Source organism: Fictibacillus nanhaiensis, from assembly GCF_023715445.1.
Taxonomy (GTDB): domain Bacteria; phylum Bacillota; class Bacilli; order Bacillales; family Fictibacillaceae; genus Fictibacillus; species Fictibacillus nanhaiensis_D.
This window is the reverse complement of record NZ_JAMBOD010000001.1, coordinates 634,387-691,199: the sequence shown is the minus strand read 5'-3', so window position 1 is coordinate 691,199 and position 56,813 is coordinate 634,387. Positions and strand designations below refer to the sequence as shown.

Genomic DNA, 56,813 nt, shown 5'->3' with positions numbered 1-56,813 from the left:
TACCAACTGAAGAAACATGCGGAACATGTCATGGTTCTGGTGCTAAACCAGGCACAAAACCAGAAACGTGTTCACATTGTAAGGGAAGCGGTCAGCTGAATGTTGAGCAAAACACTCCATTCGGACGCATAGTTAACCGAAGAGTTTGTAACCATTGCAGCGGCAAAGGGAAGATTATCAAAGAAAAATGTAATACTTGTCATGGAGCAGGGAAAGTACGTAAAAATAAAAAGCTTTCCGTTAAAGTTCCTGCAGGTGTGGATAACGGCCAGCAGATCCGTATGGCAGGGCATGGTGAACCGGGTGCAAATGAAGGTCCTGCAGGTGACCTATATGTTGTTTTCCAAGTAGCAGATCATGAGTTTTTCGAGCGTGACGGAGATGACATCTTTTGTGAGATGCCGTTAACATTTGTTCAGGCTGCTTTAGGTGATGAAATTGAAGTCCCTACTCTTTACGGTAAAGTTAAACTGAAAATACCTGCCGGAACACAAACAGGAACTCATTTCAGGCTAAGAGGAAAAGGCGTGAAAAATGTTCATGGACGTGGTCAGGGAGATCAGCATATTCAAGTCAAAGTAGTTACCCCGAAAAACCTGACAGAAAAACAAAAACAGCTGCTGCGTGATTTTTCCGAAATTAGCGGAAGTCTGCCTGATGAACAGCAGGATGGATTTTTTGATAAAGTGAAACGTGCCTTTAAAGGTGAGTAATAACAAGTCTTCTTAATCTTAATAAACGGAGTTGATATGATGAAATGGTCAGAAATTAGCATCCACACTACTCAGGAAGCTGTTGAACCAGTATCGAATATTTTACATGAGGCAGGAGCAAGTGGAGTTGTGATAGAGGATGTAGATGACCTCTCTAAAGAACGCCAATCTGTGTTTGGTGAAATCTATCAGCTTAATCCCTCTGACTATCCATCTGAAGGTGTTATTCTAAAAGCATACCTTCCTGTAAACAGCTTTTTAGGGGAGACCGTTGATGAGATTAAGCAAGCCATTACAAACCTTGTAAAATACGATATAGATATTGGTGCAAACACGATATCTATATCCGAAGTGAACGAAGAAGAATGGGCAACTGCTTGGAAAAAGTATTATAAGCCAGTAAAAATCTCAAAGAGAATTACAATAACCCCAACATGGGAAGAATACGTTCCTGTCCATTCTGATGAATTAATTATTGAACTCGACCCGGGAATGGCATTTGGAACAGGTACCCATCCAACAACTGTTATGAGCTTACAAGCCATTGAAAAGTATATTAAAGAAGGCGACACTGTAATTGATGTTGGTACTGGATCTGGTGTTCTAAGCATTGCATCTGCTATGTTAGGAGCAGAAAAAGTGGATGCTTATGATCTGGACGAAGTAGCTGTAAACAGTGCAAGATTAAATGTAAAGCTTAATAAAGTGCATAATAAAGTTCATATTGATCAAAATGATTTATTAAAAGGAATCTCAGGACCAGTTGATCTTATTGTAGGAAATCTTCTTGCTGAAATTATTCTGCTGTTCGTAGAGGACGCCGGCAAAGTTTTAAAACCAGGCGGTTACTTTATTACTTCAGGTATTATTCAAGGAAAGAAGCGGGATGTAAAAGCAAAGCTAGAACAGCAGGGCTTTACAATCGTAGAAATATTAGAAATGGAAGATTGGGTGGCAATCGTCGCTCAAAATCAGAAATAAGAATAGGAAGTGCTCTGAATGCAAAGGTACTTTGTATCGCCGGAAAACTGGAAAGAGGATCGTGTCTTTATAAAAGGTGAAGATGCAAAACACATTGCTAAAGTAATGAGAATGCAGCTGGGAGACAACATTATTTGCTGTAACAATAACGATCGGTCTTCTATTTGTGAAATCCTTGACCTTGGCGGAAGTACTGTAGAAACACAAGTGATTAAAGACATTGAATCAGATCCTGAGCTTCCAGTTTCGGTAAGCATCGCACAGGGCCTTCCAAAAGCAGATAAGCTTGAATACATCGTTCAGAAAGGGACGGAGCTTGGGGCGTTTTCTTTCTTTCCTTTTTCTGCTGATCGTTCTGTTGCGAAATGGGATGATAAAAAAGCCGCTAAGAAGAAAGAGCGTTTAGAAAAAATCGCTAAAGAGGCTGCAGAACAATCACACAGAAGCAAGATTCCAGAGATCATGAACCCTAGGTCTTTTTCTGATTTGCTAAAATTAGCGGAACAGTTTAATATAAAAATCGTTGCATATGAAGAAACAGCGAAACAGCAAGAATACAGCGGTTTTTCTTCTGCAATAAAAAAAGCGGGAAAAGGAGACACTCTTCTTTGCGTTATTGGTCCTGAAGGCGGATTAAGCGAAAAAGAAGCAACGGCTCTGAAAGAACATGGATTTGAACTATGCGGGCTTGGTCCTAGAATCTTAAGAACCGAAACAGCCTCATTATATATTTTATCTGCTATTTCTTATCATTTTGAATTAAAGGGGTGATGAAAATGCCATCCGTTGCTTTTCATACTTTAGGCTGTAAAGTAAATCATTACGAAACAGAAGCGATCTGGCAGTTATTTCAGTCAGAAGGCTATGAAAGAACTGACTTTGACAGTACAGCTGATGTTTACGTTATAAATACATGTACCGTGACAAATACAGGTGACAAAAAGAGCAGACAGGTAATCAGACGTGCGATTCGTAAAAACCCTGATGCTGTAATCTGCGTAACAGGCTGTTATGCTCAAACCTCACCTGCCGAGATTATGGCTATCCCCGGGGTTGATGTTGTTGTCGGAACACAAGATCGTTCTAAAATGCTGACGTATATCCAGCAGTATAAAGAAGAAAGAATGCCTATTAATGGGGTATCTAATATTATGAAGGCGCGAGTTTATGAAGAGCTCGACGTACCAGCCTTCACGGACAGAACAAGAGCATCTTTAAAGATTCAGGAAGGGTGCAACAATTTCTGTACATTCTGTATTATTCCTTGGGCAAGGGGATTATTGCGTTCAAGAAAACCCGAGGATGTATTATCCCAGGCTCAGCAGCTCGTGGATTCAGGTTATAAAGAAATTGTTCTGACAGGGATTCATACAGCCGGCTATGGTGAAGATATGAAAGATTATTCTTTTGCCAGATTGCTTTCAGACCTGGATAAACAAGTTACAGGTTTAAAACGAATCCGAATCTCTTCTATAGAAGCAAGCCAGATTTCAGATGAAGTGATTGAAGTTATGGGGAATTCCGATAAAATTGTCCCTCATCTTCATATTCCATTGCAATCAGGTTCAAACACAGTTCTTCAACGAATGCGCAGAAAGTATTCGATGGAAATGTTCGGTGAACGACTGGATCGCTTAAAAGAAGCACTTCCTGGTCTTGCTATAACTTCTGATGTTATTGTTGGGTTTCCTGGAGAAACAGAAGAAGAATTTATGGAGACCTATCGTTTTATTGAGCACCATAAATTTATGGAACTTCATGTGTTCCCCTATTCAAAACGTACAGGAACGCCAGCAGCCAAGATGGAAAATCAGGTCCCTGAAGATGTAAAAAACGAACGGGTTCATAAATTGATTTCTCTCTCTGACCAATTAGCAAAAGAATACGCTTCTAACTATGAAGATACAGTTGTAGAAGTTATACCTGAAGAAGAATTTAAAGATGAGCCAGGTAAAAACTTATATGTGGGATATACTCCAAACTACTTGAAAGTTGTCTTTGAAGGAAATGAAGACATGATTGGCAAATTAGTGAAAGTGAAAATCACTGAAGCTGGGTATCCTTATAATAAAGGTATATTTGTTAAACAAGAAATGGAAGAAATCCTGAAGCAAGCTGTTTCTAGCTAACATCCTGGAATTCATTTCAGGATGTTTTTTAACGGTGTCCTGTATAACGCTGCTCGATTTCTGCCGAAAAATCTGGTATGATACTACGGTATTTAATTTTTCAGTTTAGAAAGGATTGTTTTTATGAGCAATTTAAATGTTGCAAGAATGATTGATCACACGGCTTTAAAAGCAGAAACTACAAAGGAAGAGATTTTAACTCTTTGTGAAGAAGCTAAAAAATATAATTTCTTTTCTGTATGCGTAAATCCAACATGGGTATATACTGCGTTCGAACAACTTAAAGATTCTGATGTAGCAGTTTGTACTGTTATCGGATTCCCTCTTGGTGCAAACACTCCAGAAGTAAAAGCATTCGAAACAAAAAATGCGATTGAAAATGGTGCAACTGAAGTTGACATGGTTATCAACATTGGTGCTTTAAAAGACGGAAACTATGAGCTAGTTGAACAAGATGTTCGTGCTGTCGTTGAAGCAGCAAAAGGTAAAGCATTAACTAAAGCGATTATTGAAACCGCTCTATTAACTGATGAAGAAAAAGTGAAAGCTTGTGAAATCGCAGTTAAAGCCGGAATCGATTTTGTTAAAACTTCAACTGGATTCTCAACTGGCGGGGCAACCGTAGAAGATATTAAACGAATGCGTGAAACAGTTGGACCAAATATAGGTGTAAAAGCTTCAGGTGCTGTTAGAGACCGTGAGACAGCATTAGCAATGATCGAAGCTGGTGCTACACGTATTGGAGCAAGTGCAGGAATTGCGATTGTTGAAGGCGGAAAGTCTGATTCAGATTATTAAGCTGATCAAGTAAATAAGTAAAATTTACTCTCCTAAACCAGCCTGTTTAAATTAAGTTGACCACATAACAAGGATATATTATAATGGCAAAAGATATGTGACGCATTCTTACGATTTTTGTAAGGGTGGTCTGGAGGGAGGGAAATACAAATGGCAGAAACACGTGTTCGCAAGAACGAATCCATTGATGATGCTCTTCGTCGTTTTAAAAGATCCGTTTCCAAAGATGGAACATTGGCTGAAGTTAAAAAGCGCAAGCATTATGAAAAGCCAAGCGTAAAGCGAAAGAAGAAGGCTGAGGCAGCAAGAAAGCGTAAGTTCTAAGAGAGGTGTAAGATATGAGTCTTCTTGATACATTGAATCAAGACATGAAGCAAGCGATGAAGAACAAAGATAAGCAAAAGCTTTCTGTAATTCGTATGTTGAAGGCATCTCTTCAAAATGAGGCCATCAAACATGGACACGAATTGAATGAGGAAGAAGAGCTCACTGTGCTTGCACGCGAGATGAAACAAAGAAAAGACTCCCTCCAAGAATTCGAAAAAGCTGGCCGCGAAGATTTAGTCGCTGGTCTTCAAGATGAAATTGCTGTTCTTACGCCATATTTGCCAAAACAGCTTACAGAAGAAGAACTGCATGAAATTGTTGCTCAAACAATTTCAGAAACAGGAGCTGCTTCCAAAGCTGATATGGGCAAAGTTATGGGGGCACTTATGCCGAAAGTTAAAGGGAAAGCTGATGGCGGACTCGTTAACCGTATTGTGCAGCAACATTTATCATAATTGAAATTGACAAACGCTCTGTATTTACACAGGGCGTTTTCTTATTTTTTGAAACTTTTCTTGGAAATTAACGTAAAATAGCTAGAGAAGGGGGGATGTTTGTGAAATGGACCCGTTTGCTGATCTACTCTTTATGTCTTGTTTGGGGTATTTACGGAATATTAGCGACCCACCAAGTGTTTTCAGCAGGCCAAGGAAAAACAGTAGCATTCATACCAGTTGAACATGAAGTTGAAAGGGGACTTGAAGCTTTTTTAGAGAGAAATATAAATGAAGCTGAAGAAAATGGTACTGACCACATTGTGCTTGAAATCTATACACCTGGTGGACGGGTAGACGCCGCATTACATATAGCAAAAGTGATGAGAGAAACAGACATACCAATTACGGCGTACGTCGTGAAGAATGCCTTTTCAGCGGGAGCTTATATCGCATTGAATGCTGATAACATTGTTATGAAGCCATCAACAACGATCGGCTCAGCAGCTGTAATCGACAGTCAGGGAAATACAGCCGGGCAAAAAGCAGAATCAGCATGGAAGGCTGAGATGCTGGCAGCAGCAGAATTAAACAAGCGTGATCCATTATATGCAGAAGCTATGGTCGATCCTGATGTTGAAATTCCCGATCTCGGTTTAAAGAAAGGGGATTTGCTGACTTTAACAGCAAGCGAGGCTTTAAAGGTAGGCTATGCCGAAAAAATTGCCGAAGACCGTCAGGAACTGCTGGCTTTTTTAAAACTGGATGATGCTAAAGTGTTAGAGTCAGAACCTACATTCGCAGATAAAATCGCCCGATTTGTAACAAATCCCGTAATCGTACCGATTTTACTTTCTTTAGGCAGTTTAGGTCTTGTTCTTGAATTATACACACCAGGATTTGGAATAGCTGGATCCATTGGATTACTGTCATTATTATTATTTTTTTATGGCCATATGATTGCAGGCTTGGCAGGATGGGAAGCCATTCTATTGTTCGTGATAGGACTGGTGCTAATGATTATGGAGATATTCCTGCCAGGAGGAATTATGGGCATTATAGGGGTGATCGCAATGTTAACGGGGCTGATTTTGGCTGGAGGATCATTATCAGGAATTCTGATTGCAATTGCAATAGCGATTGTTGTAACCGTCATTGGCTCATATTTCTTCATCCGTTCTTTTGGTTATAACGGACCACTGAAGCGATTGGTGCTATTTGATTCAACCAGCTCAGAAAAGGGATACCTGTCCCACCAGGAACGTGTAGAGTTAACGGGGAGAATTGGTATTACAGCTACCCCATTACGGCCGTCGGGCAGCGTAAAAATTGATGATGAATATCTCGATGTAGTATCTGAAGGTTCATTTATTGGGATAAATGAAAAAGTTAAAATTGTTAAAGTCAGCGGAGGACGGGTAGTAGTCAGACTTGCTGAAAATAAAGAATGAATGGAGTGTGTTGGGAATGTTAGAATTTAGTTCGATTGCAAGTTTTGTGGCCATTGGTCTAATCGTTATTGCGTTGGCCGTACTGTTTACGTTTGTACCAGTTATGCTTTGGATCTCAGCTCTTGCAGCAGGAGTCCGTGTAGGTATATTTACGCTAGTAGGGATGAGATTAAGAAGAGTCATTCCTAATCGCGTAGTAAACCCATTGATTAAAGCTGTTAAAGCAGGAATAGAATTAAGCACAAATCAGCTTGAAAGCCATTATCTGGCTGGAGGGAATGTAGACCGTGTAGTTAATGCACTTATTGCGGCTCATCGTGCCAATATTGAACTAAGCTTTGAGCGCGCGGCAGCGATCGACCTGGCTGGCCGTGATGTTCTTGAAGCTGTACAGATGAGCGTAAACCCCAAAGTGATTGAAACACCATTTATTGCCGGGGTAGCATTAGATGGAATTGAAGTAAAAGCGAAAGCAAGAATTACGGTTCGAGCAAACATCGATCGTCTTGTTGGTGGTGCGGGAGAAGAGACGATCATTGCGCGTGTTGGTGAGGGGATCGTTAGTACGATCGGTTCATCAGAAACACATAAAAAAGTACTTGAAAACCCGGACTTGATTTCACAGACAGTCCTTGCAAAAGGTTTGGATGCAGGAACAGCATTTGAAATTCTATCGATCGATATTGCAGATATTGATATCGGAAAAAATATCGGTGCAGAGCTGCAAACTGACCAAGCGATGGCAGATAAGAACATTGCACAAGCAAAAGCAGAAGAAAGACGTGCGATGGCCGTAGCGAATGAACAAGAAATGAAAGCCAGAGTCCAGGAAATGAGAGCGAAAGTTGTTGAAGCAGAGGCTGAAGTGCCTATGGCATTAGCAGAAGCACTCCGTTCCGGCAATATGGGCTTTATGGATTATATGAATATGAAGAATATCATGGCAGATACCACAATGCGTGAATCCATCAGCAAATCATCAAACCCTGAGAAAGATAATGATGATAAAGGGCGGAAACTATAAGCATGAATATCATTGAAGCGATTATTGAATTATTGATTGCAAATATCTTTTTTGTCATCCTTATCGCTGGTGGTATATACAGTTTCTTCAAAAGAATGATTGAAACAAAAAACACAAACAGACCTGTTCAAACAAAACGGGTAAGTAAACAGCCAAAACAGACGATATCCCCATTCGGCGTTCCAGCAGCTGAAACAGGAAATCTTTCTGATACAAAAAGTATTATAACAACCGAAAAGCAAGATCAAAGGACTGAAACTATAAACAGGCGTTATGAGAATATGAAACAAAAAAATGCATCCCATCGCTACCAGGATAAAGAGGAAGCTATAATGGGATCCTTTAAGGCAGATCAAAAAGAACTCCAAAAAGCAGTAATCTGGTCAGAAATTCTTGCAAAACCTAAGGCCTTGCAGCGATTGCATGAAAAGTAAATCTGCATTGAAATAGTGTGATAGTTTGACCCCTTCTCTCATAAAAATGGAGAGAGGGGGTTTTTTTATGGGCAAATTGCGGCAGCAAGTAAGCAAATGGATGATGCAGAACCTTGAACTACCAGCGGATGTTGTTATGGATCTACCCCGGATAACAATGATTGGACAACTGCACATATATATAGAAAATCACAGAGGTGTTAAAGCGTTCTCCAATGAGCAGCTTACACTTAAATTAAAACAAGGAACGCTCGTCATAAAGGGGAGAGAATTTGTAATTAAGACCATTCTCCCCGAAGAGATCTTACTGGAAGGGACAATTTCTTCAGTTGACTTTGACGATGTGTAACACTTTCTTGGATATGGAGGGACATGATGAAAAGCAAATGGAACAATAAACTTAAAGGTTATGTAAGAATGGAAATTATTGGACAAGATACAAGCTCATTCATCAATACTTGTATCCAGTCAGGCATAAAAATATGGGATATTAAACCCCTCGACAGTGAGCATGTACATGTGTCCATCTCTGTTTCAGATATCCGGAAAGCAAAAGCGATTTTAAAGGAGAATAAATTAAAGATTAGAATCAAAGAAAAGATGGGGACTCCATTTCTTCTAAAGAAAATGTGGAAAAGAAACGGCTTTATATTAGGCATGGCATCATTTATTTTTGTTCTTTTCTTATTATCTAACATGATTTGGAATATTAACGTTATAGGGGCTAATCCTAAAACGGAATATGAACTTAGAAAAGCAGCATTAGAAATAGGTGTTACAAAGGGGAAATTTATATTTCTTCTTCCTAACGTAAGAGAGATCCAGCGGCAGCTGACAGAAAAAATGGGTAATGTTACGTGGATAGGTGTTACTCAGCATGGAACTTCCTATCAGTTTGAAGTGGTTGAAAAGGAAATTCCTAAGGCAAACCCAACTACTGGCCCGAGGCATCTAGTTGCAACAAAACAAGCAGTTATCCACTCCTTATTCGTTGAAAAAGGACAACCCGTCGTTACGGTAAATGACTATGTGCAAAAAGGTTCTTTGCTCGTATCAGGCTTTATCGGCAAAGAAAAAAAACCTGAACTTGTGAGTGCCAAAGGGGAAATTTTAGGAGAAGTCTGGTATGAAACAAAAGTAGAAATCCCTTTAAATACTTCCTTTCAGACATACACAGGGAAATTTAAAAATAAACACTATATCTCCCTTTTTGGCTGGGATGTTCCTATATACGGTATTTCTGATGGAGAATTTCAGGATAAAACGGAAACACTAAATGAAACACCTCTTTATTTAGCCAAATGGAAGATGCCTGTTTCCTATTTAAAGAAAGAAATTAGGGAAACTGACGGTGTAAAGCGTTCCTATACAAAAGCCGAGGCGATTGAAGTGGGGAAAAAGATGGCTAAAAAAGAATTGCTGAAAAAACTGCCTGAAGATGCAAAAATTAAAGGTGAAAAAGTTTGGCAACAAAAGGTCTCGAATGGTAAAGTTAAATTGACGATGCTCTACCAAGTAATTGAAAATATTGCATCTGAACAACCTATACCTATCCAACAAGGAGAATGAGTAGTTTGTCAGAAACGAAAAGACTTAATTCATTACAACTCGAAAATACAACAGAAGCCGCTTCTCTATTTGGGCCGAACGATGCTTTTTTAAAGGTCATCGAACACAAGCTCAACGTAGGTATAGTCACACGTGGGGAAGAAATTTTAGTTACTGGAGAGCTCGCAAAATCCGAGATGGTTGAAGAGACTCTGTCAGTACTTCTGAAACTAGTGCGCAAGGGCATAAAGATCTCTGAAAGGGATATTGTTTATGCTGTTCAGCTTGCAGAAAAGAATATGCTTGATGAATTAAGTGAGTTATATGAAGAAGACATCGCAGTAACTGCAAAAGGAAAGCCCATTCGGGTAAAAACGCTGGGTCAAAGGCATTATGTACAGGCCATGAGAAAACGAGACCTCGTATTTGGCATCGGTCCTGCTGGGACTGGGAAAACATATCTTGCAGTAGTAATGGCGGTAAATGCCCTAAAAGACGGGAAGATAAAAAAGATTGTACTTACGCGTCCAGCTGTAGAAGCGGGAGAGAGCCTTGGGTTTTTACCAGGTGATTTAAAAGAAAAAGTCGATCCGTACCTGCGCCCTCTTTATGATGCGCTGCATGACCTTCTTGGTGCTGAACACACAGAGAGGCTGATTGAGCGCGGTACGATTGAAATTGCTCCTCTAGCTTATATGAGAGGTCGTACTCTTGATGAAAGTTTTGTGATTCTGGACGAAGCCCAAAATACGACACCGGAACAAATGAAAATGTTTCTGACTCGTCTAGGTTTCGGTTCAAAGATGGTAATAACAGGCGACCTTACACAGATAGATCTTCCTAGAGGCAAAGAGTCCGGATTGAAGGTTACTGAAAAAAGATTAGAAGGCGTCAATGGAATTGATTTTATATACTTAAAACAGCTTGATGTTGTAAGACATCCTCTAGTACAGAAGATTATTGAAGCATATGAAACATACGAAAACTAAGGACTCCTCTGTTAGGGGAGCCCTTTTTGTTTTATAAAGTACCATATTTGTCCAACTTTTGCTAAGATTAGTATAGGATTCACAGTTTAAGGAGTGGTAGCGTTTGGCCAACTTGAGGCACATCCTTTCAAATTACTTTCGTTTAAGTGTATCAACCGTATCATTTATTGTTATGGGGATTATCTTATTTGCTATATTAGTCAGCAATGTTACCCCAAATGTCGTGGATGTTACCATTTATGAGCGTGCTCCACGGGATATTCAGTCCCCGATCACGATACCGCTAGAAGAACAAACAGAAGCAAGAAAAAGACTTGCTGAAGAAAACGTAAAAAATGAATACACGTTTAATAAAGACATCGCATTTACTCAGGCTGATGCAATGAGAGAATTAATAAATGTAATCATTTCAATAAATAAAACAGAAGAAAAGAAAAAGGATGATGAACCACTTTCAACGGATAAGCAAAAGATCGATCAGCTCGAGGATTACATAGATACATCAGAAATTTCCAATGAGACGTTTATTACTTTGTTTCAAGCAACCGAAACTCAATTAACAAGTGTAAAAAACCTCGGCCCTGATGTCGTAAACAGTGTACTAGAAGCCCCGATCATGGTTGAAGAGGTAGATGGAAAAAGAGATGAAGCGGTAAGACTTATCCGGGAAAATGGAAATTTGTCCTACTCCCTCAGGAACGCTACAGAAGAAATAACAAGAACCTTTATTATTGCTAACCGGACTCTCGATACTGAAAAAACAAGGCAAAAACGAAAAGAAGCCAGAGATAAAGTTGAGGAAGTTGTCATAAGAGAAGGAGAAGTTTTAGTTAAGAGCGGTGCTGTAATTACCCCTGAAATTTATGACAGGTTAAAAATTGTCGGCTTGCTCGATCAAGAAATGAAAACCTATCCTTATTACGGTCTGTTTATCTTTGTAGTTGTCGTAATGGCTGGGCTCTATTATTTCATGAAAGAAGAACGGGAGAAAGAGCATTTCAGAAAGTATGTGACCATCTATGCACTGTTGTTTACACTGACTCTCGTTGTGATGAAATTAATTAGCATTAGCACGGAGATTGGTTTGAACAGCTTAATGTATCTCGTACCTGTAGCAGCTGGTGCTATGATGATTAAAATGCTGTTTAATGAAGAACTAGCCGTTGTTTCATCGGTTATTTTTGCATTGAGCGCGGCTCTTATATTTAATGAACAGACAACAGGTAACTTTAATTTTATTATGAGTCTTTATGTTCTGTTCAATGGAGTAGCAGGCATCGTATTCCTTGGGAAAGCACAGCAGAGGGCCAAAATTCTGCAAGCTGGATTTTTCGTATCTTTTATAGCCATCCTAACAGTAGCGAGTGTCCTTTTGCTTCAGAATGGGAAATTCACTTCCTGGCAGATCGGGTTAGATCTTGGATGTGCAGCATTGTCTGGTTTTATTTCTGCAGTATTGACTTTAGGGCTCCTTCCTGTTATTGAATCATCATTTAATATATTGTCAGTAACAAAGCTGATTGAATTGTCGAATCCGAACCATCCGATATTACGAAAAGTGCTAATGGAGGCTCCAGGGACGTATCACCATAGCATCATGGTGGCCAACCTTTCAGAAGCTGCTTGTGAATCGATCGGTGCAAACGGATTGCTTGCTAGAGTAGGGTCTTACTATCATGATGTCGGTAAAACAAAAAGACCGCATTTCTTTATCGAGAATCAGATGAACATGGAGAATCCGCATGATAAGATCGCGCCTCAGTTAAGTAAAACAATCATTACTGCCCATCCTTATGATGGAGCGGACATGCTTCGTGCAGACAAGATACCTAAAGAAATTATTGATATAGCAGAACAGCATCATGGAACAACACTGCTGAAATTTTTCTATCACAAAGCTACTAAGCTTACAGAGAAAGAAGTTTCCGAATCTGATTTCCGCTATCCAGGGCCAAAAGCTCAAACAAAGGAAGTTGCTATTATCGGAATTTCAGATGCGGTTGAAGCGGCAGTGAGATCTCTATCAAAGCCTACACCGGTAAAAATAGACCAGATCATTCGAAAAATAATTAATGAGAGACTTGAAGATGGCCAGTTTGATGAGTGTGACATCACGCTTAAAGAGCTGGATACAGTAGCAAAAACATTAACAGAAACTCTTCAAGGGATTTTTCACTCCAGAATTGAGTACCCTGAAGAGAAAAAGGTGGAAAAAGAATGAGGTTACATGTTGAGTATTTAAACGAAATTGATGAAAACCATACAGAATTCCAAGAGCTATTAACAAAAGTTCTGGAAAAAGCAGCTGAGATGGAAGAAACAGGACCTGCTGAAGTATCCGTAACGATCGTGACTAAAGAAAGAATTCAAGAAATTAATAGTGAGTACAGACAAAAAGACAGTGTGACAGATGTAATTTCTTTTGCTATGGAAGAAATGGGTGAAGATGAAACAGAGATTATCGGCGGGGAAGAAACGAGGTTCCTGGGAGATATTATTATCTGTTTAGATGTGGCGAAAGAGCAGGCAGAAGAATATGGACATTCCATTGAACGTGAAATGGGTTTTCTTGCTGTCCACGGTTTTCTTCACCTGCTGGGATACGATCACATGAACGAGGAAGATGAGAAAGCAATGTTTGGCAGACAAGAAGAAATCTTGGAGCAGTATGGATTAAAAAGATGATTGCCTGGAAAAAGTTTTTCGCTAGTTTTGGTTTTGCTTTTTCAGGAATCACCGCAACATATAAAAGTGAGCTAAACTTCAGGGTTCACTGCATAATAAGTATAATCGTTATTTTGACGGCGATTTCACTTGATTTTTCAAATTTACGTATGATTATCTTGCTGATTGTTATAGGAATTGTCCTTGCATTGGAACTTATAAATACAGCAATTGAAAAAACGGTAGACCTGATAACATTGGAGAGCCATCCATTTGCTAAGCAGGCTAAAGATGCAGCTGCAGGTGCAGTTTTGGTTTTTTCAATATTTGCTGTTATAATCGGTATACTGCTCTTTATTGAACCTCTATTAAAAAGTATAGAAAGCTAAGAAGGTGAATGTATGATGAACAAAGATCAATTAATGGAACAAGCAAAGAAAGCACGGGAAAAAGCTTATGTACCTTATTCAAAATTTCAGGTAGGTGCTGCCCTTCTTTCTTCAGATGGAAAAGTATATCACGGTGCAAATATCGAAAATGCAGCTTACAGCTTGACTTGCTGTGCTGAAAGAACCGCTTTATTTAAAGCGTATACAGAAGGTAATACAAAATTCAGTGCAATAGCAGTTGTTGCTGATACAAAGCGTCCAGTACCTCCATGCGGGGCTTGCCGTCAGGTGATTTCAGAGTTATGCCCTCCTGAAATGCCTGTTTATTTAACAAACCTAAAAGGGGATGTTCAGGAAATAGCGGTTAAAGACCTGTTGCCTGGTGCTTTTTCTCCGGAGGATTTAAATGACTAAGGAAGGTTTTAAATCAGGATTTGTAACCATAATCGGTCGTCCTAATGTCGGCAAATCCACATTGTTAAATCAGGTTATCGGTCAAAAAATAGCGATTATGAGTGATAAGCCGCAAACAACACGCAATAAAATCCAAGCTGTTTATACTACTGATGAAGCTCAGGTTATTTTTATTGATACTCCGGGTATTCATAAACCTAAGCATAAGCTTGGTGATTTTATGACTAGGACTGCCCAGCAGACATTAAATGAAGTCGATCTGATTCTCTTTGTCATTAATGCTGAGGAAGGATATGGCCGCGGTGATCAATTTATCATCGATCGGCTGCAGCATGTCAGCAATCCGGTATTCTTAGTGGTAAATAAAATCGATAAGGTTCATCCTGATGACCTGCTTCCACTGATTGATATGTACCGCAATAAATTGGATGTAGCAGAAGTAGTTCCGATCTCTGCATTAAAAGGAAACAATGTAGATACACTTTTGGGTCAAATCGTTTCATATATGGAAGAAGGACCGCAGTTCTATCCGGAAGATCAAGTAACGGACCATCCGGAACGTTTTATTACTGCAGAATTGATCCGTGAAAAAGTACTCCATCTTACACGGGAAGAGATTCCTCATTCTGTTGCTGTAGTTATTGAAGAAATGAAGGTGCGAGAAGAAAAAAACGTCGTTTTTGTTAATGCTACGATAATTGTTGAACGCTCATCTCAAAAAGGAATTATAATCGGAAAACAAGGGAAGATGCTTAAAGAGATCGGAAAAAGAGCGAGAACGGATATCGAGACTCTTTTAGGTTCAAAAGTATTCTTGGAACTTTATGTAAAAGTTCAAACAGACTGGAGAAACCGTCAGAAACAGCTTGTTGAATTTGGCTTTAATGAGGACGATTATTAATCAGTAAAAAACTGTTAATATTTCCTTCACATGAAAACAATGTTTAAGGTGAACCTAGTTATATCAGGAGAAAAAACAAATAGAAAGGTGTGTCCAAAGCATGAAAGAATTTACTTGGAAAGTATTCTGTGAAACGGGCAATATTGATACCTATTTGTTATACAAAGAGTTTGACCATGAAATAACAGCATTATCGGCAGTTATTCCTTACGAAGAGTCTCTCGAGGAACCTCCATTACATTAATTAACTAAGGGGCCTTCTTACTTCAGGGTGGTGAATACCTTGCTTTATAAAGTGGAAGGAATAGTCATTAAAACCGTTCCGTATGGTGAATCAAATATAATTATTACACTGTATACAAAGGAACTTGGCAAGATCGGCGTAATGGCAAGGGGAGCGAAAAAACCTAAAAGCCGCTTTACTTCCATTACGCAGCTTTTTACATACGGAATATTTGTTTTTCAAAGAGGCAGAGGATTAGGTACGCTGCAACAAGGTGAAGCGCTTTCTTCGTTTAGAAAGATACGCGAAGATCTGATAAAAACTGCATATGCAGCTTATCTGGCAGAGCTGCTTGACCGTTATACATCTGAGGATGAACTGAAGCCTGACTTGTTTGGCTGGCTGAAACAAGCTTTAGAATATATTAATCATGGGATTGATCCTGAAGTTATCACTTTTTTATTCGAAATAAAAATGATGAAAACAGCAGGAATTGTTCCGGAATTAAGCCGATGTGTCTCCTGTCATACTCCGGAAGGAAATTTTTCTTTTTCTATCGGAGAAGGCGGTTTTCTTTGTGAAAAATGCTCTTATAAAGATCCTTATCGAATCAATATATCTAAGGGAGCTGCAAGGCTGTTAAACATGTTTTATCATCTGGATCTTGCCCGACTTGGAAATGTTTCGTTAAAAAAAGAGACAAAAATAGAACTGAGGATGGTGTTTGACGCGTACATGGATGAGTACTCAGGCTTATATTTAAAATCGAAGAAATTTTTAAGACAATTAGATGATCTATCCTAGATAAAAAACTGTAAAGAATTTTCTTTACAGTTTTTTTGTTTCGCATTTATTTCTAATTGAGTTATAATAATGAAAATAAGTATAACACATTTGATGCAGCAAAAGGTGGTGTACAAAATCGAACTGAACAAAAGGCAGCAGAAGATAATTGAGATTGTAAAAGATAATGGACCTATTACAGGAGAACAAATCGCCGACCAGCTTGACCTGACACGTGCAACCCTTAGACCAGATCTTGCTATTTTAACGATGGCAGGGTATCTGGATGCCCGTCCGAGGGTTGGATACTTTTACACAGGAAAAACTGGTTCACAGCTTTTGACGGAAAAAATTAAAAAGATTAAAGTTGCCGAATTTACTTCTATGCCGGTGGTCGTTCAAGACTCTGCAACTGTTTATGAGGCAATCTGCACCATGTTTTTAGAAGATGTGGGGACTCTGTTCATCATAAATAAAAACGGACACCTTGCAGGGGTTGTTTCACGAAAAGATTTATTGAGAGCCAGTATGGGGAAACAAGAAATAAATAGTATTCCAATTAACATTATCATGACAAGAATGCCTAATATAACGTATTGTTTTAAGGAAGACTTCTTACTAGATATCGCCCATATTCTTATTGGTAAACAGATTGACGGGCTGCCGGTTGTTAAACATTCACAGAACGAAACAGGTCTTGAAGTAGTTGGAAGGATTACGAAGACCAATATTACTAAAGCTTTTGTTGAACTCGCACACGACGAAATACTTTAATAAATGGGGAGGCCAATATGACTGATCGTCCAATCGTATATGTCGTTTCTGATTCAGTAGGAGAAACGGCAGAATTGGTTGTAAAAGCGGCTGCAAGCCAATTTAATTCAAAAGGAATAGAGATAAAAAGGGTTCCCTATGTTGAAGATAAAGAAACCATTGATGAAGTGATTTCTTTAGCCAAAGACCATAAAGGCATTATTGCTTATACATTAGTTGTTCCTGAAATTAGTGAATATGTAGCCAAGCAGGCAGCAGCTAATGGAATACCAACAGTCGATATTATGGGACCTATAATGAATCAGCTTCAATCCCGGCTGAATCAAGTGCCAAGATACGAACCGGGGGTTGTACATAAACTGGATGATGATTATTTCAGAAAAGTTGAAGCTATTGAGTTTGCAGTAAAATATGATGATGGCAGGGATCCACGGGGAATTTTGAAAGCTGACGTCGTATTAATTGGTGTGTCAAGAACTTCAAAAACACCTCTGTCACAATATTTAGCTCATAAGCGTTTAAAGGTGGCTAATGTACCTATCGTACCGGAAGTCGAGCCTCCTGAGGAGTTATTTAAGGTATCACCGAATAAATGCTTCGGGCTGAAAATCACTCCTGAAAAATTAAACGATATACGCAGAGAGCGCTTAAAGGCTTTGGGATTGAATTCAGAAGCCAACTACGCAAACATGGAACGGATTAAACAAGAGTTAGTGTACTTTAACAAAATTGTTGATAAAATCGGATGCAGAGTAGTAGAGGTTTCGAACAAAGCTGTAGAAGAATCTGCAAATGTAATCTATAATCTGTATCAAGGGAAATCTTACAAATAAAGCGCAAATTACTGCGCTTTTTTATTTTCAATCTTTTTACTGGTAATATTGATGTGTTTTTATTATAATATTACATTGTGATTAAAATTTAAAAGTTTGACTAGAATAGTGATACATTCAGTATGCTTTTTTTCGACAAATGCTAGTAAATGAAGGAGAATCACTTAAAAGGTAGAACATAAAATTATGGAAAAATTCAAAGGGAATATATACGTAGATGCAGATGCTTGTCCTGTATTGATAAAAGATGAGATTAATAAATATTCAAAAGTATTTCACTTTGACCCTATTTTTGTTACTTCATTTGCACACGCAAGCAATACTGACCAGCCAGGCCGGTGGATATTAGTAGATGCCAGACCTGAAGAAGTTGACATGTACATACATAATCATTCTCAAAAAAATGATATTGTCATTACGCAAGATCATGCCCTCGCGAGTTTGCTTATTCCAAAAGGGGTTTATGTTATTACCCCAAGAGGGAAACATTTTCAAGAGAATGAAATGGAAAGGGTCCTTCATGAACGTTATTTGTCTGCCAAAGCGAGGCGCTCGGGAAAACATTCCAAAGGACCTGCTAAATTCACGAAGGAGGACTCTGAAAGATTCGCTACAGTTTTTTGTGAAATCCTGTCGAATGTTGAAGGAAAATAGATTCAAGGCACGAATATATATCTAGTGTCAAAGAAACAGAGATTCTGTGGTGGTAATATGGAACGCATACCTGAAGATTTAATTGAAAAAGTAAGGACAGCAAACGACATAGTAGACGTGATTAGTGATTATGTTCCTCTAAAAAAGCAAGGCCGCAATTTTTTTGGATTATGCCCTTTTCATGGAGAAAAATCACCTTCTTTTTCTGTCTCACCTGAAAAGCAGATTTATCACTGTTTTGGATGCGGAGCAGGCGGAAACGTTTTTTCTTTTTTGATGAATATAGAGGGATACTCATTTATTGAAGCTGTAACTCAACTAGGAAAAAAAAGCGGAGTTGAACTGCCTCAAATTAATCAGCAAAATTTCTCCGGAAAAAGCAATGACGAAAAAAGAAAAATGGCTGAGATTCATGAATTGTTGGCTAAGCTGTACCATCATTGTTTACTCCACACAAAACAGGGAAGACCTGCATTGGACTATCTCGAAAACAGAGGTTTTACAAGAGAGTCTATCGAACGCTTTCAAATAGGCTTCGCTCCTGATTCATGGGAAACTGCTTCACAATTCATCCAGAAGCGAGGATTGGATATTACGCTTGCGGAAAAAGCAGGTTTGATCGGGAAACGTCAATCTGACGGAAAAGCTTATGACCGTTTTCGAAACAGGGTCATGTTTCCAATCTGGGACCGCACAGGTACAGTAGTAGCGTTTGGCGGCAGAGTTTTAGATGGGAAGGATGAGCCAAAATATTTAAACAGTCCAGAGTCAAAGATTTTTCAAAAAGGCAAAACGCTGTACGGCTTAAATCTCTCTCGAGCTGATATCAGGCAGAAACAGCATGCTGTGATATTTGAAGGCTATGTAGATACCATTGCAGCTTTCAGAGCTGGAGTAACAAATGGAGTTGCGACATTAGGAACTTCCTTAACAGAAGATCATGCTGCAATTTTGAGAAGAAATGTTCAATCCGTCACAATCTGTTACGATTCTGACCGTGCCGGAGTGGAAGCGGCCTTCCGAGCATCAGAAATACTGACGAAACAGGGCTGCACCGTTAAAATTTCACAAATGCCAGATGGTATGGACCCCGATGACTATATTTCCATATTTGGAAGCGAATCGTTTCAAAAGGATATAATAGGGGCTAGTCTTACGGTTATGGCATTTAAAATACAATATTATAGACGCGGTAAAAACCTTCGGGATGAAGGAGAACGGATGATCTATATCGAAGAGATTATCAATGAGATAGCCCGTCTTCCAAAAGCGGTTGAAAGAGATCACTATCTCCGTCAGATCGCTTCAGAATTTAATTTGTCATTAGACGCATTAAAACAGCAGCAAATTCAGACATTTAAGCAACAGCAAAAGTCAAAGGATAACGGCCCTAAAAAGCGGGATAATAATTTTAGAATACAAACACTTTTGCAGAAGTCTTTATTACCTAAAAATCTGAATGCTGAAAGAATTGTTCTTGCACACATGCTTAAAAGCGACGATACTGCTTTTCTTATTCAGGAAAAGCTTGAATCAGGATTTAATGTGGAGGAACATAATGCAATCGCTGCATACTTGTATGCCTTTTATGAAGAAGGAAATAAACCCAATGTAGGGTTGTTCATGCAGCGGATCGATGATGACAAATTAAGAAAACTAGCATCAGAATTAGCAATGCTCACTATTAGTGAAGTAATGAACGAAGTAGAGCTTGCAGATTATATTCGAATTATTTCTAGCTATCCTTTATTGCGTGAGATACAAGAAAAAGAGAAACAGCAAGAAAACGCAATAAGAAGGAATGAAATAAAACTGGCAGCCCAAATTGCCCAAGAAATTATGAGAATGAAAAGATCTCTAAAATGAACGGGACACAGGATGGTTGAAGTTTTGGAAGGAGGGGATCGAATGGCTGAGAAACCAAACCGTCAAGAAACGGAAGGCGAATTAACCATCGATCAAGTTAAAGAACAATTAGTTGAAGCCGGTAAAAAGCGAGGACGGCTGACATATACAGAAATCACAGGGAAGCTTGCTCCGTTCGAACAAGATTCAGATCAAATGGATGAATTCTATCATTATCTAGAAGAGCAAGGGGTAGAAGTTGCGGAAGCCTCTGAGGATGCAGATGATGAAGATGATCCTAAATTTGAAATGGAAAAAGAAGAAGAAGAATTTGACCTTAATGATTTAAGTGTGCCTCCTGGAGTCAAAATCAATGACCCGGTCCGTATGTATTTAAAAGAAATCGGACGGGTAGACCTTCTATCTGCAGATGAGGAAATCGAACTCGCAAAAAGAATTGAAAATGGCGATGAAGAGGCAAAACGCCGTCTTGCAGAAGCTAACTTACGACTTGTTGTAAGTATTGCAAAACGTTATGTCGGCCGGGGAATGCTGTTCCTTGACCTTATTCAAGAAGGAAACATGGGATTAATCAAAGCTGTTGAAAAATTTGATTATGATAAAGGGTTTAAATTCAGTACGTATGCAACTTGGTGGATTCGCCAGGCGATTACACGTGCTATTGCTGACCAAGCCCGTACAATCCGTATTCCAGTTCACATGGTTGAAACAATCAACAAATTAATCCGTGTTCAACGTCAGCTGCTTCAGGATTTAGGCCGAGAGCCATCTCCAGAGGAAATTGGAGCAGAAATGGAACTCACACCTGAAAAGGTTCGTGAAATCTTAAAGATTGCGCAAGAGCCAGTTTCCTTAGAAACACCGATTGGTGAAGAGGATGACTCTCATCTTGGTGACTTCATTGAGGATCAGGATGCATTAGCCCCATCAGAGGCTGCAGCATATGAGCTATTAAAAGAACAGCTTGAGGATGTTTTAGACACTCTGACCGATCGTGAAGAAAATGTGCTTCGTTTACGTTTTGGTTTAGATGACGGACGTACAAGAACTCTTGAAGAAGTAGGTAAAGTCTTCGGAGTAACACGTGAACGTATTCGTCAGATCGAAGCAAAAGCACTCCGTAAACTTCGCCATCCTAGCAGAAGTAAACGTTTAAAGGACTTTCTTGAATAAAAAGCTTGCCCTCTGCGGCAGGCTTTTTTTATTGCTTTTATTTTACTGATAATTCCACTTCAATGCAAACTGCCGAAAAACTCAATTTTTACAGCTTCTTACTCAAAAATTCTTAATTTTCCTTATATATTCTGCATCATTTAAAATTTAAAATCGTTTAAATCTTGTAAAAATTCAGCCTTTATATCTATAATATTAAATGAAAGCGTATACAAAAGAGAGCAAATTAATTTTAAAGGGTGGGATGCAGCCATGAATTTTACATTAACAGAAGAACAAATGATGATTCAGAAAATGATGAAGGAATTTGCGGATGAAGTTGTAGCACCGGGAGCTGAAACAAGAGACAAAAATAAAGAGTTCCCAGTAGAAATCTTCCAAAAGCTTTCGAAGCTTGGAATGATGGGTTTGCCATTTCCTGAAGAATATGGCGGTGGCGGAGCTGATACGATCAGTTTTGCGATTGCAGTAGAAGAGCTGAGCCGTGCATGCGGTTCTACTGGTATTACATATTCAGCTCACGTTTCATTAGGCGGAGCGCCTTTAAATTTATTTGGTACACATGAACAAAAAGAGAAATATTTAACGCCAATTTGTACAGGAGAATCATTCGGAGCGTTCGGGTTGACGGAGCCTAATGCAGGGTCTGATGCCGGAGGAACTGAAACCACGGCAGTTTTGGAAAATGGGGAATGGGTTATTAACGGAAGCAAGTGCTATATTACAAATGCAAGCTATGCTAAGCATTTAGCACTGACTGCGATTACGAATAGAAACGGCAATGATAAAGAGATATCCGCAGTTATCGTTCCATCGGATGCAAAAGGTTTCAAAGTTATAGATAACTATGAAAAGATGGGTCTTCATTCCTCTAACACAACAGAACTTTTTATGGAAAATGTTAGAGTACCAGAAGAAAACTTGTTAGGTAAACGCGGTGACGGCTTTAAACAGTTCCTGGTGACACTTGATGGGGGACGTATAGGAATTGGTGCCATGGCAGTCGGAATTGCACAAGCGGCTTATGAGAAGGCGCTGGCTTATGCAAAAGAGCGTAAACAATTTGGAAGATCGATTTCTAAGTTTCAAGCTATTCAGTTTAAGCTTGCAGATATGGCGATGAAAATCGAACTTGCAAGAATGATGGTATATAAAGCTGCATGGCTGAAAGATCAAGGAAAGAAATTTTCTAAAGAAGCTTCCATGGCTAAATTGTATGCTTCTGAAGCATGCATGCAAATTTGTTCAGAATCAGTACAAATTCACGGCGGAAACGGCTACATGAGAGATTATCATGTTGAACGCTACTTCCGGGATGCAAAACTTCTTGAGATTGGAGAAGGAACATCTGAGGTTCAGCGTATTGTAATTGCCAGAGAAATTGGCTGCTGATTTTCATAATATTATATGATGGGGTGAATTATGGCTGAGTTAATGAAGGTAACTGTTGGAGATTGTTTAAAAAAACAAGCGCAAAAAAACAATGCACAAGAAGCCATTGTTTACAGTAAACTTGGAATTCGCTACACCTATCAAGAATTTTATGAATTGACGTCAAAAGTCGCTAAGGGTCTAATGGCGATGGGGATTCAAAAAGGGGATCACATCGCTGTCTGGGCAACAAATGTTCCAGAATGGCTTTTATTGCAATTTGGATCGGCAAGAGCTGGGGCAGTCTTAGTGACGGTTAACACGAATTATCAAAGTGCCGAACTCGATTATCTGTTGAAACAATCGGATGCTAAAGCCTTATTTTTTATAGAGGAGTTCCGCTCAACATCTTACAGAAAAATGGTTGACTCTGTAAAAAACAGAATAGAAGAATTTCCGGAGCTTAAGCACTTTATACAAATTGATAACAACAGCTCTTCCTCATACAGCACATTTCAGGAGATGTTAGCTGCAGGTGATGTGATAACGGATGAGGATCTGCAAAGAAGAGAAGAATCTTTGCACTATGATGAAGTAATTAACATGCAATATACATCAGGTACAACAGGTTTTCCTAAAGGTGTAATGCTGACTCACTATAACATTGTAAATAATGCAAGGCAGATTGCTGACAGTATGAACCTTACGAATGCCGACAGGCTGTGTATACCTGTTCCCTTTTTCCATTGTTTTGGTTGTGTACTAGGAACGCTTGCTGCTGTTTCCGTTGGAGCGACGATGGTTCCTATTGTTCAATTTGATCCGAAAGAAGTTTTAGAGACAGTGGCAAAGGAAAAATGTACAGGATTGCATGGCGTACCTACGATGTTTATCGCCGAACTTAATCTTCCTGACTTTGATTCATATCATTTAAGCACTTTGAGAACTGGAATCATGGCTGGCTCGCCATGCCCAATTGAGGTGATGAAAAAAGTAATCGATAAAATGGGAATGAGTGAGATTACGATTGCTTACGGACAAACTGAGTCATCTCCTGTTATTACACAAACGAGAACAGATGACCCGATCGAGCGGCGTGTGGAAACTGTAGGAAAAAAGCACTCCCAGGTTGAGGCAAAAGTGGTCGACCCGATTACACATAAAGAAGTAAAACCTGGAGTACAAGGTGAGCTGTGTACAAGAGGCTATCATGTCATGAAAGGCTACTATAAAATGCCCGAAGCTACGAAAGAAGCAATTGACAGTGAAGGATGGCTTCATACGGGAGATTTGGCAACAGTTGACGAAGAGGGCTATTACAGAATAACAGGCAGATTGAAAGATATGATTATTCGTGGAGGAGAAAATGTTTATCCGAGGGAAGTAGAAGAATTCCTTTACTCTCATCCTGCCATTCTGGATGTTCAGGTTATTGGAGTCCCTGACAAAAAGTTTGGTGAAAAAGTAGCTGCCTGTATTCAGTTAAAAGAAGGTCAATCTCTTTCTGCAGATCAACTAAAAGACTATTGCAAAGGTAAGATAGCTCATTTTAAAATACCGGAATATTTCTTGTTTGTGGATGAGTACCCGATGACAGCTTCAGGTAAAATCCAAAAGTACAAACTTAGAGAACAAGCATTAGAGGCTTTATCTGTTACACATGAATAGCCACCAGCGTGTGGCTATTTTCACTTTAAGAAGGTATATTTTTTTAACTGATTGATAAACGACGCAGCAAACATGGTTAGGGGATAAAGTATGGGTGCATCTTAGGCTGACGGATAGGGCTTTGAGTCAGCCAAGTTTTCTTTATTAAATTCTGTAATATCTTGTGACAAAACTGGGAAAAATATAGTTTGCCCTTCCCAAGTAAACGCTTTTAAAGTACAATAGGTTATGGATTGTTAGCCAATACATATTAGGTTTTAAAGACTACAACAAATGTGCTGTACAGAAGAAGGAGGAATATGAATGAAGCGTAATCCACTCATTCCTTTTGCCATTATAGGAGTTATTGGAATTGTTCTTATGCTTACAATGGGCGGATATGGTATCAACAAGATCCATCAGGCAAGCCAGGATAAAGAAAAGGCTGCGATGGATCCAGAAGCAATTTTTAAACAGAATTGTTCTTCTTGTCACGGACAAAATCTTGAAGGCGGAACTGGTCCTGCACTTGATAAGATTGGCGGCGAGTATTCAGAAGAGGAAATTGCTGATATCGTGAAAAACGGTAAGCCAGGCGGAATGCCGGCCGGTGTTGTTAAGGGAGAAGAAGCAAAAATAGTGGTAAAATGGCTCGCAGAAAAAAAATAAAATAAAAAAGGGCTTCTTGTTAAATTGGACAAGAAGCTTTTTTTCATGCAGCTTTGCAAAATTTACTGAGAAAGACAGATACTATAATAATGAAACTAAAGCGGTGATAAAAAATGAATTCCGAAAAACTATCTAAAAGGCTTGAGAAAGTCTCAAGTTATGTACTTCAGGGGTCTGTACTGGCCGATATCGGTTCAGACCACGCCTACCTCCCTTGTTATTTAGGAATAAAAAAAATAATTAAAAAAGGAATCGCGGGCGAGATTACAGAAGGACCTTATCTATCTGCTAAAGAGCAAGTAGTCCTTGATGGTTTAACAGACATTATTGAAGTTAGAAAAGGAGACGGACTTTCCGTACTCAAAGAAAATGAAGCAGAAGTTGTTACAATTTGCGGCATGGGGGGTTCCCTGATTACTTCCATCCTTGAAAAAGGTAAGGAGAAACTTGGAAGCGCAAAAAGATTAGTTCTGCAGCCTAATGTAGGAGCGAAAACCGTAAGAAATTGGCTGTTAAAAGAAAATTGGGTACTTTCTGCTGAAGAGATAATAAAAGAAGACGGTAAAATTTATGAAATTCTCGTTGCGGACCGAATCGGTGAGCAGCCCTATTCAAATCAAATAGATGCTGAACTGCTATTTGGTCCATTCTTATTAAAAAACCAAAATGAAGCGTTTAAAGAAAAATGGGCTGGGGAAGTCAAGCAATGGAAGGCAATTTTGGCTCAAATGGAACATAGCCAAGGGACAGCGGCAGAAACCAAAAGGAAAGAACTTTTAGATCATATTAATCTTGCTGAGGAGTGGATCGATTGAGCAAAACAGCAAACGGGCAGTTCGTCATTTCACTTTTAGAAAGCTTCGCCCCTAAAAAACTGGCAGTAGAAGATGACCCAATCGGGTTACAGATTGGGTCATTAAACCGTCCAGTGAAAAAAGTAATGATAGCATTGGACGTTCTTGAAAGTGTTGTAGATGAAGCAATAGATAATGAAGTGGATTTGATTATAGCTCATCATCCTTTATTGTACCGACCATTAAAAAAGATAGATACAAGTACTTCAAAAGGAAGAATTATTGAAAAGCTGATCAAGAACGATATAACAGTTTATGCGGCTCATACGAATCTCGATGTAACAGCTTCAGGCGTAAACGAATGGCTTTCTGAGCGTTTAGAACTTAGTCAATCAGAAGTGCTTGCACCTACATATGAGGAACAGCTCATAAAGCTTTCTGTTTTTGTCCCATCCTCTCATGAGGAAGCTGTCAGACAAGCTCTGGGAGATGCGGGTGCCGGGCATATCGGAAACTACAGTCATTGCAGTTTTTCTTCAAGTGGATGGGGGACTTTTACACCCCTAGAAGGAACAAACCCATACATTGGTGAACAAGGAAAACTTGAGCGAACAGAAGAAGTGAAAATCGAATCTATTTTTCCAGTTTCCATTCAGAATGCAGTATTATCAGCAATGAAAAAAGCTCATCCTTACGAAGAAGTAGCTTATGACCTTTATCCGCTGCTTAATAAAGGAAATGAACTTGGCATAGGAAAAATCGGTAAACTGATTAAAGAGATGGAAATTGAAGAATTTGTTCAACATGTTAAAAACGTTTTTGGGATCTCCAGCGTCCGGGTGATTAAAGGGCATAATCATCCAATAAAAAAAGTTGCGGTAGTTGGAGGAGATGGCAACAAATACATTTATCCTGCTGTCAGAAAAGGGGCAGATGTTCTAGTGACAGGAGATATCTATTATCATAATGCGCACGATGCCCAAGCAGAGGGTTTGACGATCATTGATGCTGGCCATCATATAGAAGAAATAATGAAAAGGGAACTCAAACTTGTGCTTGAAAAGGAACTTTCACAGAGAAAGTACGATACAGTTGTTATAGAGTCCACTATACAAACAGAGCCTTTTACGTTTATGTAAAAGGCTGTTTTCTAAATGAATGTTGCTTTTGAATTCGTTTGATTGGAGCAGAAGGTGCGAGACTACGGCTATTTTACGGTACGTGTTCTTAGATTTATTACACGTTCGCTCAGACTCATCGAGGTTTCGCTCAAAAAAGCCGATTTACGCTCAAGATTTTCTAGCTACGCTCAAACTGCCTTTAGTTTCGCTCAAAATCTCCTTTTTTCGCTCAACGTAACTAAAAACGAGGACTGAACTTAAGTGGCTCACCGCCAGATCCCTGGAAAGCGAGCACCTGGAGTGGAAATCAGCCACTTCTCTTAGCTGCAATTTTCAAAAACAGCCATGTAAAAAAAGCAAAGCTGCCGAAATGGCCAGCTTTGCTTTTTTAGTTATTTTTTCTCTTTTACTTTTGGAAGTATGCGATTTAACTGAACTTTACGTTCTTTTGTCCAAGTTTCCTCATTTTTTTCATCATAATTTTTAAGGAAATCAATTACTTCTTTTGTAATTGGAGTTGGTGTAGAAGCACCAGAGGTTACACCAACCTTATTAACGCCTTCTAACCAGGCTAAATCAATTTCTGAAACATCCGAAATTCGATAAGCTTTAGTACCAGCGATTTCTTCTGAAACTTGAGCAAGACGGTTTGAGTTATTGCTTCTAGGATCCCCGACTACAAGAACTAAATCACACTCACCTGCTTGGTTTGCTACAGCTTCTTGACGGACTTGAGTAGCTAAACAAATCTCTTTATGAACTTCAGCATTCGGATATCTCATCAACAACTGCTTAATAAGTTCTGCAACATCCCATTGGCTCATAGTGGTCTGATTTGTAATAAGAATCTTTTCGCTTTTAACATCCAGTGATTCCAAGTCATCCATATTTTCAACAAGGTGAACGATGTGGGGGGCAATTCCAATCGCTCCTTCAGGTTCGGGATGCCCTTTTTTGCCGATGTAAATAATCTCATAGCCTTCGTTCTCTTTTTCTCTGATCAGGTCATGCGTTTTTGTAACGTCCGGACAAGTCGCATCTATTTCATAGAGTCCTTTTTCATGAGCAATGCGTCTAACTTCTGGGGAGACACCGTGTGCAGTGTAAATTACAGTACCAGACTCAATGTTTCGAATAATATCTAACCGGTTGTTTCCATCGAGTGTAATGATTCCTTCATCTTCAAAGGCATCTGTTACGTGTTTGTTATGAACGATCATGCCAAGAATATAAATCGGTCTCGGCAAGGTTGGATCATTTGCAGCTTGACGTGCCATTACCATTGCATCTACTACACCATAACAATACCCTCGCGGAGATATTTTAACAATTTCCATATTGGATCTCTCCTTTATTCATATAAAAGACAGCACAGATGTCTATGCTGTCTTGGGAGATTTACTTCTGTATGATTTTATTATAAAGGAGCGGCCATAAGAACTCAAACACAATACTTATACATATAGCTTAGGTCCTGAGAGGTGATAACCTTTAGGTACATTCGTTTTTGGTGCTGCTGGTACTAATTTAGTCGATGCTGGTGGTTTTTTTGTTTTTAGGGCCTGGGGCTTTTTAGCTGATTTTGAAGCTTTAGAATCAGATGCGTTTACCTTTTCTTCTGTATCTTTCTTTCTTTTTTCTTTCTTATTTTTTTCTTCAGGTTCTTTTATTTTCGTTTTGTTTTCTGCTTCATCCGCTTTCTTGGAGGTTTCTGCCTCAGTATTGGTCTCGGCTTTAGACTTTGAACCTCCGTTTTGAAAATCTTTTAAAGCTGTCATAATTGAGGGCAGGTTTCTCATAGCCGGACCGTACTGTTTAATCATAGGTCCCATTGTTTCGGCAACTTTTAAAACCTTTTGTACGTTGTTGAGCATAGTGAAAATATTGTTTCCTCCAGTTATGTTTCCACCGCTCCCGATGGTCCCCAAGAATCGGTCAACAGAGCCTTGATGACGCGGCATTTCATGCATTCCATTCATGTTTTGCATATGTGAATTTACTTGAAATGGCTGCATAGGATGCTGAGGCTGATTTGGATATCTGTAAAAAGGCTGCATAATTCCCCCTCCTTTCCAAAATAATACGCTCATAAACAGAATATGAAATTTAAGAAAACATGTGTGATATTTAACCCTGTTTTCTTAACCAAAATCAAGGATGATTGGCGGAAAAACGAAACTTACTCTATAATACTAAAAGTGAATAGATTTATATTTGAAAAAGAAAAGGTGAGCGTATGAAATCTCCGTTTGAACGGTTAAAAATAAACGAATCGCTCCAAGCTGCATTAAGTAGTATTGGATTTGAAAAACCAACTGAAATTCAAGAACGTGTCATTCCAGGAATCATCAACGGGCAAGACATGATCGGTCAATCACAGACTGGATCAGGTAAAACATTTGCATTCTTGCTGCCTCTTATGCACAGAATTGATATTCAAAAAGAAGAGGTACAAGCTGTAATTACAGCGCCTACTCGTGAATTAGCACAGCAGATTTATAATGAATTCTTAAAAATTTCAGAGCAAATGCCAGAAGAAAAGCAGATCAAGGCTAAAGCGATCGTCGGTGGAACTGACAGAAAAAGAATGGCTGAAAAGCTTAAAACTGTTCCGCAGCTCGTTATCGGTACACCAGGACGTATTAAAGACCTTGTGAAGGCTCAGGAGCTTGTTGTCTATACTGCGAATATGCTTGTAGTCGATGAGGCCGATCAGATGCTGGACATGGGTTTTATTGAAGACGTAGACCAGATTGCATCTCGGATGGCTAATGAACTGCAGATGATGGTATTTTCGGCAACCGTTCCTGAAAAGCTGCAGCCATTTTTAAAGAAATATATGAAGAATCCAAAGCATGTTCATGTAGAGCCGCAGCATATCACAGCAAAAGACATCAAGCATGTACTTCTTCAAACCAAACATAATGATAAGCTTGCCATGCTTATCAAAACGGCAAGGAATTTCAATCCATACTTTGCGATTATTTTTGCCAACACAAAAAAAATGGTAGATGAGATTGCTGATGCAATGGCTGCAGAAGGATTAAGTGTGGAGCGTTTACATGGCGATGTACCGCCTCGTACGAGAAAAAACATCATGAAGCGGGTGCAAAAAGCTGAATTTCAATTTCTAGTAGCGACTGATCTTGCAGCACGCGGAATTGATATTAAAGGCGTCAGCCATATTATTAATTATGAATTTCCAAAAGATCTTGATTTTTATATTCATAGAGCTGGGCGAACAGGCCGTGCAGGCATGTCTGGAGTGTGTGCGTCCCTTTTTGAGCAAACTGATCAGCATGCAGTGCAGAAGTTGAAAGAGAAAAAAATCACTTTCACATATGAACAATATAAAAACGGTGAATGGATTGCTGTAAAACAAAGAGAGAAAAGTGCAGCTTCCAAGGAGCAGGATGGTGTTTATGTACCTAAACCTCGGAAGGTTAAACCTGGCTATAAAAAGAAAATGGATGAACAAAAGAAAAAATTAATGAAGAAGAAGAGAAGAAACCAAAGATAGAAACAAATGCGGAGAGAAGAGGGGAAAGTATGATTAAAATAGGTTCTCATGTCTCAATGAGCGGTAAAAAGATGTTATTGGCTGCAAGTGAAGAGGCAGTTTCGTATGGTGCAAACACATTTATGATCTATACAGGAGCACCTCAAAACACGAGACGCAAAAAGATTGAAGACCTCAATATTGAAGCTGGAACAAAACATATGATAGAAAACGGAATCGTTGATATAGTGGTGCATGCTCCTTATATCATTAACATCGGAAATGCAGTTAAACCGGAAACCTTTGAATTAGGTGTGGATTTCCTTAGAAGAGAAATCGAACGAACAGAAGCTTTAGGCGCAAAGCAGATCGTACTGCATCCTGGAGCGCACGTTGGGGAAGGTCCTGAGACAGGGATTAAAAAGATTATTGAAGGTTTAAATGAAGTATTAACAAAAGAGCAGAACGTTCAAATCGCATTAGAGACAATGGCCGGAAAAGGATCTGAATGCGGAAAAACATTTGAAGAACTGGCTCAGATTATTGATGGAGTTACCTTGAATGAGAAGCTTTCTGTTTGCTTTGATACATGCCATACGCATGATGCGGGTTATGATATCGTTAACGATTTTGATGGGGTAATCAATCAGTTTGATAAAATAATTGGTATGGACCGAATAAAAGTATTTCATATTAACGACAGCAAAAATATTTGCGGTGCAGCAAAAGACAGGCATGAAAACATTGGATTTGGTCATATCGGATTTGAAGCATTGAACTATATTGTCCACCATGATCAATTTACTAGTATCCCTAAAATACTTGAAACACCTTATGTTGGAACTGACAAGAATAACAAAAAACCGCCTTATCAGTTAGAAATTGAAATGATTAAAGCAAAAGAATTTAACTCTGAACTACAAAACAAGCTTCTTGCTCTATAAGATAAAAGGTGTCTCTTAGTGAGGCACCTTTTTATATGCATTAAAAAAAGCCGCAATATTGTGCGGCTTTTATTAGTTGCTATCTATCAATGTACGTTTGGATTAAGTATTGGATATAGTTTGCTTTTTCTGGGCTGACTTCTTTTGCGATCGTTGCAATAATTTGTTTACGCTGACTCAGATTTTTAATATCGATCGTCTGCCGGCGTAATATGTTTACAATTTGGACGGCTTCACTCTGTGAGATTGGAAGCTGATATTGTGCTGCAAGAGAAATTAATTCATTAGGACCTATTGTATTTAATTTTTGGTTAACAAAATGCACAATAATTGGATTCATAAAGAACTCCCTCCTGACTTTTTCATTGTATGAGTCAAAATCGGAGAAAGTGCTAAAAAGACTTTGGAAATTCTCCAAAGTCTTTAAATAATTATTAAATTATAGTGTGAAGCACAAAATTCATAAAGAACAAGAATGCTATCACATACATAGTAGCGGGAACTTGCTTTCTTTGTCCCGCAATCCATTTAATTAATGGATACGCGATAAAACCAAAAGCAAGACCATCAACGATGCTGTATGTCAAAGGAATCAATGCGATTATTAGGAATGATGGGAACATTTCAGTGAAGTCCGCTAACGGAATATGCTGTATCTGCTGTACCATCAAACCGCCAATGATAATTAAAACAGGAGCAATCGCGCCATCTGGAATAAAAGCAATGAACGGTGCGGCAAAAATAGATCCTATAAACAATACTGCAACCGTAATACTTATAATCCCTGTTCTTCCGCCTTCTTGGATTCCAGATGCACTTTCAACAGTGGAAATGGTCGGACTAGTACCAAACAGCCCGGATACGATCGAAGAAGCGGCATTTGCTTGAAAAGCTCTAGGAAACTTTTTCTGATCAGGCAGCAATCCATATAACAATCCCATATTTTCAAATGTGATAATCATTGTTAGTGAAAATGTTGCAATCCAGAATGAAAGTTCCGTCATTCCTGAGAAATCAAAGGCGAAAAGCATCTCCCCAAAAGGCTTAAATGAGAAGCCTTCAGACATCCTTTTAACTTCTTGTGTATGTCCCATCAAGAAACCTATAAAAGTTGTTAGAGCAATACCAATCAGAAAACTTCCTTTAACGTTCTTTAAGAATAAAGCCAGCGTTATTGCCAGACCAGCCATAGTGAGTATGGCATCCGGGCGGTCCAGATGTCCGAGCTTAACAAAGGTAGCAGAACTAGCTTCGATAATTCCGCCTTTTTGAAGTCCGATAAACGTTAAGAATAAACCAATTCCAACTGTAATACTATGCTTTAATGATTGAGGGATACTTCTGGAAAGTATGTCTTTTAATGGCGTAGAAGCAACGATTAAGAAGAATACGCCGGACAATACGACAGCGGCTAGTGCTTCTTGCCAGCTTAAATTCATGCCTTGAACAATTGTATAAGTGAAAAATGCATTAACACCCATACCTGGCGTTAAGACGATAGGAGCATTTGCATATAGCCCCATAATTAAACACCCGACAACAGACGTAAGGATTGTCGCTAATACTACACCTTCATATGGCATTCCCGCATCAGCTAATATCAATGGGTTAACAATTATGATATAAGCAATGGTGAAAAACGAGGTGATACCTGCGAGTATTTCCTTTTTAATTGAAACTTGGTCTTGTTTCATGTGATCCTCTCTTAAAACTATAAAACAAACCCTCTCCCACCCAGCAGTTGCCTGCCAGAGATGATTATATAGCAAATGTAGAAATATGGCTAGAAAAAATCATTTACAAATTTGTATCCACACTATATAATTTGACGTAAGTAAAAAAGTTGCCTAAGGGAAACATTTTCATTCATTCACATTAGTCACTTTCATCCATATCAGAACATACATTGTGATGGGATTATTTTTTTAATTAAAAGTTGCGCTCGGGCAAAAGAAGTTGCCGAGCGAAAAAGGAGGTCTTTTTCCATGGAACATGCATTGAAGATAGAGCGGTTGTTTGTTTCTTACTTAGGAAATCAAGTTGTAAAAGATATAACATTTTCCGTGAAAAAAGGGAGTCTTGTAGGAATCATCGGACCGAATGGAGCTGGGAAATCAACCTTGATGAAAGCTGCATTAAACCTAATTTCAAAGGATAAAGGAGACGTTAGAATCTTTGGAGAGCCATTAAAAAAGTGGAAAAAGAATATCGCTTATGTACCGCAGCGTTCAGATATTGACTGGGATTTTCCGATTACCGTCATAGATGTTGTGCTGCTGGGGACTTATCCGAAACTTGGTTTATTCAAACGTCCTTCTAAAAACGACAAAGAGTGGGCTCGTGAATGTCTTAAAACGGTAGGCATGGAACTTTTTGGCAACCGGCAAATTGGAGAATTATCGGGAGGACAGCAGCAAAGAGTTTTCCTGGCAAGAGCGCTTGCTCAGAAAGCAGAGTTATTTTTTCTTGATGAGCCTTTTGTTGGTATTGATGTTGCAAGTGAAGAAACCATTATTAACATTCTTAGAAATTTAAAAAAAGAAGGAAAAACGATTCTTGTCGTACACCATGATTTAAGTAAAGCAGAATCCTATTTTGATCATCTGCTTTTACTAAATCAGCACATGATTCAATATGGTGCATCAGAAGAAGTTCTTCAGCCAGAGGTGATCACGAAAGCGTACGCAAATCAATTTTCATTTCTTCAGCCAAAAGGGGTGAACGTTACATCATGAATATTATAAATTTCTTTGAAGCGTTATTTCAGTATGAATTCCTTCAAAAAGCGTTGTTTACTTCTGTTATGGTAGGCATCATTTGTGGAATAGTCGGGTGTTTCATCATCTTAAGAGGTATGGCTTTAATGGGGGATGCCATTTCCCACGCTGTATTACCAGGAGTAGCAATCAGCTATATGCTCGGGATCAGTTTCTTCTTTGGTGCAGTAATTACAGGGGTTTTAACGGCGATTGGAATCGGTTATGTCAGTCAAAATAGCCGGATCAAACATGATATGGCGATTGGAATCATGTTTACGAGCATGTTCGCAGTTGGAATCGTAATAATCACTCTTATGAAGAGCAGTGCTGATTTGTATCATATTCTGTTTGGGAATGTTCTGGCTGTAAGAATGAGTGATATGTGGATGACGCTCGGTATTGGTGTTTTAGTGATAGGGCTCGTGGTTCTCTTTTATAAAGAATTGCTAGTTTCTACATTTGATCCCACTATGGCACAAAGCTACGGATTGCCGAATAAATGGATTCACTATGCACTGATGGTCGTTCTGACAATGGTTACGGTTGCTTCTCTTCAAACAGTCGGGATCGTACTGGTCGTAGCCATGCTTATTACCCCGGCAGCAACGGCGTACTTGCTCACAAATAGATTGTCAGTCATGATCTATCTTGCTGCACTGTTTGGTGTGATAGCATCTGTATTTGGATTGTATTTTAGCTTTACTTACAATCTTGCATCGGGTGCAACGATTGTTTTAGTTTCAGCATTACTATTTGGAACGGCATTTTTCTTTTCACCAACACAAGGGTTAGTATGGAAGGCGCTTAAAGCGAGAAAAAACAGAGTAGAACTGATGCGATAAGGGGAGGATTACACATGTTTAAGAAAACAGCGAGCCTTTTATTAGTTGGCTCATTACTAATGGCTGCTGCAGGCTGCAGTTCAGGAAAAGACGAATCCGAGAAAGTAGAAGTTGTAGCTACCTATTCAATAATTTATGATTTAGTACAAAATGTCGGCGGGGATAAAGTAGAAGTTCACAGTATGGTGCCGATTGGTTCCAATCCGCACGAATATGATCCGCTTCCGGAAGATGTACTGAAAACAACGGATGCTGATGTTGTATTCTATAACGGTCTGAACCTGGAAGAAGGTAATTCGTGGTTTAAGAAACTGTTGAAAACAACGGATAAAGACGGGAAAGATGCTCCGGTTTATCGCGTAAGTGAAGGGGTAGAACCCATTCATTTAGAATCAAAAGGTCTGGAAAAAGAACCAGATCCGCATGCATGGCTAGATATTAACAATGGTATTATATATGTAGAAAATATAAGAGACGCCCTCATCAAAGAGGATCCGGAAAACAAAGATTATTATGAAAAGAATGCGGAAAAATACATTTCTGAATTGAAAGAGTTGCATGACGATACATTGGGAGAATTAGCAAAAATTCCAGAAGAAAAACGTGTACTCATAACAAGTGAAGGAGCTTTCAAGTATTTTGGTGAAGCTTATAACATGAATACAGCCTATGTTTGGGAAATTAACTCTGAAAACCAAGGTACTCCACAGCAAATCAAAAGGCTGGTCGACTTTATTAAACAAGGAAATGTTCCTGGTCTTTTTGTTGAAACGAGTGTGGATCCTCGTAGCATGGAAACTGTCTCAAAAGAAACAGGTGTCTCTATAAAAGGCAAGGTCTTTACTGACTCTTTAGGGAAACCTGGTGAAGATGGAGACACATATAAAAAAATGATGGAATGGAACACAAGAACAGTTATTGAAGGACTACAATAATAACTTAATTAGCAGCAGCCGGTTTCTTAAACGGCTTCTGCTTTTTTATTTAAAAATTTTTGATTTATAATAAGGAAGTTAACAATTCTGATTTAAAGGCAGGGTAAAATAGATGAATATCAAGGCAGTGTGCTTTGATATGGATGGAGTTGTCGTTCATACGATGCCTCACCATGTCGAAGCATGGCAGTATGCGTTTAAAGAAAAAGGATATAAACACGAAGATCTGGAGTTTTATTTAAGAGAAGGAATGCCTGGAAGGAAAACCATTTCAGATATTTTTCAGTCAAACCAAATGCAAGTGGATGAAAAAGATATGGAAGATATTTATATAAATAAAAGAAATTATTTTAAGAAAAATGCTGAATATGCATTTATTAATGAAACGGTTTCACTTTTAGAATATTTATTTTCTCAAGGAATCCCTATCTCATTAGTAACAGGAAGCCGAAAAGAGTTTGTTGAAGAAGTAATCAGGAATCTTCCTGTTAAGTTCCACTCAGTTATTACAGGTGATGATGTAAAAATAGGAAAGCCATCTCCAGAACCTTACTTAAACGCAATAAGAGGGCTTTCATATGATTCTTCGGAGTGGCTGGTTATCGAAAACGCTCCGTTAGGAATTGAATCTGCAAAGCGAGCGGGTGCATATTGTTTAGCGGTTGAAACAACGCTAGAAAAAGAATATTTAACAAGGGCAGACCGAATAGTTAAACCATCCCAATTAGAAGAAACGGTGAAAACGATATTAAGCAAAAAATCCTGAATACAACTGCACATGCTGACGTAAAGCATGTTGTTTTACTTTCTGGTGAATTCGTGTATACTATGATACAGTTTAAATCGTAGTCATTACTACTTATATTTTTTCAGGGAGGATTATCGTGGAAAATCAAATAAACAATCCAGTGATTCATGTGGATGATTTATCCTTCCATTATGGTGATAAAAATGTACTTGAACATGTAACCATGGAAGTTAAACAAGGTTCTTTCTTAGGTCTTGTAGGTCCTAATGGATCAGGAAAATCTACACTCATCAAATGTATTCTAGGGCTTTTAAAACCGCAGCATGGCGGAGTATATCTTTTTGGAGAAAAAGTTCAGAAATTTAATAAATGGGAAAAAGTCGGATACGTTTCCCAAAAAGCAAACAGTTTTAATACAGCATTTCCAGCTACAGCATTTGAAGTTGTTTCTATGGGATTATTCGGTAAGGTTGGTTTGTTCCGCTTTTTAAAAGCTTCTGATAAAACGAAGGTATGGGATGCGTTAAAGTCTGTAAATATGGAAAAATTCGCAAATCAAAACATAGGAGAACTTTCTGGCGGCCAGCAACAGCGTATTTTTATTGCTCGAGCTTTAGTAAGTGACCCAGAGCTGCTCATATTAGACGAGCCGACAGTTGGGGTAGATATAGAGTCTTCGGAATCATTTTATAAAATGCTGAAGAATTTGCATCGTGACAACCATATGACGCTTGTATTAGTTACTCATGATGTTGGTGTTATGACCGATTATGTTACTGATGTAGCTTGTTTAAATAAACAGATACATTTTCATGGAAATACAAAAGAATTTGAAGAAAGTTCTTTAGATAACCTGTCTGCTTTTTATGGGCATCATGTTCATGTTCTTCATCATGATCATGAACACGAATAAGGGGATGAATGGATGTTACCTTTTTTAAAATATGAATTTTTACAAAATGCTTTTTTAACAGGTATAATGGTTGGTCTTCTCGCCCCTATATTAGGAGTATTTATTGTCGTACGAAGGCAGGCGCTAATAGCAGATGCCCTTTCACATATTACGCTCGCAGGGATAGCAGCAAACCTTCTGCTCGGGAAATGGTTTACTCTGTTTGCAGGTCTTAATCCAATATATTTTGGTATGGCATTCTCTGTTGGTGGTGCCATTTTTATCGAACAGCTTCGCAAAGTATATAAACATTATGAAGAATTAGCGATTCCAATCATCATGTCAGCTGGAATCGGGTTAAGTGTAATCTTTATTTCAATGGCTGATGGATTTAATACCGATTTATTTAATTATCTTTTCGGCAGCATAATAGCGGTGAAGCAATCAGATGTTTGGACTGTCTTCGTAATATTGGTTGCTGTGCTTTTATTTGTCTTTTTTATGTATAAAGAATTGTTTGTTCTGTCATTTGATGAAGAGCAAGGGAAGCTTTCTGGGATCAGAAGCAATTGGATTTTAGTTGCATTTATGGCGATTACCGCTCTCGTTATTGCAGCCTCAATGAAGATCGTTGGGATTCTTTTAGTATCATCCCTTATGACACTTCCGGTAGCAGCTAGTATACGGATAGCAAAAGGTTTTAAACAAACCATATGGCTTTCCGTACTTTTTGGAGAAATTGCTGTTATTTCCGGTATGTTCTTATCTTATTATTTAGACCTGGCTTCAGGTGGTACGATTGTGATATGCCTGGTTTTCATACTAAGTATTTCTATTTTCTATAAGAAGTTTACAGTTTCGCGAAAGGTGGTTTAAATGTGAAATTTTCATTAACAATAGATGGAGCGTTGGATCTTTTGAAAGAAAAAGGCTACAAATATACCGAGAAAAGAAAAGATCTCATCACCCTTTTCGCACGGGAAAAAAGATACCTTTCAGCGAAAGATGTTCAGGAATCATTGAAAAATCAATATCCTGGTTTAAGCTTTGATACCATTTATAGAAATTTAACTACTTTTGTGGAACTCGGACTCCTAGAAGAAACAGAATGGGAAGGTGAACGGAAATTCCGGTTCACTTGCTCTCACAACGAACATCATCATCATTTAATCTGCTTGAAGTGCGGAGGCACAAAATCGATCCATTCATGTCCTATGGAAGTATTGAACAGTGAATTAAATGGATTTGATGTGACGGGTCATAAATTCGAGATCTATGGATATTGTTCAGATTGTAAACAATAAAATAATGTTTTTTTGAGTATGCTCCTCCTTTTTTTAGCCAAGCTATATGTAAAGGAGGGTTTTTTTATGCCTGATGTAAAATGTAATGTTTCAAATTGCACTTATTGGGGCGAAGGAAATAACTGTATAGCTGATGCTATCCTTGTTGAAATTGACAAGCATGCTAACAATTCTTATGACATGAGTGCTGATGGTGAACTTCGTGGGGATGCTGCTCACAAAGATCATGCTCATGACCCTGCTGAAACATGCTGTCATACTTTCAGATCAAAACATTAAGGATGAGGCCTGCTTAATGGGCGTTTTTCTTGGTCATTATGCGGAATCCCCATAACTTAACAACTATGAAAAGCATCGTTTAATGCCATAATAAGAACGCTCCTTAACACTAAAAGAGGGGGAAACATGATGGCAGACGAAAGAAACGAACGAAATATAAATGAAGCTGACTATCGGGAAGAGATGGCAGCTGAAGCTGCACCCGTAAAAAGTGACATGGTTTATCCGGAATACGAGCGACCTCGGACTACGGACAAGGATCACCACCGCGGACATGAAGAAGAACGTGAAAGAGAAGGCGGAAGAGCCGCAGGAGTTATCGCCATAATCCTCTCTGTTCTTTCTTTGTTTATTGCTCCTGTATTATTTGGAGCAGCAGGTATTATCGTTGGATTTGTTGCCAGAAGACAGGGTGCACAAACTCTTGGAAATTGGGCAATAGGAATCGGTATTGTTTCTATTATCATTTCCTTGTTTTTCGCACCATTCTTTTAAAGTAAGAAGGAGCAAAGAAGAAGCAAATGCTTCTTCTTTTTTGTTGGAGTTGTCGTATTTTGTAGAAAATCCGATTTTTGTCTGATTAATTTGTTCTTTCAAGAAAAACGAATTTTCGTATGTGCATATGGAGTGGACGATGACAATTGATTAACAGTTGCTAGGTGAAAACCCTCAATCATTATCATTTAAAAATACAAAAAAGCCCCCAGAATGGGAGGCTTTTCTTTATACTTGCTGTGATTTTAATTTTTCTTCGTGTGCCTTTGCTAAAATGTCGATTTCTTTTTTTAACTCATCCAGCAGTTGGTCTTCTGGAATCTTTCGCACGATTTCACCATGACGGAATAGTAAACCTTCTCCTCGGGCACCGGCAATGCCGATGTCCGCTTCTCTTGCTTCGCCAGGACCATTAACCGCACAACCTAGTACTGCTACCTTGATCGGTGCGCGTACCTTTGAGATGTATTCTTCTACTTCGTTAGCGATTGAAATTAGATCTATTTCGATTCGGCCGCATGTCGGGCAAGAAATCAGAGTTGCTGCGTCTGAAAGAAGTCCAAAGGATTTTAATAATTCCCGGGCAACTTTAACTTCTTCAACAGGATCAGCACTTAATGAAATACGGAGTGTGTTTCCGATTCCTTTATGGAGAATTACACCTAGACCAGCTGCACTCTTAACTGTACCTGCAAAAAGTGTTCCTGACTCAGTGATTCCAAGATGTAAAGGATAATTAAATGCTTTAGAAGCCTTCTCATATGCTTCAATCGCTAAATTAACATCTGATGCTTTCATTGAAACAATAATGTCATGAAAATCAAGTTCTTCCAAGATGCGAATGTGTTCTAAAGCACTCTCTACCATTCCGTCTGCAGTTGGATAGCCGTATTTTTCTAAATATTTCTTTTCCAAAGAACCAGCATTTACACCGATACGAATTGGAATACCTTTTGCTTTAGCGGCTTTTACAACAGCTTCTACTTTTTCACGGCGACCGATGTTACCCGGATTAATTCTGATTTTATCAGCTCCGCCTTCAATAGCTTTAAGAGCAAGCTTATAATCAAAATGAATATCCACAACAAGCGGTATATTGATTTGTTTCTTAATGTCTGCTATTGCTTCAGCAGCGCGCATATCCGGACAAGCTACTCGGACGATCTGGCAGCCTGCTTCTTCTAATCGTTTTATTTCAGCTACAGTAGCCTCTACATCGTGTGTCTTTGTTGTAGTCATACTCTGAACAATAACCTGATCAGTTCCTCCGATTGTCAGGGGTCCAACTTTAACAGGTCTTGTTTTAGAACGGTGGGTGATTTCACTCATTTGGTGAATCGCTCCTTTTATCAAATTGACAGTTTTAGTCTGTCCTATCATCAGTTCATTTTAGCAGGGATTATTTTGTTTTGACAAGTATTCTTATCTTTAAGCCGATTTATATAATGGAAATTTATATGTTTTGCCTAATTGAATATTTTCAGGATTTACTCCTGGGTTTAAGGATTTAAAGTCTTTTATCATTTGTGTAATTGTGAAGCCTCCATCAGGATTTAATTTCTCTACGATAGAAATTAAAGTATCTCCAGGTAGAGCTTGATACGTTTTATAATTCCTTTTACTTTTTTCATTGATTTGAATTTCAGCATTTACTGGCTGAGCTTGAGGGAGTGTCCCGATTTTTAGATCATAAGCGATTACATATAGAATAAGCAGGATTGTACATCCAGTTAAGAAACGTTTCATTGTTCCCTCTCCTTTCTCATATTGAACTATATGCTTGTCCATCATTTTTATGACAAGTTAAAAGTGACTTTGATCCAAGCATTGGTGTAAAATGGTAAGGATAGATGGACAGAAAATAAAATTTTAAACGTATCAATGTAAGTGTACCGAGGGGAGAGGTGAACTGTATGAAAAAAGCAAAAGTAATTGCTCTTTTATCAATTATGGCTGCTGCTTTATTTATAGCTCCATTAAAAATGTTTGCAGATGCAGCTCCAGGAGATGTTATCATCACTTTGGGGGAGAATCTTACAGAGGAACAGAAGAACTCTTTATTAAAAGAGATGGACGCAGCTGCTGATGTTCAAACCGTAACAGTAACAAATGAGGAAGAACATCAATACTTAGGTGATTATATTTCGAAAGCCCAAATCGGCTCAAAAGCTATTTCATCTTCTAAAATTACAATAGGTGAAAAGGATCAAGGGCTATCTGTTGAAACGAATAACATCAACTGGGTAACGGAAGAGATGTATATGAATGCACTCACGACTGCAGGTGTAACAGATGCTGAAATCTATGTCACAGCACCGTTTGAAGTATCAGGAACGGCTGCGTTAACAGGAATCCTAAAAGCATACGAAACAACTGCTCAAATCGAGATTCCAGAAGCTCAAAAACAAGTTGCGAATGAAGAAATGGTTAAGACTGCTGAACTAGGAGAAAGAATCGGTACTAAGGAAGCAACTGAGCTTATGACACGCGTTAAAGAAGAAATCGCAAAAAATCCGGTACAGTCTGAAGATGATCTGCGTGCTTTGATCGAAAAAGTAGCGAACGATATGGGGATTGAACTTACACAAGAAGAGTTGAACGGGCTGCTTGCTCTTTTCAATAAAATGAAAGATTTAAATATCGATTGGGATCAAGTTCAAAGTGATTTGAAGAACATCAGTGAAAATTTAGGGGATTTCCTTAATGATGAAAAAACACAATCCTTTTTGCAAAAATTACTTGAATTTCTACAAGCAATAATAGAAGCAATTAAATCCTTATTTAAATAATCGTATAAAAAAAAGCGGCAAACAGCCGCTTTTTATTTTTTTGCCGGGACTCGGGTAATAGCAAGAACTAAAATGATAAAGGTCAGGACCCAAAAAAAGAAAAAAGAATAAGGGATATGCACATTCAGAAGAAAAAGAATTGTTATTAAGACAACAGGAAGGGTAATTGTATAACATGCCATTACCCAAATATGACGATAAGATAATTTTTTATTTAACAATTTTGAAACGGGAAGTAAAATACCAGACAAGATGGATACTCCTGAAAACAATATACCTGAAAATAAGATATACATAGCTGCGTACACGACAATAAAAATTATAGGCAAGACCCCATTAACAGATGAAGCAAATTCCTGCATTTGATCAGGGTTCAAACCATAGCTTTGAAAGCTCTGCAGTTGCTGATTGCTATTTTTAAATAAATTTGAAAGAAATAGGATGAGAACAGGAAGTATACATAAAAAAGTTAAAGATAAAACATATATGATGGTGCTTCCGACACCTAAAAATCGGAATTGTGAAATGGAAGTGATTGAAAACAAACTTTTAAATAATCGTGTATGTAATTTCATAGATAAAGCTCCCTTTATTTATTGACCAAGTTAAGTGTACATGAACCGAGGAAATCCGACAATATGAACCAATTGTAAAGGAATTGTTACAAATTCCTATTTTTTCTTTACACAAACTACACAAATCGAGATAATGGCAAAGGTCAATAAAATGATTGATATTAAGGAGCTGTAAACATTGAATTATCAAGAAATGCTATTTCAATTTTTCGGAGGATTGGGGATCTTCTTATTCGGAATTAAATATATGGGAGATGGCCTGCAAAACTCTGCAGGAGACCGATTAAGGGACATACTTGATAAACTGACGACAAATCCTTTTATGGGAGTTTTAGCAGGGATATTTGTAACGGTACTGCTGCAAACCAGTTCTGGCACCACTGTTTTGACAGTCGGTCTTGTTAATGCAGGATTTATGACACTTCGCCAAGCTATTGGAGTTATTATGGGGGCGAACATCGGTACCACCGTTACGTCTTTCATCATTGGTATTGATATTGGTGAATATGCACTTCCTATCATCGCAGTGGGTGCCATTCTAATCTTTTTCTTTAAAAATCCAAAGTACACATACTTCGGTCAAATAGCATTCGGTTTTGGTGCATTGTTCCTAGGGCTTGAACTAATGGGGGATGGCATGAAGCCGCTTCGCAGTCTGCAAGCATTTCAGGATTTGACTGTTTCAATGAGTGACAATCCTGTTCTTGGTGTTGTTATTGGTACTTTATTTACTGTAATTGTTCAATCATCAAGTGCAACAATTGGGATTTTACAAGAACTTTATTCTCAGAATATGATCGATTTAAGAGCTGCTTTACCTGTTTTATTTGGTGATAACATCGGTACTACAATTACTGCGATCCTTGCAGCTATTGGAACAACAGTTGCAGCTAGACGTGCAGCGCTAACACACGTTATCTTCAACCTGCTCGGAACAGTTATTTTCTTAATTCTGCTTGTTCCATTCAGACATTATATTGAATTTTTATCAACAAAACTAAACTTAGAACCAGCGATGCAAATTGCATTTGCCCACGGTACTTTTAACTTTACAAATGTATTTATACAGTTCTGGTTCATTGGGTTCCTTGCATTCATCGTTACGAAAATCATTAAAGGTGAAGATGTATTAATTGAATATAAAGCAAAGCATCTAGATGAAATCGTACTTGAATCCTCACCAGCAATGGCGATCAGACAAGCTAAACAGGAAATTATCCGAATGGCTAACTATTCACAAGCTGGATTGAAAGAAGCCATTTCTTATTTAAATGAAAAAGATAAAAAGAATTCTGATTTAGCTCTTCAATATGAAGAAGCAATCAATAATCTTGACCGTCAAATCACATCTTATCTTGTGAAATTGTCGACTCATCCATTAACGCCTCAAGAATCAAACGAGCACTCAATGCTTCTTGATACGTCTCGAGACATCGAACGTATCGGTGATCATATGGAAAACATAATTGAACTTGTGGATTATCAATTGCGTAATAATGTGCGTCTCACTGATACGGCTAAACAGGATCTAGACGAGATGTTTACTTTAACTGTCTCTACTGTTGATAAAGCAGTAAAAGCATTAGAAGAAAGCAATGTTGAACTTGCAAAAGAAGTTCTTGGTATGGAAGACAAAATTGATAAGATGGAGCGTACACTCCGTAAACAGCATATTATGCGTATGAACGAAGGCGCATGTGATGGTAATGCCGGGATCGTATTTGTTGATATTGTAAGTAACCTTGAAAGAATAGGTGACCACGCAGTTAACATTGCAGAAGCGGTATTAGAGAAGTAAAATGAAACCCAGAAGAGTTTTTCTTCTGGGTTTTGTATTGGATTATTTTTGAAAGGTGATAGTTATTATGGAAACAGTTTATTGGGTCTTAATAGCGGCTGTATTTGTTATCAGTTTTATAGCACTGATCTACCCGATCCTACCTGGTGTATTATTTTTAGCAGCTGGATTTTTAATTTATGGATTCGCTTTTTCTTTCGAAACCTTTTCTCCTTTATTTATTACCGTTCAACTTTTATTATTTATAAGTTTATTTGTTGTTGATTACATTGGTAATGCTTATGCCATAAAGAAAAAAGGCGGATCGAAAGCAGCACTATGGGGAAGTACAATCGGCCTTATTGCAGGTCCATTTGTAATTCCAGTTGCCGGAATATTAATTGGTCCTTTTTTAGGGGCTGTCCTTGGTGAACTGATATTTCATAAAAAAGGAATTAAATCCGCCGCATCGATAGGGATCGGAACGGTACTTGCTTTTGTTGGAACAACAATTGTTAAGGTATTTACTCAGGCATTAATGATTGGCTATTTTTATTATCAAGTTTTATAAACAGCCTTGCTTAATGCTTGGTTGCATGCTATATTATTTTTGTTCTAAAGAAAGTACATGTGTTCGTTTGATTAACTTTGAAAATGTTATTGACATAAGATAAGGCATCATGCTATAGTAGTTCTTGTCCTTAATTATTGTTAAGACATTATTCCACAGTAGCTCAGTGGTAGAGCTATCGGCTGTTAACCGATCGGTCGTAGGTTCGAGTCCTACCTGTGGAGCCATTTTGGCGGTGTAGCTCAGCTGGCTAGAGCGTACGGTTCATACCCGTGAGGTCGTGGGTTCGACTCCCTCCGCCGCTACCAAAATGTTTTTCACGATGGCGGTCGTGGCGAAGTGGTTAACGCATCGGATTGTGGTTCCGACATTCGGGGGTTCGATTCCCCTCGTCCGCCCCATTTCTTACTTACATAACTTTATATTTCATGGACCCTTAGCTCAGTTGGTCAGAGCGGTCGGCTCATAACCGATTGGTCGTAGGTTCGAGTCCTACAGGGTCCACCAAATCGAGGAGGTATACCCAAGTCCGGCTGAAGGGATCGGTCTTGAAAACCGACAGGGGTGTAAAAGCCCGCGGGGGTTCGAATCCCTCTACCTCCTCCATAAATGTGGCTCGATAGCTACGAGCGTCACAGCACGAATTAGCTGCGAGTTGTCTCGACGGATACACAAAAAGAATATCGTGTAGAGGAAGAGACACAGTAATTAAATAAAACCAAAAATTTGGTTTTAAAATTTTTGGCTCGATAGCTCAGTCGGTAGAGCAGAGGACTGAAAATCCTCGTGTCGGCGGTTCGATTCCGTCTCGAGCCACCATAACTATACATATCAAAAACCTTACGCATATTGTAAGGTTTTTTTGTATTTGAAAAGGGTAGGATGCTTAAGAATTGAAAGTTTAGACTAAATTTGATAAGGTAAAATTGTTAAATCACTTTTTAAACAAGTAAGTTGATTAAATGGTTTCACTTTTCAAGATTACCTTGAAAATGAAAATAAAAACACTACATATTATAAGGAGGAAATGAACATGGCTAAATTTGAACTGCCTGCATTACCTTATGAATCAAGCGCACTTGAACCGCATATTGACAAAGAAACAATGGAGATCCACCACGGTCGTCACCACAAAACATATGTTGACAACCTAAATGCTGCACTTGAGGGGCAAGCTGAGTTTGAAAATAAGTCTTTAGAAGATCTTCTTTCAAATCTTGATTCACTTCCGCAAAACATTCAAAACGCTGTTAGAAATAATGGTGGGGGACATGCAAACCACAGTCTGTTCTGGGAAGTAATCGCACCAGGCGGAGCTAACTCTCCATCAGGTGAACTTGCTGATAAAATCAATAGCAAGTTTGGAAGCCTTGAAGCGTTTAAAGAAGAATTCGCAAACGCTGGCAAAACAAGATTTGGATCAGGTTGGGCTTGGTTAGTAGTAAACAATGGTGAACTTGAAGTTACAAGCACACCAAACCAAGATACTCCTATTATGGAAGGGAAAACGCCAATCCTTGGATTGGATGTTTGGGAGCACGCTTATTATTTAAAATATCAAAACAAGCGTCCTGATTACATTGCTGCATTCTGGAACGTTGTAAACTGGGATGAAGTTGAAAAGCGTTACAACGAAGCAAAGTAATTCTAATAAAAGCTGCTGGCATGCCAGTGGCTTTTTATTATGCCTTTTTCATGTATCTCATAATTCTTTGCCAATTTTATTAATAAATCATCAAGAAGTAAATTGCTGTCACCGAATGAAACATCAGATTTAATCACAAAAAGATTTTTAGCATAATAAAACCAAACGCAATCTCCGTTCTCACCTAAATATTCCTCATTTTCACCATTAAATATATGATCAGTCATCATTGCTTTTATCTCAGCCGTTTCATCTGTAAATATCCAATATTCAAACATATTTATGTCTCCTTATACAATAAAAACCAATTAAATAAAAAGTGAATAGCCCCTTGATTCTTGAAAGACACTAACGACGATATGTAAAGGGGCGAAAAACATGATATGGAATAAATTCATGGGAAACGACCAATACCCTAAAGATCTTTTTTTTCTGTTATTTGTTGGAGGTTTATTTACGTTAAGCACCGCTTTATCTAATACATTTGTTAATATTTTTTTGTGGAAGCAATCTGGAGAACTTTCTGATATAGCGATTTATAACCTTACCATTGTAATTATGCAGCCGATTGCTTTCTATTTGGCAGGCTGGGTTGCTAAAAAGATTGACCGGGTTGTCGTGTTAAGAATAGGTGTTGTTATCCTTGCACTGTTTTATATAGGTGTACTTTTTATGGGTTCAATGGCAAGTAATTTCTTGATTGCTTTAGGTGCAATGCTTGGGTTTGGGTTAGGGTTCTATTGGCTGGCTTTCAATGTACTTACATTAGAAGTTACTGAACCAGAGACTCGGGATTTTTTTAATGGATATCTAGGTGTGTTAAATTCATTCTCCGGTATGATCGGTCCATTGAGTGCGGGATTTATTATTACAAGGATGGACAAACATTTAGGATATGAAACCATTTTTACTATTTCGATGATCTTGTTCTTGATTGCTGTAGTAATCAGTTTCTTTTTAAAAAGAAGAAAAGCGGATGGTCATTTTGGATTAAAGGAAGTATTTCGAGAGAGAAAAGAAAATAGAGCATGGTTTCAACTTCTGAACGCTCATTTTTTTCAAGGTTTGCGTGAAGGAACGTTTATCTTCCTGATTGTGATCTGGGTCTATACAGCATCCAAGAGTGAATTTGCACTTGGAACATTCGGATTTGTTCAGTCAGTTGTTTCTTTTATCGGATACTATATTGTTTCTCATTACTTAAAGCCATGGCATAGAAAAAAAGGAATATTTGCAGGCGGCTTATTATTGTTTATCTCTCCATTTATGCTTCTGATACCCATATCATTCACTCTGTTAATTGTTTACGGTATCTCTGTATCCATTGCATACCCACTGCTTTTGGTTCCTTATGTCTCTTTAACATACGACATTATCGGAAAATGCCGGGGTATATACGACAAAAGAATCGAGTACATTGTTGTTCGCGAATTTTTCCTTAATGCCGGGAGAATCGTATCCATTCTTACATTTCTGATTGTGATAAATCTCCTCTCAGAAGAGCAGGGGATTCCGTTATTATTGCCAATACTTGGTGCGGGACATTTCCTTATTTATTTTTGCTTAAGAAATGTATCTGTACCACCCAGTCAGGCTGAACAGACGATAGAGCTTGCAGAATCACAACAAGACGGAAACAATCCTAATAAACAATAATTAACTTTTGACATACGAACCAATCTAAGGATACTATTGTTATGTAAAGATAATAACCGGTTTGATTTAGGCACCTTTATTAAAGGTGTCTCTGCTGTTTTAAAGGGAGATTTACAATATTATGAAAACAAAATCGAATAAAAAGAAAAATCATGTACCGATTCGAATGAACGCGCTCTTTTTGTCGGTGTTTTTTCTCTTTTCAGTCCTTGTACTCAGGTTAGGCTACATACAGATTGTAAAAGGAGAAGAGTATAAACGAAACGCCTATTTGACTGAAAATGTAACAACTAAGCTGGATGCTCCTCGTGGAAAGATGTTTGATGCTAATTATCGTGTTGTTGTTGATAACGACCCTGTTTTCTCGATTACTTATACGAGAACTCGTGAAGCTGATGCAGAACAAAGACACCAGATTGCAAAAAAACTGGCGGATCTAATAGAAAAAGATTCAGAAGAATTAACGGAACGCGATAAAAAAGATTATTTTATTTTCTTGAATGAGAAGGAAGTAAAAGAAAGAATTACAGCTTCTGAAGAAAAAAATACGCCGCCTGAAGAGCTATATGATTTAATGCTAGAAAAGGTTACCCAGAAAGATATTAAATCACTAAGCGAACAGCAGCTTGAGGTGCTTGCGATAAAAAGTGAGATGGATCGCGGATATACACTTTCCCCGCAGCGTATAAAAATCGGAGCAACAAAAAAAGAAATTGCCTTGATAAGTGAACACTTGCCTGAATTAGAGGGTGTTGATATCAAACCGGATGCAGAACGGTCTTATCCATTTAAAGATTCCTTCCGTGATATTTTTGGTCAGGTAAAACAAATACCTAAATCAAGAATGGATTATTACACATCACGAGGAAATGACCGTAATGATATGGTTGGTACTAGTTTCTTAGAGGAACAATACGAATCAGTCCTCCGGGGTACGAAAACAAAGATTAAATATGTTACGGATAAAGTTGGAAACCCAGTTGGTGATCCTGTAGAAGAAGATGGTGCAAGGGGAAGCGACCTTGTATTAACAGTAGATATGAATCTTCAGATGAAAGTTGAAAAGGTAATTGAAGAAAAATTAAAAGATGCTATTCGTGGGAAGTATGCCTATGATAATAACCAGTTAAAAAATGCTTATGTAGTCATGATGGATCCAAATACTGGAGAAATCATATCAATGGCTGGAAAAGAGTACAATCGGAAGACTGGCAAATTTAAAGATATTCCATTTGGCAACATCTATCACTCATATGCAATGGGGTCAACTGTTAAAGGGGCAACTGTTCTGACAGGTCTTCATGAAGGAGTTATCTCTCCTAATACGATTATTAATGATGCACCGCTAAAATTTGGTGACGGAAGACTTCTAAAATCCCATGCAAACATGGGACCTGTGGATGCTGTTGAGGCATTGGAAGGTTCTTCAAACATTTATATGTGGCATATTGCAATGCGACTTTCAGGATATGATTATGCGAATAAACGATTTAATGATCATAAAGTTAAAGAAGCATTTGAAATTCTAAGAAACTCATACAGCCAATTTGGTCTTGGTGTACCTACTGGGATTGACTTACCTTCTGAAGCAACAGGGTACAATACAGGTGTAAGCAGTGCGCTTTCTCAAGCGATGTTTTTCTCTATTGGACAGTTTGATACGTATACTCCAATGCAAATGGCTCAATATGTTTCTACAATTGCAAACGGGGGCTTAAGAATGCAGCCTCATTTATTAAAAGAGATCAGAGAACCTTCAGCAAATCCAAATAAATTAGGTAAACTTCTTTACCGCTTTGAACCTAATGTTATGAATAAGATTGAAATGAAACAGAGTGACATTAAAGTTGTTCAAAAAGGATTTTACGAAGTTATGCATGGAAGTAATGGGACAGCATCTTGGACCTTTAAAGATAAAGAATATAATCCTGCTGGAAAGACAGGAACAGCAGAAGTTGATAAGGAAACAGGATTAGTTAATAAAACCCTGATCGGCTATGCACCATATGAAAATCCAGAAGTTGCGTTTGCCGTAGTTATTCCAAATATTCGGGAAGGCTATACAAACAATGAAATAGGTGAAGGAATACTTGATGCCTATTTTTCATTGAAAAAGGAAGGAATCCCTGCAAACCTAGATGCAGAACAAAAAGAACAAAAGAAAGAATCACGCTGATCTGCGTGATTCTTTTTTTGTATAGTTTTAATCAATGGGTAAAAGAATAGGGATATATTCGTTGAAATCATCGTCTTAACAATTTCTTTACAATCCATTAAAACCTAATTAATAATCTAAGTTTATTGTAGTAAGTGTAAGAGAGAAACAAGCTTTAAGGGATTCATGCCCCGGGGTATCTTCTCGAACATGAAAAAAATGAAAATTACATTTAGGGGGACCTATCAAGATGAAGAAAATGAAGTCTGTGTACCTTTTGGCAGTAATGTCACTAATTCTTGTTTTCGCTGCAGCATGCGGAAATAAAAGTGAAGATGGAGCTGCTGGCGGCGGAGATCTAAGCGGAAAAATCAAAATTGATGGATCATCCACAGTATTCCCAATCATGGAAGCTGTTTCTGAAGAGTTTCAAGCTGCTAATCCTGATGTGCAAGCACCAGTTGGAGTTTCTGGTTCTGGCGGAGGATTTGAAAAGTTTGTACGTGGAGAACTAGATCTTTCAAACGCTTCTCGTCCGATAAAAGAAGAAGAAAAAACAGCAGCTAAGGAAAAAGGAATTGAATTTACAGAGTTCGAACTTGCAAAAGACGGTTTATCTGTAGTTGTAAGTAAAGATAACGATTTTATTGATCACTTAACTGTAGAAGAGCTTCGAAAAATGTGGTTAGAAGATGGAAAAGTTAAGACTTGGAAAGACATTCGTCCTGAATGGCCAGCTGAAAAAATCGAGTTCTTCAGCCCTGGAACTGATTCTGGTACTTATGATTATTGGAATGAAGTAATTCTTGAAGAAAAACCAATGCGTCGTGATGCTCAGCTTTCTGAAGATGACAACGTACTTGTACAAGGAGTAACTGGTTCAGAAAATGCAATTGGTTTCTTCGGATATGCTTACTACCAAGCGAACAAAGATAAATTAAAAGCTGTACCAATCGATGGAGGCAATGGTCCTGTAGAACCAACTGCTGAAACGATTGAATCTGGTGAATACGCTCCACTATCTCGTCCGTTGTTTACTTATACAAACAATAAGTCAGTAAAAGACAACGAAGCTGTATATGAGTACATGAAGTTTGCTCTTGAAAATGCTGGTGAGCTTGCCTCATCTGACACAATCGGATATGTATCACTTCCAAAAGAAAAATATGAAGAGCAACTTAAAAAGCTGGACGAATTAGCAGGTAAGTAATATCTTTTATGGAATAACTTAAAAAAGATATAAAGGGTGAGGAGTAAATCTCCTCACCTTTAACCTGTTTAGTATTGTCGATTTATAGGAGGTCTTGTTGGTGTCAAGAGATAAAACAAACCAAAAATCTATTCGCGATATGATTCAGGAGAACAAATCTTCTAATAATCAATCTGCGGTAATGGAAAAGGTAGTCCCCAAAATATTTTTAATTTGTGCGGTAATATCTATTTTTACAACTATTGGTATCGTTTTTACACTTTTAACAGAAACTTTTACATTTTTTAACCGAATCTCAATAGTTGAATTTTTCACGAATACACGTTGGTTCCCTTTCACTTCGGATGAAAATGCTGATTTTGGGATTCTTGCACTTGTTATGGGTACTCTAACAGTTACTGCAATTGCAATGATTGTTGCGATTCCAGTAGGACTTGCTGCAGCGATTTATTTAAGTGAATATGCTTCAGCAAAGACAAGAAAATTTATTAAACCCATTTTAGAAGTATTAGCAGGTATACCTACAATAGTATACGGATTTTTTGCCCTCACGTTTGTTACACCGTTATTAGATAAGATTATTCCTGGGGGTATCTCCATATTTAATGCACTAAGTCCGGGTATTGTTGTAGGGATTATGATTATCCCTATGATCGCATCATTATCAGAGGATGCGATGAATGCTGTACCAAACTCAATGCGTGAAGGAGCTATGGCTCTTGGAGCAACTCGATTTGAGGTTGCCATGAAAGTAGTGCTTCCTGCTGCATTATCAGGTGTAATTGCATCATTCGTATTAGGAATTTCCCGTGCGATTGGTGAAACAATGATCGTTACTATTGCAGGGGGATCAAGACCTACAGCAGATATTAATGTAACAGAATCAATTCAGACGATGACTGCTTATATCGTACAGGTCAGTCAAGGAGATACTGGCTATGGAACGACGATTTACTACAGTATCTATGCAGTTGGTATGACATTGTTTGTATTTACTCTAATCATGAATTTGCTTGCTCAGTTTATTTCCCGCAAGTTTAGGGAGGAATATTAATGGGTTTAATTAATAAAGAGTCAGTTAAGAAAAAGATGGGGAGCAGAGTTGCTGCCAACGGTTTCGCGAAGTTTCTTTTTATTCTGGCAACGAGTTTTTCTCTGATTGTTCTAGGTGTACTTATTTATAGAATACTAGTTGAAGGATTGCCGTATTTAAGTTTAGATTTTATTACAAATTTTGCTTCGAGAATGCCGGAACGTGCAGGTATATGGGCTGCACTTGTAGGAACCATATGGATAATGGCTGTTACAGCTCCTGTTTCCTTTATACTAGGTGTAGGTACAGCGATTTATCTAGAGGAATATGCAAAGAAAAATGCTTTTACAAAGTTTGTTCAAGTTAATATTGCCAACTTAGCTGGTGTACCGTCTATTGTCTTCGGATTATTAGGACTGACAATTTTCGTCCGCTTGGCTGGACTGGGTTCAAGTGTACTTGCTGGCGGATTGACAATGAGTTTATTAATTCTTCCTGTAATCGTTGTTGCTTCACAAGAAGCGATTCGTACCGTTCCAAGAGAAATAAGAGAAGCTTCATTCGGAATGGGAGCAACTAAATGGCAAACAATCAGAAGAATAGTATTTCCAGCGGCTCTTCCTGGTATTCTTACAGGTACTATTTTAGCGTTGTCACGCGCAGTCGGGGAAACAGCTCCTTTATTAGTACTTGGGGCATTAGCATATGTCGCGTTTGTACCAGAAAATTTACTTTCGCAGTTTACAGTGCTTCCGATACAGCTTTATAACTGGACAAGCAGACCACAAGAGGATTTTCACATGCTGGCAGCAAGTGGAATCATTATTCTTTTGATCATTTTACTAATAATGAATTCGATCGCTGTTTATATCCGCAACAAATTTCATAAGCGTTTTTAACTGAGAGAGGGAGGCTAAAATCATGGATATTACAATTAATAACCAATTGGTACAAAAAGGAAAAGAAAAGCAGGATGAGTTTACACCTGTTTTTAATATAAATAATTTAAACTTATGGTACGGGCAAGACCATGCATTAAAAGATATTAAATTCGATATACCTGAAAAGCAGGTTACAGCAATTATTGGGCCTTCTGGCTGCGGTAAATCCACATTTATTAAAACATTGAACAGAATGGTTGAAATGGTACCAATCGTTCGTATGTCAGGAGAAATTGTTTACAGAGAAAAAAATATCTTTGATCCGAAGTACGGGGTTGAAGAACTTCGTACACAAGTAGGTATGGTGTTTCAAAAGCCAAATCCGTTCCCAAAATCCATCTATGATAATGTAGCTTATGGACCGCGTATCCATGGTATCAAAAATAAAAAAGTTTTAGACGAAGTAGTTGAAAAAAGCTTAAGAGGTGCGGCCATCTGGGACGAAGTCAAAGACCGTTTAAACGAGAATGCCTATGGATTGTCCGGCGGTCAGCAGCAGCGTTTGTGTATTGCGCGCTGTCTTGCGATCGAACCAGACGTTATTTTAATGGATGAACCTACATCCGCTCTAGATCCAATCTCTACATTAAAAGTTGAAGAACTTGTTCAGGAATTGAAAAAGGATTATAGCATTGTTATCGTTACACATAACATGCAGCAAGCGGCTCGTATATCAGATCGCACTGCATTCTTCCTAAATGGGGAAGTTGTAGAGTACACAGATACAAGCACATTGTTCTCAAATCCTTCTGATAAACGAACAGAAGATTATATTACCGGACGTTTTGGCTAAAAAAGAGAATAGGAGTGGGATAAATGGTTGTTCGTGAAAATTTTCAGCTTCAATTAGAAGAAATGAAACAAGCTATTATTCAGATATCAAAACTTACAGAGGAAGCGCTCCTTCAGTCGGTAGAAGCGTTAAAAACTCAAGATTTAGACAAAGCTCTTGAAGTTATTGAAAATGATAACCGAATCAATGTCTTAGAAGATGAGATCAATGATATGGCAATTCTTTTAATTGCCAAACAAGCACCTGTAGCGTCAGATCTGCGAAGAATTATTGCAGCTATCAAGATTTCGTCTGATATTGAAAGAATGGCTGATTTTGCAGTGAATATTGCTAAATCAACGATTCGTATTGGAAAGCAGGAGCTTATTAAACCACTTGAAGAACTTCCAAAAATGGCTCAACATGCCATTCACATGCTCACAACTGCTACAAAAGCATATGTGGAAGAAGACGTTTCTCTTGCAAAAGAACTTGCTGATCTTGATGATTATGTTGACGAGAAATACGGAAAAATTATTAAAGAACTTCTCGAGTTAATGACCAAAAATCCTGATCACCTTTCGCAGATCAGCCAATTGTTGTTCGTGTGCAGATACATCGAACGTACAGCTGACCATGCAACGAACATTGCGGAAAGCATTATTTTCTTAGTTAAAGGGAAAAGATACGGATTAAACGATTAAAAAAAGAGAGCAGGCGTGATAAGCGCCTGCTCTTTTTATGTAAGAATTTATTTAAGAACTTGTAATTTCTTTAGCTATTTCATCAAAGCTCATGTTGCTGTTCACTTGATGAGATTCTGCTCTGACAGCACCTTCCAGGTTATTGGATCGTAAGTACTTTAAAAACTCTCCGCTGTCTTTAATGATGTTCCCTTTTTGAAGAAGGTCGCACACTTCCCCAGTACTCATACCTTGTGTGATCGTCAAAGTCATTTGAAAGACTTTCTCTTCTTCTTTTTCCGGTTCAGCCTTGGCTTCTTCTTTTGCAGGTGCTGCTGCAGCACTTTCAGCTTCTGTTAAAGAAGTATATTCCTCTTTTGAAATTGCCAACTCGCCTTTTTCAGAAAGATATTGTTCCACTGATTCATCCGTCAATACAGTACTCTGCTCTGTATCGGCTGTGTAATATACACCAGCTAATATTCCAGTAGAAATAATAATACCAGCTGAAAATCCGCGAAGGTTTTTACTCGTCATACTAATTTCCCCTCACAAATTTAGTTCTTATCATTAATCATCATTTCATCTTCAAGAACTTTAAGTTTCTTTTTAATTTGATAAATTTCTTTCATTAACTGAATCGTAAAATTTTCAAGCTGTGTTTCAACTGAGTTTTCACGATTTCTTCGAAAGGAAAGAATCAAAAGAATAATACCTACCAGCAATAGTCCAAAAATTGCAAACTCCATAATATCCTCCCTGTAAATAAAGCTATACCCTTTACTTTTATAACATAGTATTTATTTGTGGTATAGGTTTTTTCACAAAAGTTTACACAAAATACAACATTTCGACTATTTTCTTGCACTTACGATTATTGGATTTCCAAAAAGAAGGAAAAAGTTAAGGTTGTTTGTATTTTTTTGTCTGAATTTCAGAATAATCTGATTAAGCAACCGGTTACAAAATCTTTACATAAACTGTAATCACAAGCAGGTAGTGGGACCGCCATTTTTCGACTTTTTTAACACATTGTACATAAAAATATCTAGTGATACGATTATTAAAAATCAGAGAATAAGTACAAGTTTTCTGGAATAATTGATTAAGATGAGGTGATAAACTTGATCGAAGATATTGTGAAGTTAAAGGAAAGAGGACTTACTTTACAGGAAATAGCCGAACAAATGAACATGTCTATCGGC

General features: G+C 38.2%; 63 protein-coding genes and 6 tRNA genes (2 of these 69 only partly in view). 59 read left to right on the top strand and 10 right to left on the bottom strand.

The window, feature by feature from the left end:
• From dnaJ to M3196_RS03520, 30 genes are all read left to right on the top strand, one after another.
• On the top strand, nt 1-713 hold the 3' portion of the coding sequence (gene dnaJ / locus M3196_RS03665) for a molecular chaperone DnaJ (protein ID WP_251320885.1). 400 nt of this gene lie to the left of the window's left edge; the window shows 713 of its 1,113 coding nt (coding positions 401-1,113); its start codon lies beyond the left edge, outside the window; it ends in the stop codon at nt 711-713.
• A gap of 39 nt (nt 714-752) precedes the next feature.
• A complete protein-coding gene (gene prmA, locus M3196_RS03660) occupies nt 753-1,694 on the top strand; it encodes a 50S ribosomal protein L11 methyltransferase (protein ID WP_251320884.1) in 942 nt (313 codons plus the stop codon).
• Between the two features lie 18 nt (nt 1,695-1,712).
• Nucleotides 1,713-2,465: a 16S rRNA (uracil(1498)-N(3))-methyltransferase gene (locus M3196_RS03655; protein ID WP_251320883.1), complete on the top strand. Its 753-nt coding sequence runs from the start codon at nt 1,713-1,715 to the stop codon at nt 2,463-2,465.
• Between the two features lie 5 nt (nt 2,466-2,470).
• Entirely contained in the window at nt 2,471-3,823 is a 1,353-nt protein-coding gene (mtaB, locus tag M3196_RS03650; RefSeq protein ID WP_251320882.1) for a tRNA (N(6)-L-threonylcarbamoyladenosine(37)-C(2))-methylthiotransferase MtaB, read from the top strand.
• A gap of 123 nt (nt 3,824-3,946) precedes the next feature.
• Nucleotides 3,947-4,621, top strand: coding sequence for a deoxyribose-phosphate aldolase (gene deoC / locus M3196_RS03645; protein WP_251320881.1), 675 nt, complete (start codon nt 3,947-3,949; stop codon nt 4,619-4,621).
• A 150-nt stretch (nt 4,622-4,771) separates the two neighbouring features.
• Nucleotides 4,772-4,945, top strand: a complete 174-nt coding sequence (gene rpsU / locus M3196_RS03640) for a 30S ribosomal protein S21 (protein ID WP_007202240.1) — start codon at nt 4,772-4,774, stop codon at nt 4,943-4,945.
• Nucleotides 4,946-4,959: 14 nt separating this feature from the next.
• Nucleotides 4,960-5,403 carry a GatB/YqeY domain-containing protein gene (locus M3196_RS03635; protein WP_251320880.1) on the top strand — a complete coding sequence of 148 codons (444 nt, stop codon included), beginning with the start codon at nt 4,960-4,962 and terminating at the stop codon, nt 5,401-5,403.
• Between the two features lie 95 nt (nt 5,404-5,498).
• Nucleotides 5,499-6,833: an NfeD family protein gene (locus M3196_RS03630; RefSeq protein WP_251320879.1), complete on the top strand. Its 1,335-nt coding sequence runs from the start codon at nt 5,499-5,501 to the stop codon at nt 6,831-6,833.
• 16 nt (nt 6,834-6,849) lie between these two features.
• Nucleotides 6,850-7,857: a flotillin-like protein FloA gene (floA, locus tag M3196_RS03625; protein ID WP_251320878.1), complete on the top strand. Its 1,008-nt coding sequence runs from the start codon at nt 6,850-6,852 to the stop codon at nt 7,855-7,857.
• A 2-nt stretch (nt 7,858-7,859) separates the two neighbouring features.
• Nucleotides 7,860-8,291: a hypothetical protein gene (locus M3196_RS03620; protein WP_251320877.1), complete on the top strand. Its 432-nt coding sequence runs from the start codon at nt 7,860-7,862 to the stop codon at nt 8,289-8,291.
• 67 nt (nt 8,292-8,358) lie between these two features.
• On the top strand, nt 8,359-8,640 hold the full coding sequence (yqfC, locus tag M3196_RS03615; RefSeq protein ID WP_251320876.1) for a sporulation protein YqfC: 282 nt from the start codon (nt 8,359-8,361) through the stop codon (nt 8,638-8,640).
• 26 nt (nt 8,641-8,666) lie between these two features.
• Entirely contained in the window at nt 8,667-9,860 is a 1,194-nt protein-coding gene (yqfD, locus tag M3196_RS03610) for a sporulation protein YqfD (protein ID WP_251320875.1), read from the top strand.
• A gap of 5 nt (nt 9,861-9,865) precedes the next feature.
• Nucleotides 9,866-10,828, top strand: a complete 963-nt coding sequence (locus M3196_RS03605) for a PhoH family protein (protein WP_251320874.1) — start codon at nt 9,866-9,868, stop codon at nt 10,826-10,828.
• Between the two features lie 103 nt (nt 10,829-10,931).
• Nucleotides 10,932-13,049 (top strand): HD family phosphohydrolase, encoded by a 2,118-nt coding sequence (locus M3196_RS03600; RefSeq protein WP_251320873.1) that lies wholly within the window; start codon nt 10,932-10,934, stop codon nt 13,047-13,049.
• A complete protein-coding gene (ybeY, locus tag M3196_RS03595) occupies nt 13,046-13,513 on the top strand; it encodes an rRNA maturation RNase YbeY (protein ID WP_251320872.1) in 468 nt (155 codons plus the stop codon). Before M3196_RS03600 ends, ybeY begins: the two co-directional genes overlap by 4 nt.
• Nucleotides 13,510-13,881 (top strand): diacylglycerol kinase family protein, encoded by a 372-nt coding sequence (locus M3196_RS03590; protein WP_251320871.1) that lies wholly within the window; start codon nt 13,510-13,512, stop codon nt 13,879-13,881. Before ybeY ends, M3196_RS03590 begins: the two co-directional genes overlap by 4 nt.
• Nucleotides 13,882-13,896: 15 nt before the next feature.
• The gene (locus tag M3196_RS03585; RefSeq protein WP_251321718.1) at nt 13,897-14,295 is read left to right on the top strand and encodes a cytidine deaminase; all 399 of its coding nucleotides are present in this window, start codon (nt 13,897-13,899) and stop codon (nt 14,293-14,295) included.
• Nucleotides 14,288-15,196, top strand: a complete 909-nt coding sequence (era, locus tag M3196_RS03580; protein ID WP_251320870.1) for a GTPase Era — start codon at nt 14,288-14,290, stop codon at nt 15,194-15,196. The genes M3196_RS03585 and era overlap by 8 nt, the downstream gene beginning before the upstream one ends.
• 100 nt (nt 15,197-15,296) lie before the next feature.
• A complete protein-coding gene (locus tag M3196_RS03575; RefSeq protein WP_251320869.1) occupies nt 15,297-15,440 on the top strand; it encodes a YqzL family protein in 144 nt (47 codons plus the stop codon).
• A 39-nt stretch (nt 15,441-15,479) separates the two neighbouring features.
• Nucleotides 15,480-16,223, top strand: coding sequence for a DNA repair protein RecO (gene recO / locus M3196_RS03570; RefSeq protein WP_251320868.1), 744 nt, complete (start codon nt 15,480-15,482; stop codon nt 16,221-16,223).
• A 69-nt stretch (nt 16,224-16,292) separates the two neighbouring features.
• On the top strand, nt 16,293-16,976 hold the full coding sequence (locus tag M3196_RS03565; RefSeq protein ID WP_276531230.1) for a helix-turn-helix transcriptional regulator: 684 nt from the start codon (nt 16,293-16,295) through the stop codon (nt 16,974-16,976).
• Between the two features lie 17 nt (nt 16,977-16,993).
• Nucleotides 16,994-17,809 carry a pyruvate, water dikinase regulatory protein gene (locus M3196_RS03560; RefSeq protein WP_251320867.1) on the top strand — a complete coding sequence of 272 codons (816 nt, stop codon included), beginning with the start codon at nt 16,994-16,996 and terminating at the stop codon, nt 17,807-17,809.
• 186 nt (nt 17,810-17,995) lie between these two features.
• Entirely contained in the window at nt 17,996-18,463 is a 468-nt protein-coding gene (locus M3196_RS03555; RefSeq protein WP_251320866.1) for a YaiI/YqxD family protein, read from the top strand.
• A 57-nt stretch (nt 18,464-18,520) separates the two neighbouring features.
• Entirely contained in the window at nt 18,521-20,329 is a 1,809-nt protein-coding gene (gene dnaG / locus M3196_RS03550) for a DNA primase (RefSeq protein WP_251320865.1), read from the top strand.
• 42 nt (nt 20,330-20,371) lie between these two features.
• Complete coding sequence (gene rpoD / locus M3196_RS03545; RefSeq protein ID WP_251320864.1) at nt 20,372-21,502, top strand: RNA polymerase sigma factor RpoD; 1,131 nt, start codon at nt 20,372-20,374, stop codon at nt 21,500-21,502.
• A 252-nt stretch (nt 21,503-21,754) separates the two neighbouring features.
• A complete protein-coding gene (locus tag M3196_RS03540) occupies nt 21,755-22,894 on the top strand; it encodes an acyl-CoA dehydrogenase family protein (RefSeq protein ID WP_251320863.1) in 1,140 nt (379 codons plus the stop codon).
• Between the two features lie 30 nt (nt 22,895-22,924).
• The gene (locus M3196_RS03535) at nt 22,925-24,541 is read left to right on the top strand and encodes an AMP-binding protein (protein ID WP_251320862.1); all 1,617 of its coding nucleotides are present in this window, start codon (nt 22,925-22,927) and stop codon (nt 24,539-24,541) included.
• Between the two features lie 303 nt (nt 24,542-24,844).
• Entirely contained in the window at nt 24,845-25,189 is a 345-nt protein-coding gene (cccA, locus tag M3196_RS03530) for a cytochrome c550 (protein WP_251320861.1), read from the top strand.
• A 113-nt stretch (nt 25,190-25,302) separates the two neighbouring features.
• The gene (locus M3196_RS03525; RefSeq protein WP_251320860.1) at nt 25,303-26,004 is read left to right on the top strand and encodes a tRNA (adenine(22)-N(1))-methyltransferase; all 702 of its coding nucleotides are present in this window, start codon (nt 25,303-25,305) and stop codon (nt 26,002-26,004) included.
• Nucleotides 26,001-27,122: a Nif3-like dinuclear metal center hexameric protein gene (locus M3196_RS03520; protein ID WP_251320859.1), complete on the top strand. Its 1,122-nt coding sequence runs from the start codon at nt 26,001-26,003 to the stop codon at nt 27,120-27,122. Before M3196_RS03525 ends, M3196_RS03520 begins: the two co-directional genes overlap by 4 nt.
• Before the next feature lie 374 nt (nt 27,123-27,496).
• On the opposite strand, the gene M3196_RS03515 is transcribed toward M3196_RS03520, so the two are convergent.
• Complete coding sequence (locus tag M3196_RS03515) at nt 27,497-28,441, bottom strand: 4-hydroxy-3-methylbut-2-enyl diphosphate reductase (protein ID WP_251320858.1); 945 nt, start codon at nt 28,439-28,441, stop codon at nt 27,497-27,499.
• 117 nt (nt 28,442-28,558) lie between these two features.
• Complete coding sequence (locus tag M3196_RS03510; RefSeq protein ID WP_251320857.1) at nt 28,559-29,161, bottom strand: YqfQ family protein; 603 nt, start codon at nt 29,159-29,161, stop codon at nt 28,559-28,561.
• A gap of 179 nt (nt 29,162-29,340) precedes the next feature.
• On the opposite strand from M3196_RS03510, the gene M3196_RS03505 reads away from it, so the two are divergent.
• Nucleotides 29,341-30,624, top strand: coding sequence for a DEAD/DEAH box helicase (locus tag M3196_RS03505; RefSeq protein ID WP_251320856.1), 1,284 nt, complete (start codon nt 29,341-29,343; stop codon nt 30,622-30,624).
• A 29-nt stretch (nt 30,625-30,653) separates the two neighbouring features.
• Complete coding sequence (locus tag M3196_RS03500) at nt 30,654-31,547, top strand: deoxyribonuclease IV (RefSeq protein WP_251320855.1); 894 nt, start codon at nt 30,654-30,656, stop codon at nt 31,545-31,547.
• A gap of 79 nt (nt 31,548-31,626) precedes the next feature.
• On the opposite strand, the gene M3196_RS03495 is transcribed toward M3196_RS03500, so the two are convergent.
• Both M3196_RS03495 and M3196_RS03490 read right to left on the bottom strand, forming a co-directional pair.
• On the bottom strand, nt 31,627-31,887 hold the full coding sequence (locus M3196_RS03495; protein WP_251320854.1) for a DUF2624 family protein: 261 nt from the start codon (nt 31,885-31,887) through the stop codon (nt 31,627-31,629).
• 94 nt (nt 31,888-31,981) lie between these two features.
• Complete coding sequence (locus M3196_RS03490) at nt 31,982-33,241, bottom strand: NCS2 family permease (RefSeq protein ID WP_251320853.1); 1,260 nt, start codon at nt 33,239-33,241, stop codon at nt 31,982-31,984.
• 291 nt (nt 33,242-33,532) lie between these two features.
• Between M3196_RS03490 and M3196_RS03485 the strand changes: the two genes are divergently transcribed.
• The 9 genes from M3196_RS03485 (at nt 33,533) to M3196_RS03445 (ending at nt 39,801) form a co-directional block, all read left to right on the top strand.
• On the top strand, nt 33,533-34,282 hold the full coding sequence (locus tag M3196_RS03485; protein ID WP_251320852.1) for a metal ABC transporter ATP-binding protein: 750 nt from the start codon (nt 33,533-33,535) through the stop codon (nt 34,280-34,282).
• On the top strand, nt 34,279-35,148 hold the full coding sequence (locus M3196_RS03480) for a metal ABC transporter permease (RefSeq protein ID WP_251320851.1): 870 nt from the start codon (nt 34,279-34,281) through the stop codon (nt 35,146-35,148). Before M3196_RS03485 ends, M3196_RS03480 begins: the two co-directional genes overlap by 4 nt.
• A 14-nt stretch (nt 35,149-35,162) precedes the next feature.
• Complete coding sequence (locus M3196_RS03475; RefSeq protein WP_251320850.1) at nt 35,163-36,083, top strand: metal ABC transporter substrate-binding protein; 921 nt, start codon at nt 35,163-35,165, stop codon at nt 36,081-36,083.
• Between the two features lie 112 nt (nt 36,084-36,195).
• Nucleotides 36,196-36,849: an HAD family hydrolase gene (locus M3196_RS03470; protein ID WP_251320849.1), complete on the top strand. Its 654-nt coding sequence runs from the start codon at nt 36,196-36,198 to the stop codon at nt 36,847-36,849.
• Nucleotides 36,850-36,967: 118 nt separating this feature from the next.
• Entirely contained in the window at nt 36,968-37,744 is a 777-nt protein-coding gene (locus M3196_RS03465) for a metal ABC transporter ATP-binding protein (RefSeq protein WP_425310972.1), read from the top strand.
• 12 nt (nt 37,745-37,756) lie between these two features.
• Nucleotides 37,757-38,599, top strand: coding sequence for a metal ABC transporter permease (locus M3196_RS03460; RefSeq protein WP_251320848.1), 843 nt, complete (start codon nt 37,757-37,759; stop codon nt 38,597-38,599).
• Between the two features lie 2 nt (nt 38,600-38,601).
• Nucleotides 38,602-39,027: a Fur family transcriptional regulator gene (locus tag M3196_RS03455; RefSeq protein WP_251320847.1), complete on the top strand. Its 426-nt coding sequence runs from the start codon at nt 38,602-38,604 to the stop codon at nt 39,025-39,027.
• 66 nt (nt 39,028-39,093) lie between these two features.
• The gene (locus M3196_RS03450) at nt 39,094-39,306 is read left to right on the top strand and encodes a DUF1540 domain-containing protein (RefSeq protein ID WP_251320846.1); all 213 of its coding nucleotides are present in this window, start codon (nt 39,094-39,096) and stop codon (nt 39,304-39,306) included.
• 129 nt (nt 39,307-39,435) lie between these two features.
• On the top strand, nt 39,436-39,801 hold the full coding sequence (locus M3196_RS03445) for a DUF4190 domain-containing protein (RefSeq protein WP_251320845.1): 366 nt from the start codon (nt 39,436-39,438) through the stop codon (nt 39,799-39,801).
• Nucleotides 39,802-40,029: 228 nt separating this feature from the next.
• On the opposite strand, the gene ispG is transcribed toward M3196_RS03445, so the two are convergent.
• Complete coding sequence (gene ispG / locus M3196_RS03440; RefSeq protein ID WP_251320844.1) at nt 40,030-41,130, bottom strand: flavodoxin-dependent (E)-4-hydroxy-3-methylbut-2-enyl-diphosphate synthase; 1,101 nt, start codon at nt 41,128-41,130, stop codon at nt 40,030-40,032.
• A gap of 99 nt (nt 41,131-41,229) precedes the next feature.
• A complete protein-coding gene (locus M3196_RS03435) occupies nt 41,230-41,547 on the bottom strand; it encodes a hypothetical protein (RefSeq protein ID WP_251320843.1) in 318 nt (105 codons plus the stop codon).
• Nucleotides 41,548-41,714: 167 nt separating this feature from the next.
• Between M3196_RS03435 and M3196_RS03430 the strand changes: the two genes are divergently transcribed.
• The gene (locus tag M3196_RS03430; RefSeq protein ID WP_251320842.1) at nt 41,715-42,590 is read left to right on the top strand and encodes a DUF1002 domain-containing protein; all 876 of its coding nucleotides are present in this window, start codon (nt 41,715-41,717) and stop codon (nt 42,588-42,590) included.
• Between the two features lie 32 nt (nt 42,591-42,622).
• Here the strand turns inward: M3196_RS03430 and M3196_RS03425 are convergent, their stop codons facing one another.
• Nucleotides 42,623-43,165, bottom strand: coding sequence for a DUF1189 family protein (locus M3196_RS03425; protein WP_251320841.1), 543 nt, complete (start codon nt 43,163-43,165; stop codon nt 42,623-42,625).
• Between the two features lie 193 nt (nt 43,166-43,358).
• Here M3196_RS03425 and M3196_RS03420 point away from each other — a divergent pair, with 193 nt between their 5' ends.
• The 9 genes from M3196_RS03420 (at nt 43,359) to M3196_RS03380 (ending at nt 47,158) form a co-directional block, all read left to right on the top strand.
• Nucleotides 43,359-44,963, top strand: coding sequence for a Na/Pi cotransporter family protein (locus tag M3196_RS03420; RefSeq protein ID WP_251321715.1), 1,605 nt, complete (start codon nt 43,359-43,361; stop codon nt 44,961-44,963).
• A 67-nt stretch (nt 44,964-45,030) separates the two neighbouring features.
• Entirely contained in the window at nt 45,031-45,513 is a 483-nt protein-coding gene (locus tag M3196_RS03415; RefSeq protein WP_251320840.1) for a DUF456 domain-containing protein, read from the top strand.
• Nucleotides 45,514-45,665: 152 nt separating this feature from the next.
• Nucleotides 45,666-45,740, top strand: a tRNA-Asn gene (locus M3196_RS03410).
• A gap of 4 nt (nt 45,741-45,744) precedes the next feature.
• Nucleotides 45,745-45,821, top strand: a tRNA-Met gene (locus M3196_RS03405).
• Nucleotides 45,822-45,838: 17 nt separating this feature from the next.
• Nucleotides 45,839-45,914: transfer RNA gene (locus tag M3196_RS03400), tRNA-His, on the top strand.
• 29 nt (nt 45,915-45,943) lie between these two features.
• Nucleotides 45,944-46,020: transfer RNA gene (locus M3196_RS03395), tRNA-Ile, on the top strand.
• Nucleotides 46,021-46,026: 6 nt separating this feature from the next.
• A tRNA-Ser gene (locus tag M3196_RS03390) sits at nt 46,027-46,119 on the top strand.
• Nucleotides 46,120-46,256: 137 nt separating this feature from the next.
• Nucleotides 46,257-46,332: transfer RNA gene (locus M3196_RS03385), tRNA-Phe, on the top strand.
• Nucleotides 46,333-46,546: 214 nt separating this feature from the next.
• Entirely contained in the window at nt 46,547-47,158 is a 612-nt protein-coding gene (locus M3196_RS03380) for a superoxide dismutase (protein WP_251320839.1), read from the top strand.
• A 2-nt stretch (nt 47,159-47,160) separates the two neighbouring features.
• On the opposite strand, the gene M3196_RS03375 is transcribed toward M3196_RS03380, so the two are convergent.
• Complete coding sequence (locus tag M3196_RS03375) at nt 47,161-47,436, bottom strand: hypothetical protein (RefSeq protein ID WP_251320838.1); 276 nt, start codon at nt 47,434-47,436, stop codon at nt 47,161-47,163.
• A 100-nt stretch (nt 47,437-47,536) separates the two neighbouring features.
• Between M3196_RS03375 and M3196_RS03370 the strand changes: the two genes are divergently transcribed.
• From M3196_RS03370 to phoU, 7 genes are all read left to right on the top strand, one after another.
• Nucleotides 47,537-48,814 (top strand): MFS transporter, encoded by a 1,278-nt coding sequence (locus tag M3196_RS03370; protein ID WP_251320837.1) that lies wholly within the window; start codon nt 47,537-47,539, stop codon nt 48,812-48,814.
• Nucleotides 48,815-48,935: 121 nt separating this feature from the next.
• A complete protein-coding gene (locus M3196_RS03365; protein ID WP_251320836.1) occupies nt 48,936-50,990 on the top strand; it encodes a penicillin-binding transpeptidase domain-containing protein in 2,055 nt (684 codons plus the stop codon).
• A 229-nt stretch (nt 50,991-51,219) separates the two neighbouring features.
• The gene (locus tag M3196_RS03360) at nt 51,220-52,179 is read left to right on the top strand and encodes a PstS family phosphate ABC transporter substrate-binding protein (RefSeq protein ID WP_251320835.1); all 960 of its coding nucleotides are present in this window, start codon (nt 51,220-51,222) and stop codon (nt 52,177-52,179) included.
• A gap of 97 nt (nt 52,180-52,276) precedes the next feature.
• Nucleotides 52,277-53,233, top strand: a complete 957-nt coding sequence (pstC, locus tag M3196_RS03355) for a phosphate ABC transporter permease subunit PstC (protein WP_425310971.1) — start codon at nt 52,277-52,279, stop codon at nt 53,231-53,233.
• Nucleotides 53,233-54,111: a phosphate ABC transporter permease PstA gene (gene pstA / locus M3196_RS03350; RefSeq protein WP_251320834.1), complete on the top strand. Its 879-nt coding sequence runs from the start codon at nt 53,233-53,235 to the stop codon at nt 54,109-54,111. The genes pstC and pstA overlap by 1 nt, the downstream gene beginning before the upstream one ends.
• A 46-nt stretch (nt 54,112-54,157) precedes the next feature.
• The gene (gene pstB, locus M3196_RS03345; protein ID WP_425310984.1) at nt 54,158-54,946 is read left to right on the top strand and encodes a phosphate ABC transporter ATP-binding protein PstB; all 789 of its coding nucleotides are present in this window, start codon (nt 54,158-54,160) and stop codon (nt 54,944-54,946) included.
• Between the two features lie 23 nt (nt 54,947-54,969).
• The gene (gene phoU / locus M3196_RS03340; RefSeq protein WP_251320832.1) at nt 54,970-55,629 is read left to right on the top strand and encodes a phosphate signaling complex protein PhoU; all 660 of its coding nucleotides are present in this window, start codon (nt 54,970-54,972) and stop codon (nt 55,627-55,629) included.
• A 51-nt stretch (nt 55,630-55,680) separates the two neighbouring features.
• Here phoU and M3196_RS03335 read toward each other — a convergent pair whose 3' ends face one another.
• Nucleotides 55,681-56,145 (bottom strand): hypothetical protein, encoded by a 465-nt coding sequence (locus M3196_RS03335; RefSeq protein ID WP_251320831.1) that lies wholly within the window; start codon nt 56,143-56,145, stop codon nt 55,681-55,683.
• 20 nt (nt 56,146-56,165) lie between these two features.
• A complete protein-coding gene (locus M3196_RS03330; protein WP_251320830.1) occupies nt 56,166-56,357 on the bottom strand; it encodes a hypothetical protein in 192 nt (63 codons plus the stop codon).
• A 375-nt stretch (nt 56,358-56,732) separates the two neighbouring features.
• Between M3196_RS03330 and M3196_RS03325 the strand changes: the two genes are divergently transcribed.
• On the top strand, nt 56,733-56,813 hold the 5' end (the start) of the coding sequence (locus tag M3196_RS03325) for a DUF4912 domain-containing protein (RefSeq protein WP_251320829.1). 561 nt of this gene lie beyond the right edge of the window; 81 of the gene's 642 nt are visible here — the first part of the coding sequence; the start codon lies at nt 56,733-56,735; the stop codon falls past the right edge of the window.

What these genes read in the sequence shown, in the direction of transcription:
- prmA (WP_251320884.1), top strand. Translation starts at nt 753, where the DNA reads ATGAAATGGTCAGAAATTAGCATCCACACTACTCAGGAAGCTGTTGAA.
- M3196_RS03655 (WP_251320883.1), top strand. Translation starts at nt 1,713, where the DNA reads ATGCAAAGGTACTTTGTATCGCCGGAAAACTGGAAAGAGGATCGTGTC.
- mtaB (WP_251320882.1), top strand. Translation starts at nt 2,471, where the DNA reads ATGCCATCCGTTGCTTTTCATACTTTAGGCTGTAAAGTAAATCATTAC.
- deoC (WP_251320881.1), top strand. Translation starts at nt 3,947, where the DNA reads ATGAGCAATTTAAATGTTGCAAGAATGATTGATCACACGGCTTTAAAA.
- rpsU (WP_007202240.1), top strand. Translation starts at nt 4,772, where the DNA reads ATGGCAGAAACACGTGTTCGCAAGAACGAATCCATTGATGATGCTCTT.
- M3196_RS03635 (WP_251320880.1), top strand. Translation starts at nt 4,960, where the DNA reads ATGAGTCTTCTTGATACATTGAATCAAGACATGAAGCAAGCGATGAAG.
- M3196_RS03630 (WP_251320879.1), top strand. Translation starts at nt 5,499, where the DNA reads ATGTTTGTGAAATGGACCCGTTTGCTGATCTACTCTTTATGTCTTGTT.
- floA (WP_251320878.1), top strand. Translation starts at nt 6,850, where the DNA reads ATGTTAGAATTTAGTTCGATTGCAAGTTTTGTGGCCATTGGTCTAATC.
- M3196_RS03620 (WP_251320877.1), top strand. Translation starts at nt 7,860, where the DNA reads ATGAATATCATTGAAGCGATTATTGAATTATTGATTGCAAATATCTTT.
- yqfC (WP_251320876.1), top strand. Translation starts at nt 8,359, where the DNA reads ATGGGCAAATTGCGGCAGCAAGTAAGCAAATGGATGATGCAGAACCTT.
- yqfD (WP_251320875.1), top strand. Translation starts at nt 8,667, where the DNA reads ATGAAAAGCAAATGGAACAATAAACTTAAAGGTTATGTAAGAATGGAA.
- ybeY (WP_251320872.1), top strand. Translation starts at nt 13,046, where the DNA reads ATGAGGTTACATGTTGAGTATTTAAACGAAATTGATGAAAACCATACA.
- M3196_RS03590 (WP_251320871.1), top strand. Translation starts at nt 13,510, where the DNA reads ATGATTGCCTGGAAAAAGTTTTTCGCTAGTTTTGGTTTTGCTTTTTCA.
- M3196_RS03585 (WP_251321718.1), top strand. Translation starts at nt 13,897, where the DNA reads ATGAACAAAGATCAATTAATGGAACAAGCAAAGAAAGCACGGGAAAAA.
- era (WP_251320870.1), top strand. Translation starts at nt 14,288, where the DNA reads ATGACTAAGGAAGGTTTTAAATCAGGATTTGTAACCATAATCGGTCGT.
- M3196_RS03575 (WP_251320869.1), top strand. Translation starts at nt 15,297, where the DNA reads ATGAAAGAATTTACTTGGAAAGTATTCTGTGAAACGGGCAATATTGAT.
- M3196_RS03565 (WP_276531230.1), top strand. Translation starts at nt 16,293, where the DNA reads ATGAAAATAAGTATAACACATTTGATGCAGCAAAAGGTGGTGTACAAA.
- M3196_RS03560 (WP_251320867.1), top strand. Translation starts at nt 16,994, where the DNA reads ATGACTGATCGTCCAATCGTATATGTCGTTTCTGATTCAGTAGGAGAA.
- M3196_RS03555 (WP_251320866.1), top strand. Translation starts at nt 17,996, where the DNA reads ATGGAAAAATTCAAAGGGAATATATACGTAGATGCAGATGCTTGTCCT.
- dnaG (WP_251320865.1), top strand. Translation starts at nt 18,521, where the DNA reads ATGGAACGCATACCTGAAGATTTAATTGAAAAAGTAAGGACAGCAAAC.
- rpoD (WP_251320864.1), top strand. Translation starts at nt 20,372, where the DNA reads ATGGCTGAGAAACCAAACCGTCAAGAAACGGAAGGCGAATTAACCATC.
- M3196_RS03540 (WP_251320863.1), top strand. Translation starts at nt 21,755, where the DNA reads ATGAATTTTACATTAACAGAAGAACAAATGATGATTCAGAAAATGATG.
- M3196_RS03535 (WP_251320862.1), top strand. Translation starts at nt 22,925, where the DNA reads ATGGCTGAGTTAATGAAGGTAACTGTTGGAGATTGTTTAAAAAAACAA.
- cccA (WP_251320861.1), top strand. Translation starts at nt 24,845, where the DNA reads ATGAAGCGTAATCCACTCATTCCTTTTGCCATTATAGGAGTTATTGGA.
- M3196_RS03525 (WP_251320860.1), top strand. Translation starts at nt 25,303, where the DNA reads ATGAATTCCGAAAAACTATCTAAAAGGCTTGAGAAAGTCTCAAGTTAT.
- M3196_RS03515 (WP_251320858.1), bottom strand. Translation starts at nt 28,441, where the DNA reads ATGGAAATTGTTAAAATATCTCCGCGAGGGTATTGTTATGGTGTAGTA.
- M3196_RS03510 (WP_251320857.1), bottom strand. Translation starts at nt 29,161, where the DNA reads ATGCAGCCTTTTTACAGATATCCAAATCAGCCTCAGCATCCTATGCAG.
- M3196_RS03505 (WP_251320856.1), top strand. Translation starts at nt 29,341, where the DNA reads ATGAAATCTCCGTTTGAACGGTTAAAAATAAACGAATCGCTCCAAGCT.
- M3196_RS03500 (WP_251320855.1), top strand. Translation starts at nt 30,654, where the DNA reads ATGATTAAAATAGGTTCTCATGTCTCAATGAGCGGTAAAAAGATGTTA.
- M3196_RS03495 (WP_251320854.1), bottom strand. Translation starts at nt 31,887, where the DNA reads ATGAATCCAATTATTGTGCATTTTGTTAACCAAAAATTAAATACAATA.
- M3196_RS03490 (WP_251320853.1), bottom strand. Translation starts at nt 33,241, where the DNA reads ATGAAACAAGACCAAGTTTCAATTAAAAAGGAAATACTCGCAGGTATC.
- M3196_RS03485 (WP_251320852.1), top strand. Translation starts at nt 33,533, where the DNA reads ATGGAACATGCATTGAAGATAGAGCGGTTGTTTGTTTCTTACTTAGGA.
- M3196_RS03480 (WP_251320851.1), top strand. Translation starts at nt 34,279, where the DNA reads ATGAATATTATAAATTTCTTTGAAGCGTTATTTCAGTATGAATTCCTT.
- M3196_RS03475 (WP_251320850.1), top strand. Translation starts at nt 35,163, where the DNA reads ATGTTTAAGAAAACAGCGAGCCTTTTATTAGTTGGCTCATTACTAATG.
- M3196_RS03470 (WP_251320849.1), top strand. Translation starts at nt 36,196, where the DNA reads ATGAATATCAAGGCAGTGTGCTTTGATATGGATGGAGTTGTCGTTCAT.
- M3196_RS03460 (WP_251320848.1), top strand. Translation starts at nt 37,757, where the DNA reads ATGTTACCTTTTTTAAAATATGAATTTTTACAAAATGCTTTTTTAACA.
- M3196_RS03450 (WP_251320846.1), top strand. Translation starts at nt 39,094, where the DNA reads ATGCCTGATGTAAAATGTAATGTTTCAAATTGCACTTATTGGGGCGAA.
- M3196_RS03445 (WP_251320845.1), top strand. Translation starts at nt 39,436, where the DNA reads ATGGCAGACGAAAGAAACGAACGAAATATAAATGAAGCTGACTATCGG.
- ispG (WP_251320844.1), bottom strand. Translation starts at nt 41,130, where the DNA reads ATGAGTGAAATCACCCACCGTTCTAAAACAAGACCTGTTAAAGTTGGA.
- M3196_RS03435 (WP_251320843.1), bottom strand. Translation starts at nt 41,547, where the DNA reads ATGAAACGTTTCTTAACTGGATGTACAATCCTGCTTATTCTATATGTA.
- M3196_RS03430 (WP_251320842.1), top strand. Translation starts at nt 41,715, where the DNA reads ATGAAAAAAGCAAAAGTAATTGCTCTTTTATCAATTATGGCTGCTGCT.
- M3196_RS03425 (WP_251320841.1), bottom strand. Translation starts at nt 43,165, where the DNA reads ATGAAATTACATACACGATTATTTAAAAGTTTGTTTTCAATCACTTCC.
- M3196_RS03420 (WP_251321715.1), top strand. Translation starts at nt 43,359, where the DNA reads ATGCTATTTCAATTTTTCGGAGGATTGGGGATCTTCTTATTCGGAATT.
- M3196_RS03415 (WP_251320840.1), top strand. Translation starts at nt 45,031, where the DNA reads ATGGAAACAGTTTATTGGGTCTTAATAGCGGCTGTATTTGTTATCAGT.
- M3196_RS03380 (WP_251320839.1), top strand. Translation starts at nt 46,547, where the DNA reads ATGGCTAAATTTGAACTGCCTGCATTACCTTATGAATCAAGCGCACTT.
- M3196_RS03375 (WP_251320838.1), bottom strand. Translation starts at nt 47,436, where the DNA reads ATGTTTGAATATTGGATATTTACAGATGAAACGGCTGAGATAAAAGCA.
- M3196_RS03370 (WP_251320837.1), top strand. Translation starts at nt 47,537, where the DNA reads ATGATATGGAATAAATTCATGGGAAACGACCAATACCCTAAAGATCTT.
- M3196_RS03365 (WP_251320836.1), top strand. Translation starts at nt 48,936, where the DNA reads ATGAAAACAAAATCGAATAAAAAGAAAAATCATGTACCGATTCGAATG.
- M3196_RS03360 (WP_251320835.1), top strand. Translation starts at nt 51,220, where the DNA reads ATGAAGAAAATGAAGTCTGTGTACCTTTTGGCAGTAATGTCACTAATT.
- pstA (WP_251320834.1), top strand. Translation starts at nt 53,233, where the DNA reads ATGGGTTTAATTAATAAAGAGTCAGTTAAGAAAAAGATGGGGAGCAGA.
- phoU (WP_251320832.1), top strand. Translation starts at nt 54,970, where the DNA reads ATGGTTGTTCGTGAAAATTTTCAGCTTCAATTAGAAGAAATGAAACAA.
- M3196_RS03335 (WP_251320831.1), bottom strand. Translation starts at nt 56,145, where the DNA reads ATGACGAGTAAAAACCTTCGCGGATTTTCAGCTGGTATTATTATTTCT.
- M3196_RS03330 (WP_251320830.1), bottom strand. Translation starts at nt 56,357, where the DNA reads ATGGAGTTTGCAATTTTTGGACTATTGCTGGTAGGTATTATTCTTTTG.